The sequence below is a fragment of the Spirosoma gilvum genome (assembly GCF_054776815.1).
Map to the genome: position 1 here is coordinate 57,672 of NZ_BAAHBH010000020.1, position 45,625 is coordinate 103,296.

40 protein-coding genes are annotated in these 45,625 nt (G+C 49.5%); 17 read left to right on the top strand and 23 right to left on the bottom strand.

Annotated features, from left to right (window positions below; all coding sequences use genetic code 11):
* The first annotated feature begins 163 nt into the window (after positions 1-163).
* The gene (locus tag ACYVFD_RS33715; protein ID WP_461094978.1) at positions 164-622 is read left to right on the top strand and encodes a response regulator; all 459 of its coding nucleotides are present in this window, start codon (positions 164-166) and stop codon (positions 620-622) included.
* On the opposite strand, the gene ACYVFD_RS33720 is transcribed toward ACYVFD_RS33715, so the two are convergent.
* The 6 genes from ACYVFD_RS33720 to ACYVFD_RS33745 all read right to left on the bottom strand — a co-directional run bounded on the left by ACYVFD_RS33720 (position 609) and on the right by ACYVFD_RS33745 (position 7,764).
* A complete protein-coding gene (locus ACYVFD_RS33720; RefSeq protein ID WP_461094980.1) occupies positions 609-1,625 on the bottom strand; it encodes a glycosyltransferase family 9 protein in 1,017 nt (338 codons plus the stop codon). The genes ACYVFD_RS33715 and ACYVFD_RS33720 overlap by 14 nt on opposite strands.
* A gap of 89 nt (positions 1,626-1,714) precedes the next feature.
* On the bottom strand, positions 1,715-2,692 hold the full coding sequence (locus ACYVFD_RS33725; RefSeq protein ID WP_461094982.1) for a glycosyltransferase family 2 protein: 978 nt from the start codon (positions 2,690-2,692) through the stop codon (positions 1,715-1,717).
* A gap of 161 nt (positions 2,693-2,853) precedes the next feature.
* Entirely contained in the window at positions 2,854-4,692 is a 1,839-nt protein-coding gene (locus ACYVFD_RS33730) for a carbamoyltransferase family protein (protein WP_461094984.1), read from the bottom strand.
* Positions 4,693-4,728: 36 nt separating this feature from the next.
* Positions 4,729-5,847, bottom strand: a complete 1,119-nt coding sequence (gene waaF / locus ACYVFD_RS33735) for a lipopolysaccharide heptosyltransferase II (protein WP_461094986.1) — start codon at positions 5,845-5,847, stop codon at positions 4,729-4,731.
* The gene (locus ACYVFD_RS33740) at positions 5,844-6,458 is read right to left on the bottom strand and encodes a D-glycero-alpha-D-manno-heptose-1,7-bisphosphate 7-phosphatase (RefSeq protein WP_461094987.1); all 615 of its coding nucleotides are present in this window, start codon (positions 6,456-6,458) and stop codon (positions 5,844-5,846) included. Before ACYVFD_RS33740 ends, waaF begins: the two co-directional genes overlap by 4 nt.
* Complete coding sequence (locus tag ACYVFD_RS33745) at positions 6,451-7,764, bottom strand: glycosyltransferase (RefSeq protein ID WP_461094989.1); 1,314 nt, start codon at positions 7,762-7,764, stop codon at positions 6,451-6,453. The genes ACYVFD_RS33740 and ACYVFD_RS33745 overlap by 8 nt, the downstream gene beginning before the upstream one ends.
* A 205-nt stretch (positions 7,765-7,969) precedes the next feature.
* Here ACYVFD_RS33745 and ACYVFD_RS33750 point away from each other — a divergent pair, with 205 nt between their 5' ends.
* The 4 genes from ACYVFD_RS33750 (at position 7,970) to ACYVFD_RS33765 (ending at position 11,354) form a co-directional block, all read left to right on the top strand.
* Entirely contained in the window at positions 7,970-8,944 is a 975-nt protein-coding gene (locus ACYVFD_RS33750; protein ID WP_461094991.1) for a glycosyltransferase family 4 protein, read from the top strand.
* Between the two features lie 166 nt (positions 8,945-9,110).
* On the top strand, positions 9,111-10,628 hold the full coding sequence (locus ACYVFD_RS33755; protein WP_461094992.1) for an amidase: 1,518 nt from the start codon (positions 9,111-9,113) through the stop codon (positions 10,626-10,628).
* 65 nt (positions 10,629-10,693) lie between these two features.
* Positions 10,694-10,867 (top strand): hypothetical protein, encoded by a 174-nt coding sequence (locus ACYVFD_RS33760; RefSeq protein WP_461094993.1) that lies wholly within the window; start codon positions 10,694-10,696, stop codon positions 10,865-10,867.
* The gene (locus ACYVFD_RS33765; protein ID WP_461094994.1) at positions 10,848-11,354 is read left to right on the top strand and encodes a DUF6169 family protein; all 507 of its coding nucleotides are present in this window, start codon (positions 10,848-10,850) and stop codon (positions 11,352-11,354) included. Before ACYVFD_RS33760 ends, ACYVFD_RS33765 begins: the two co-directional genes overlap by 20 nt.
* 144 nt (positions 11,355-11,498) lie before the next feature.
* Here the strand turns inward: ACYVFD_RS33765 and ACYVFD_RS33770 are convergent, their stop codons facing one another.
* The 3 genes from ACYVFD_RS33770 to ACYVFD_RS33780 form a co-directional block, all read right to left on the bottom strand.
* Complete coding sequence (locus tag ACYVFD_RS33770) at positions 11,499-12,362, bottom strand: hypothetical protein (protein ID WP_461094995.1); 864 nt, start codon at positions 12,360-12,362, stop codon at positions 11,499-11,501.
* Positions 12,363-12,525: 163 nt separating this feature from the next.
* Positions 12,526-13,767 carry an MFS transporter gene (locus ACYVFD_RS33775; protein WP_461094997.1) on the bottom strand — a complete coding sequence of 414 codons (1,242 nt, stop codon included), beginning with the start codon at positions 13,765-13,767 and terminating at the stop codon, positions 12,526-12,528.
* A gap of 127 nt (positions 13,768-13,894) precedes the next feature.
* Positions 13,895-16,654 (bottom strand): outer membrane beta-barrel protein, encoded by a 2,760-nt coding sequence (locus ACYVFD_RS33780; protein ID WP_461094999.1) that lies wholly within the window; start codon positions 16,652-16,654, stop codon positions 13,895-13,897.
* Positions 16,655-16,683: 29 nt separating this feature from the next.
* Here ACYVFD_RS33780 and ACYVFD_RS33785 point away from each other — a divergent pair, with 29 nt between their 5' ends.
* Positions 16,684-16,839 (top strand): hypothetical protein, encoded by a 156-nt coding sequence (locus ACYVFD_RS33785; protein ID WP_461095000.1) that lies wholly within the window; start codon positions 16,684-16,686, stop codon positions 16,837-16,839.
* Here ACYVFD_RS33785 and ACYVFD_RS33790 read toward each other — a convergent pair.
* Positions 16,836-17,633, bottom strand: a complete 798-nt coding sequence (locus ACYVFD_RS33790) for a hypothetical protein (RefSeq protein ID WP_461095002.1) — start codon at positions 17,631-17,633, stop codon at positions 16,836-16,838. The two genes, ACYVFD_RS33785 and ACYVFD_RS33790, sit on opposite strands and share 4 nt — an antisense overlap.
* A 118-nt stretch (positions 17,634-17,751) precedes the next feature.
* Between ACYVFD_RS33790 and ACYVFD_RS33795 the strand changes: the two genes are divergently transcribed.
* Positions 17,752-19,236, top strand: coding sequence for a sensor histidine kinase (locus tag ACYVFD_RS33795; protein WP_461095004.1), 1,485 nt, complete (start codon positions 17,752-17,754; stop codon positions 19,234-19,236).
* Between the two features lie 13 nt (positions 19,237-19,249).
* On the top strand, positions 19,250-19,933 hold the full coding sequence (locus tag ACYVFD_RS33800) for a response regulator transcription factor (protein ID WP_461095005.1): 684 nt from the start codon (positions 19,250-19,252) through the stop codon (positions 19,931-19,933).
* A 58-nt stretch (positions 19,934-19,991) separates the two neighbouring features.
* On the opposite strand, the gene ACYVFD_RS33805 is transcribed toward ACYVFD_RS33800, so the two are convergent.
* The 8 genes from ACYVFD_RS33805 to ACYVFD_RS33840 all read right to left on the bottom strand — a co-directional run bounded on the left by ACYVFD_RS33805 (position 19,992) and on the right by ACYVFD_RS33840 (position 27,246).
* The gene (locus ACYVFD_RS33805; RefSeq protein ID WP_461095007.1) at positions 19,992-20,927 is read right to left on the bottom strand and encodes an NAD-dependent epimerase/dehydratase family protein; all 936 of its coding nucleotides are present in this window, start codon (positions 20,925-20,927) and stop codon (positions 19,992-19,994) included.
* A gap of 21 nt (positions 20,928-20,948) precedes the next feature.
* Positions 20,949-21,410: a hypothetical protein gene (locus tag ACYVFD_RS33810; RefSeq protein ID WP_461095009.1), complete on the bottom strand. Its 462-nt coding sequence runs from the start codon at positions 21,408-21,410 to the stop codon at positions 20,949-20,951.
* Positions 21,411-21,773: 363 nt separating this feature from the next.
* Positions 21,774-22,337, bottom strand: coding sequence for a Crp/Fnr family transcriptional regulator (locus ACYVFD_RS33815; RefSeq protein ID WP_461095011.1), 564 nt, complete (start codon positions 22,335-22,337; stop codon positions 21,774-21,776).
* A 234-nt stretch (positions 22,338-22,571) separates the two neighbouring features.
* Positions 22,572-24,269, bottom strand: a complete 1,698-nt coding sequence (locus ACYVFD_RS33820; RefSeq protein WP_461095012.1) for a sodium:solute symporter family transporter — start codon at positions 24,267-24,269, stop codon at positions 22,572-22,574.
* A 195-nt stretch (positions 24,270-24,464) separates the two neighbouring features.
* A complete protein-coding gene (locus ACYVFD_RS33825; RefSeq protein WP_461095013.1) occupies positions 24,465-25,430 on the bottom strand; it encodes a YihY/virulence factor BrkB family protein in 966 nt (321 codons plus the stop codon).
* 180 nt (positions 25,431-25,610) lie between these two features.
* Positions 25,611-26,111: a hypothetical protein gene (locus tag ACYVFD_RS33830; protein ID WP_461095015.1), complete on the bottom strand. Its 501-nt coding sequence runs from the start codon at positions 26,109-26,111 to the stop codon at positions 25,611-25,613.
* Entirely contained in the window at positions 26,108-26,638 is a 531-nt protein-coding gene (locus ACYVFD_RS33835) for a hypothetical protein (protein ID WP_461095016.1), read from the bottom strand. Before ACYVFD_RS33835 ends, ACYVFD_RS33830 begins: the two co-directional genes overlap by 4 nt.
* 56 nt (positions 26,639-26,694) lie before the next feature.
* A complete protein-coding gene (locus ACYVFD_RS33840; RefSeq protein WP_461095017.1) occupies positions 26,695-27,246 on the bottom strand; it encodes a DUF4468 domain-containing protein in 552 nt (183 codons plus the stop codon).
* Between the two features lie 404 nt (positions 27,247-27,650).
* On the opposite strand from ACYVFD_RS33840, the gene ACYVFD_RS33845 reads away from it, so the two are divergent.
* From ACYVFD_RS33845 to ACYVFD_RS33870, 6 genes are all read left to right on the top strand, one after another.
* Positions 27,651-28,304 carry a hypothetical protein gene (locus ACYVFD_RS33845; RefSeq protein ID WP_461095018.1) on the top strand — a complete coding sequence of 218 codons (654 nt, stop codon included), beginning with the start codon at positions 27,651-27,653 and terminating at the stop codon, positions 28,302-28,304.
* A gap of 138 nt (positions 28,305-28,442) precedes the next feature.
* Positions 28,443-29,351: an alpha/beta hydrolase gene (locus ACYVFD_RS33850; RefSeq protein WP_461095019.1), complete on the top strand. Its 909-nt coding sequence runs from the start codon at positions 28,443-28,445 to the stop codon at positions 29,349-29,351.
* A gap of 10 nt (positions 29,352-29,361) precedes the next feature.
* Positions 29,362-29,790: a hypothetical protein gene (locus tag ACYVFD_RS33855; protein ID WP_461095020.1), complete on the top strand. Its 429-nt coding sequence runs from the start codon at positions 29,362-29,364 to the stop codon at positions 29,788-29,790.
* Positions 29,791-29,908: 118 nt separating this feature from the next.
* Entirely contained in the window at positions 29,909-30,496 is a 588-nt protein-coding gene (locus ACYVFD_RS33860) for a Crp/Fnr family transcriptional regulator (protein ID WP_461095022.1), read from the top strand.
* Positions 30,497-30,605: 109 nt separating this feature from the next.
* Positions 30,606-31,706 (top strand): glycoside hydrolase family 130 protein, encoded by a 1,101-nt coding sequence (locus ACYVFD_RS33865; protein ID WP_461095023.1) that lies wholly within the window; start codon positions 30,606-30,608, stop codon positions 31,704-31,706.
* Between the two features lie 242 nt (positions 31,707-31,948).
* Entirely contained in the window at positions 31,949-32,935 is a 987-nt protein-coding gene (locus ACYVFD_RS33870; protein WP_461095025.1) for a c-type cytochrome, read from the top strand.
* A gap of 295 nt (positions 32,936-33,230) precedes the next feature.
* Here ACYVFD_RS33870 and treY read toward each other — a convergent pair whose 3' ends face one another.
* The 3 genes from treY to ACYVFD_RS33885 are packed head-to-tail and all read right to left on the bottom strand — an operon-like array spanning position 33,231 to position 39,640.
* A complete protein-coding gene (gene treY / locus ACYVFD_RS33875; RefSeq protein ID WP_461095026.1) occupies positions 33,231-35,984 on the bottom strand; it encodes a malto-oligosyltrehalose synthase in 2,754 nt (917 codons plus the stop codon).
* The gene (gene treZ, locus ACYVFD_RS33880) at positions 35,926-37,851 is read right to left on the bottom strand and encodes a malto-oligosyltrehalose trehalohydrolase (RefSeq protein WP_461095028.1); all 1,926 of its coding nucleotides are present in this window, start codon (positions 37,849-37,851) and stop codon (positions 35,926-35,928) included. Before treZ (ACYVFD_RS33880) ends, treY begins: the two co-directional genes overlap by 59 nt.
* Positions 37,852-37,906: 55 nt before the next feature.
* Complete coding sequence (locus tag ACYVFD_RS33885; RefSeq protein WP_461095029.1) at positions 37,907-39,640, bottom strand: alpha-amylase family protein; 1,734 nt, start codon at positions 39,638-39,640, stop codon at positions 37,907-37,909.
* 199 nt (positions 39,641-39,839) lie between these two features.
* On the opposite strand from ACYVFD_RS33885, the gene ACYVFD_RS33890 reads away from it, so the two are divergent.
* Positions 39,840-40,529, top strand: coding sequence for a DUF421 domain-containing protein (locus ACYVFD_RS33890; protein ID WP_461095031.1), 690 nt, complete (start codon positions 39,840-39,842; stop codon positions 40,527-40,529).
* 7 nt (positions 40,530-40,536) lie between these two features.
* Complete coding sequence (locus ACYVFD_RS33895) at positions 40,537-41,226, top strand: DUF421 domain-containing protein (RefSeq protein WP_461095033.1); 690 nt, start codon at positions 40,537-40,539, stop codon at positions 41,224-41,226.
* 2 nt (positions 41,227-41,228) lie between these two features.
* On the opposite strand, the gene treZ (ACYVFD_RS33900) is transcribed toward ACYVFD_RS33895, so the two are convergent.
* A complete protein-coding gene (gene treZ, locus ACYVFD_RS33900; protein ID WP_461095034.1) occupies positions 41,229-43,088 on the bottom strand; it encodes a malto-oligosyltrehalose trehalohydrolase in 1,860 nt (619 codons plus the stop codon).
* Between the two features lie 9 nt (positions 43,089-43,097).
* Complete coding sequence (locus ACYVFD_RS33905; protein ID WP_461095036.1) at positions 43,098-44,711, bottom strand: alpha-amylase family glycosyl hydrolase; 1,614 nt, start codon at positions 44,709-44,711, stop codon at positions 43,098-43,100.
* 289 nt (positions 44,712-45,000) lie between these two features.
* Between ACYVFD_RS33905 and ACYVFD_RS33910 the strand changes: the two genes are divergently transcribed.
* On the top strand, positions 45,001-45,291 hold the full coding sequence (locus ACYVFD_RS33910; protein WP_461095037.1) for a hypothetical protein: 291 nt from the start codon (positions 45,001-45,003) through the stop codon (positions 45,289-45,291).
* The last annotated feature ends 334 nt before the right edge of the window (positions 45,292-45,625 follow it).

A 45,625-nucleotide genomic window follows, 5' to 3' on the forward strand; every position in this document is an offset into this window, starting at 1 on the left:
CCTCACTATTTATTGACGAAGTCCAGAACATGGGGTTGACCTTATAATAAATCTCTATCAACGCGCCAATTGCCAATGATCTTTGTCTATTAAGACTATTTAATTGGTAGATTTTGTTTAACTTTACAGAAGAGCTTTATACAACGTTAATCGAGAAAAACACATGCGGGATAACTTCAAACGAGCCAAAGTGCTGGTGATCGACGACAGTGCTGATCATTGGATGTTGATCAAAAAGGCCATGCAACAGTGCCTGTCAGAGGTGACTCTCGTCCATGTGAGCGATGAGCAACAGACCCTTGATCTGCTTCAGGAATGGAGTACCCAGGAATGGGAGCTTCCTCAGCTTATTCTACAGGATTTATATATCCCAACGCGGGAAGCTGGATGGCAACTGCTGGCGCAGATAAAAGCCATGGGGCCGACCGTGAATCGGATTCCGCTGGTTATGTTCAGTTCGTCAGATAACCAAGATGACATTGAATATGCGTATCAGGCAGGAGTTTCTTCCTATCTGATCAAACCCGTCGAGTATTCAGATTGGGTCGCTTACTTCACTGAATTGCGGGCGTACTGGTGGGAAACCGTTACATTGCCTCCTGTACAGTTTACGATCTATTAAGTAAATCCATCGCTTCCTCTATCGCCTGCTTATAGCCATCCGGGTTGTTTTCATGCACGACACGGTGACGGTCGCGGTTTAAGGGTCCCCATTCGGCGGGGTCGGCTGAGGTGAAAATGATAACGCTGGGCGTACCGCAGGCCACGGCCAGATGAGCCACACCCGTATCGTTACTGATGAGTAAGGCCGTCTTAGTTAGCAAAGCCCCCAACTGACCAAGCGACGTTTGTCCGGCTACGGACACCGATGGAAACGACATGGCCTCCTGAACCGCAGCAACAATTGGAATTTCGGAATGGGTGCCTGTAAACACCACTGCATAACCCTGTTCGGCCAGCCGGTCGGCGACGCGGGCAAACTGGTTCTCGGGCCAGCGCCGACCCGAAATTCCTCCGGCATGAATACACACAAAACGATCCGGGTCAACACCTAGCTGAGTAAGTACCTCCTGCATTTTCTGATAATCACTTTCGGTTGGTGTAAATTCCAGATCAGGCCCCTGTGCGTCGATTCCCAAAAAAGTCATCAGGTCGATGTGCCGAAGCACCTCATGAGCAGGCGATACATACGGCTGAAGCAATCCCGTTTGCCCGGCCCATCGTTCAGAAGGAACATCGGGCAGATAATAGCCAGCTACCAATTTTGCGCCAAACAAAGCCAGCATCGCATTGACGAGCGTTCCATTGCCCTGTACCTGCAACACCACATCCCATTGCCGATCCTGCATCCGGTGTAGGAATTCGACAGTGCGGCCGGGATCTACAGTCTGTTCGGGGAGGCCCGGCCAGCCCGGAAATGGAATAAATTCGTTGAAAATAGCTGGGTATGCCCGTACAAACTCGTCGGCCCAGGGCAGGCTGATCAACGCCAGGTGTGCGTCGGGGAAGGCACGTCGTAAGGCCCGGAAGGCTGGTATAGCACAAAGCAGATCACCCAGTTTGATGGCTCGGAATACGGCAATCGTTTTGGGCGTATAACCCAGCGTTTGTGTCAGCTTGTCCATGTAGAAAGAGCGAAAGAATGAAAGAGCGAAAGAGCGTTTCTCCGGCAGGTATCACTCTTTCACTCTTTCGCTCTTTCGCTGATATTGAATTACCAATACCACGTTTTATAGGTGAATGCACCATGCAAGCGCCAGTATACCGATAGAAATGGCGTGGCTAAGCTTGTCAGTGTGGCATGTTTCAGCGTTTGCCAGTTTGTAGAACGTGAAGGCAGGCGTTCCTGAATAAGCCAGAAGGTCAGGGCCGCCCAGAAGCCTGTTCCTACGATAGCCAGATTCGTATGTCCGGTTCCCAGGGCCAGCAGCCCAGCCAATAACCCAAATACAGAGCCATAATACCGCAGTACAATATCCCGATACGTTGGAATCCGTTGCCGGAATAAGTCGGGATGGCGTTTATAGAGTAGGGCGTCGTAGCGATTTTTGCGTTCGTCGCGTAGGCTGGCATACCAGGGGGCTGGCCGAAGTGGGTGAATAATCAGCGCTTCGGGAGATGTACTGATGGGGATACCCGCTTCCAGAAATTTAAACTGTAAATCACTGTCTTCCCGCCAGGCACTATCAAACTGCTCATCGAATCCACCAACCTGATCCAGCGCTGACCGTCGGCAAAACAGATTAGCCGTAACAAATTCGGCGGTTTCGAGCAAAGCGGCTGTACGGTCGTAATGCGTTGGCTGATCGGGCATTGGCATACGAACGCGTCCGGTTACGACCTGGGCTCCCCGTACCAGAGGAAGCAACCCCGCCAGCAGCCAGGTCGACTTCGGCAAACAGTCGTCATCGGTAAAGGCAATAAAGGGGCTGTTGGTCGTTTGCCATCCCCGATTTCGGGCTGCGGCTGGTCCTCGCCGTTCGGGCTGTTCGAGGTAGCGAACAGGAATGTCTGTTTGCTGGCTTACATGAGCGATGAAATCCGCCACGGCCGTATCCGGTCCATCACTAACAACGGTGATGTCGAACGTGGCCCAGGCGGGGAGTTCCTGTTTCAGAAGAGCATTCAGACAATTTTGCAGAAATGTCAGACGCTGGTAGGTGGGAATGACAACAGTGATTAAGGGTTTCATGGGTCTAAGAGGTTTATAGGATCGTTGGATATAAGCAGTTACGTCAGATAAGTTAAACCAGTCCGACGTTCTGGTGCAAGTGGGTATAGAAGAAACGTATAACATCCGATGTAAAGTCTCTGTTTCTATCGTGCCCTCGAAGTTTATTTATAGTATGGCCCTCATACCCGATTAATGCCCGGCCCCAACGATTCCTCTGACATCATGGCTGGAAAGGATTCTGCCGATTGATTGGTGTTTTTCTCAAGAAAAAAGGAGCCGATGACCAGCGCATCCAGTGGGGATGTCCAGAAAGATTCAACGGCATCGCGAGGGGTACAAACAACAGGCTCTCCACGGGTATTGAATGAGGTATTGATCAGCACAGGAACGCCGGTTTGCTCGGCAAACGCACGGATCAACCGATAATAAGGGCCGTTTTGGGTTTCGTTGACGGTCTGAATACGGGCGGTGCCATCCGTGTGCGTTACGGCCGGAATGGTATCGACCATGTCGGGTCGTACGTCGTTGACAAACAGCATGAACGGTGACTGCCGGGCGTTTAGAAAATAGGTGTCGGCGGCTTCTTCCAGCACAACGGGAGCCACAGGTCTAAACTCTTCCCGGTCTTTCAGATCGTTGAGTCGAGCCTGCATCTCAGCCGGAAACGGAGCGGCAATGATTGAACGCGCCCCTAAGGCTCTGGGACCAAACTCCATACCCTGCTGAAACCAGCCAATCACATTACCAGCTGCCAGATAAGCCGCTACTTCATTGGCTGGATCGGTAAGTCGGCGATACGGCAGTTTCGACCAGCGCAGGAAGGCTTCAATCTCATCATCGGTAAACTGGGGTCCCAGGTACGCATGATTCATCTGATAACGACGTTCGTTCTGGACGAGAGGAGAATCAGAATGTATGGCCCGCTGTTCAACATCCACCCACATGGCCGCGCCTAAAGCCGTTCCGGCATCACCGGCGGCTGGCTGCACCCAAATGTTCTGGAAAGGTCCCTGATCGCGCAGACGGGCATTCATGACGCAGTTGAGGGCCACACCACCGGCCAGACAGAGGGAGTCAGTTTGGGTTTGCTGTTGCAGCCATCGGCAAAGGGTCAGGACGGTTTCTTCCAGCACTAATTGTACGGAATGTGCCAGGTCGAAATGAAACTGGTTAATTGGCCCTCCTTTCTGACGAGCCGGACCAAAGGTCTCTTCCAGATTAAGCGGAGCGATGGTGTAATTGCCACGGGCACCTATCTGAATTAATTTCCGGAAATAAGCGGCATAAACGGGTCGGCCATACGACGCCAGTGCCATGACTTTGTATTCGTCGGACGAATGGAGAAAGCCCAGATACGTGGTCAGTTGTTCGTACAGAAAGCCCAATGAATGCGGTATGTGTACTTCGCCCAGCTCGACCAGATGATTGTCTTCGCCCAGCCAGTAGCTGGTAGTGGCCAGTTCACCTCGACCGTCGAGCACCATGACCGCTGCCCGGCGGTACGGACTGGGTAGAAAGGCACTGGCCGCATGAGCTATGTGGTGATTCACAAAATGCCATTGGTAAGGTCCTTGGGCACTGGCTCCCGTAAATCGACTAGCCAAATGCAAGGGTACACCATCGACCAGATGGCCGGGTGCATTCAGAATGCTGGACAGAAACAGGCCATCGTAGGGATTCTGCCAGCCATTTCGTTCCGTAATATCCTGACTGGGTTTGCCATCCTGATTGGGCTGAAAAGGAATCTCCGTTGTCGGATTCGCCTGGGCCGTGCCCAGAATCAGGCTGGGGTCAAAAGAATAGGCAATATGGTCGACGTCGGTTAGTTGAATACCAGCCGTTTTCAAACAAAAATCAATGGCATTGTAGGGGAGTTCATAAGTCGAAAAGGGAATGGGGCGTTTGCCGTGTTTGACGTGGGTGAAACGTTCTTCTTCGGCGGCTGCCAGTACGATACCATCTTTTACCAGAGTAGCAGCTGGATCGTGAAAAGCGGCATTGATTCCTAACGTGTACATATTTTGAAGGAGTTGATTCGTAATGTATTTTCGATACTATTCAGGTTGGGCAGAAGAGTGGCTCGACAGTTCGTTTGCATTAACCGATTCGTCGAGTAAGCTAAGCACTGCCTGTACAATAGCATCAGGGGAGGCATCAGACGGAAACCCATCGGGAAATTGCTGAAGCAGGACATTCCGCGACCGAATGGCTGCCGGTACGTCGAAGTAGAGCACTCGATTAGGTACTCGCCAGGGGGTATGCTGCGGATTGGTTTTGGCGTACAGCACCACGACGGGGGTACCGACAGCAGCCGCGATATGAACAGGCCCTGTGTTGTTCGCAACAAGTATGGGCGCGTCGGCGATCAGGGCAATCAACTGTCCCAAGTTCAGTTGCCCCGCCAGATTGATGGCCTGTCCACCAAGTTCCTGCTGGATAACGTCGATCAGTGGTTGTTCCGACGGGCTGCCTGTCAGGACGGCCTGATAGCCAGCCGTTCGGACCAGCCGTTTAGCGGCTTTGGCAAATTCGTCGGCAGGATACCGTCGCCGGGCTTCGCTGACACCCGGATGCAGCACAAACCAGGGACGAGAGAAGTCCAACCCACGGGATGCCAGATACTTGCGGATATACACCTGATCGACCAGCGGCACATCCAGCGATAACTGATGCTGATTCGTTTGACAACCAACCGCCTGAACCAGTGCTAACTGGCGTTCTACCTCATGCCGATTGGCTACCAGCACTTCAGTATCGGGAAGCCAGTCGGTAATCAGTTGGTATGGATTTTCACGGCAATAGCCCAGTACCCGCGGAATACCCGCCATATAACACAGCAGAGCCGCCGGTAACGGATTCTGACTTTGAACCGTAAACAGAATGGCAGCATCGAACCCCGACTTTTCCAACTGACTGACCATCGATAAGCAGGAATCCCGTTGTTCGGAAGTACCGCTAACCCAGGGAACATCGAACGGGATAATCTGATCGATTTCCGGGATAAAATCGCCGATAGCTGCCCCAACGGACGAGGTGAGTAGCGTCAAATGGCAGTTTGGCCAGGTTGTTTTCAGGGCTCTAATGGCTGGCGTTGTCATCAATACATCGCCCATGTTGTCGAGCCTGACACAGAGAATGCGTAGCCCATCTGTCCAGAAATCAGTGTCGTTCATACGATTGTGTTTATCCGGTTCTCCGCTGGCTGATTGGAAGGTCGAAACGGGCTGGTCGACTGGTTTAGGATATAGTTGACGGCTTGCTGAATCGTGCTGGCCTGTGTTGTTGGCTGTCGATGCAGATTATGCACCCATTCGGTCTCATTTCCCCGGTCGATGAGTATTGTCTGACAACCAGCCCGATTGCCCGCTTCTACATCATTCAGGATATCGCCCACCATCCACGACGACCGTAAGTCGATCCGATGTTCACGTGCCGCCTGTAACAGCAGTCCAGGTTGAGGTTTACGACAATCGCAGGCTTGCGTATAGCGTTTTACCGAACCTGTTGGGTGATGCGGACAGTAATAGTAGCCATCAGGCACAGCGCCAAAGGGTTTTAATAAGGTGCTGAGCCGTTGCCAGACAGCCGACAGGGCCTCTTCCGAAAACTTGCCCTGAGCGACGCCAGCCTGATTGGAAATGACGATTAGCAGGAATCCAGCTTTCCGTAATTGGGCCAGACTTGTACCTGCATCCGGATAAAGCGTAATAGCGGCTGGATCGACATTATAGGGAATATCAGGAATGAGGGTGCCATCCTTGTCCCAGAAAACAGCTTTATTCATACGAACTGCCTGATCGGGCCAATGTGGGAAACTGATTGTACGAAGAACCTAGCCAGATACCCGTACGAATGCATCCACTGGCGACCAGGTCGTACAGGTCGGCCGTTTGCCGGGCTACCTGCGCCCAGGTGTACCCTGTTCGCACATGCCGAATGGCTGCCTGGCTGTATTGATCGCGAAGTGATTTGTAGGTTAGCAGTATAGCTAGTTTGGCGGCCAGGGCCTGTGGGTCTTTGGGCGGAACCAGGAACCCAGTCTTATTGGCTACCACCGTGTGTTTAATACCCCCTACCGACGATCCTACCACGGGTGTTCCACAGGCCATTGCCTCTAAAGGTGTTATCCCAAAAGGTTCATACCAGGGTGTTGTGACAAACGCGTCGGCGGCACTATAATAGTAGCGGAGTTCGTCGCGATTACGACTTCCGGTAAAGGTGACATGCTGATCGACACCCAACGACGTTGCCAGTTGACGAAGCCGCCCAATTTCGGGCGTACGAACGGGATCGGCACAACGCGTTTCGCCACCGACAATCAATAATTGTGCATCAATGGTATGTTTCTGATGGAGGAGTGCCAGCGCCTGAATTACGGTATCGATACCTTTTCGGGGTACCATACGCCCAAGTTGTAACAGAGTAGGTTTGGCTGGGTTCAGATCCAGTTTCTGACGGGCAACCAATGGATCAATTGGATAAAAATCGCCCGGATTATAGCCATTGGGGATAATGGTTGTACGAGCCGGTTCAGCTCCGTACAGGGTAATCAGATCCGTGCTGTCTTGTGGGCAGAGGGCAATGACACTATCGGCTTCCTTCACGATCTGTTTCTCGATCGGAATCCGTTCTTCCGGGAACCCATCTCCGGCTCCCTGATAAAGTCGGCGAACCAATCCTAGGGCATGAAACGTAATAACAAAGGGCAGGCGAAGTTGCTGCTTTAGTTTGCAGGCTACCAACCCAGACATGAAAAAGTGTGCATGAACGATGCGATACGTGTAGGCTTGCTGCTGAATGAAGCGAATCATGTTGGTAGCAAACTCATCCATAAACGGTAGAAGAACCTCCTTCTGCAAATAGTGTCGGGGACCGGCAACTATGTGGATAACCCGAATTTGTGGGTGCCACTGAACGCATTCTGGCTCATCTGCCGATGTGCAGCGGGTGAAAATATCCACCGAATACCCCAGTCGCGCCAGTCCACAAGCCAACTCAGCGACGGCGATGTTCTGACCACCCGCATCGACTCCACCAATGGTTGCCAGAGGGGATGCATGCTCGGAGATGAGTGCTAGCCGTTTGTTCATACGATGCCATGCGTAGGAGGAAATATTTCCTACAATCGAAAAAAGAACTGGTCCTTAGAAATGAAGGTTACCCGAAGCTTACATGAATGAGCGTTTATGTTCAATTAGTGAGGCTATGGGCCTTTGCCGGACTACTGCCTCATTCCGGCTAAACAGTGCGTGAAAATGGGGGTTCGGTTTACCGTAAACCATAAAAACGACCAGTATGCAACGACTGAATATTCTGATCTGGCACATCCATGGTGCCTATTTAACCGCACTTGTACAGGCCGAACACAATTGGTATTTACCCACTAAAGCCGATTTGTCTGAAGGGTACATCGGCCGGGGAAAAGACTCAACCATGCCCGACTATGTGCAGGAAATACCAGCGGAGGAGGTGCGTACGCTCGATCTGGATTTGATCATCTGCCAGACACCACAGAATTACCAAAAGGATCGGTTCGAGATTCTGTCGACCGAGCAGCAACGCCTGCCAACCATTTATATTGAGCACAACTCGCCCGAACCTCACCCTACCGACTCACGACACCCTACTGCCGACGACCCGAATGGTATACTGGTTCATGTGACGCATTATAACCGATTGATGTGGGACAATGGGGCAACACCAACGCGGGTCATCGAACATAGCGTGGCCATTGACCCAACCCTTCGCTACAAAGGTCATCGGCACGAAGGGATCGTAGTGGTCAATGAAATCCAGCGCCGGGGACGAATGGCCGGATTCGATTTGTTCGAACAACTACGCCAACAGGTTCCCATTACGGTAGCGGGCATGAAATCGGCCGAGATTGGCGGTATTGGTGAAATTCACTATCGATACCTGCACGAACGCGTAGCTGACTATCGATTTTTGTTCAGCCCGATGCGCTACAGTAGTCTGCCGCTGGCCGTGATCGAAGCCATGACCATCGGCATGCCCATTGTCGCATTAGCCACTACCGAACTGCCGACGGTCATCCAAAACGGCGTTCACGGCTTTGTTTCGGCTAATCCCGATGAATTGATCAGACAGATGCAGTTTTTGCTGGACAATCCAGACGAAGCCCGGCGTATGGGCGACAACGCCCGCCAATTAGCCCTTAGTCGATTTGGCCTGCACCGGTTTGTGCAGGACTGGAACAACACGTTCCAGACAGCCATTTCTAAGTCCCGGGTGGACTTATTTGTGGAATAAGCCGGTGTACGCCCTCTTATAAATCGGGAGAGGGCGGGGTTAAATTCTGGTCGTTTCCCTGTGAGTTAGGGGAGTGGTAGGTAGAATTCAGCGGGATAATGTATTTTCGTTATAGCAGTAAAGACTTTAGTCTGCATACGTCTCCATTTCCCTACGCCTTTTCATCATGCAAACATCATCCCAATCCCAAGCCCTACCGTTCGACGAGTACGTGACACACGATGCCACAGCCTTAGCCGAGCTTGTCCGAACGGGCGAAGTAACGCCTGCCGAATTGCTGGAAACGGCCATTGCCCGCGCTGAAGCTGTTAATCCCCAACTGAATGCAATTGTTACCCCCTTATACGATAAAGGTCGGGCCATGGCTAAGGAGTTGCCGGAGAATGGGACCTTTCGGGGAGTACCCTTTTTGTTGAAAGATCTGGAACTGGAATGGGCCGGAACACCCATGAAATCGGGTTGTCGAGGCTATCAGAATTACGTATCTACTAGTGATAGTGAGGTTATTAAGCGGTTGAAAGCAGCCGGGTTAGTTTTCTTTGGCAAAACTAATACGCCCGAATTCGGTCTGACGCCCTATACTGAATCGAAACTGTATGGGCCCGCCCGAAATCCCTGGAAACTGACGCATTCACCCGGTGGGTCGAGTGGCGGATCGGCGGTGGCTGTAGCGGCTGGTATTGTTCCGGCAGCAACGGCGTCTGATGGGGGCGGTTCCATTCGGATTCCGGCTTCGTGCTGTGGATTGTTTGGACTCAAACCGTCGAAAGGCCGGGTAACGCTTGGCCCACGTTATGGCGAATTATGGAACGGAGCCGTAACCGGGCTTGCCGTCACCCGGAGTGTACGCGATAGCGCGGCTTTGCTTGATGCCATTGCCGGGCCAATGCCGGGTGACCCCTACTTTCTGCCTGCCCCCGAGCGACCGTTTCGGGAGGAAGTAGGCCGGGAACCAGGTAAACTGCGAATCGCTTTCTCCACGCAGGCACTGATGCCCGGTCAGGCGGTTGATCCAGAATGCATTCAGGCCGTTCAGAATACGGCTAAATTGCTGGAGAAGCTTGGGCACACGGTAGAAGAAATTCCCCTGCCCTACGAGAAAAGCATTGTGACTGAAGCGTTCTTCGTGAATGTGCTGAGCGAAACAGCCGCTACCCTTCGCGAATTGGGCGAGTACCTGGGCCGTCCGGCTCGTCGGGATGATGTCGAGCTAAATACCTGGGCGCAGGCCCGCCTGGCCGAAGGATTCTCAGCGGCCGATGCCGCTTACCAGAAACGACGCTGGAATACCCTTAACCGCAGCATGGGAAGACTCCACGAAACCTACGACCTGTTTCTGACGCCGACCTTGCCCCGCCAGCCGATTGCCATCGGAACCTTTCAGAACAAAGCCTCAGAAGAGCGACTCCTCAAACTGGTTGACTCACTCGGCGGCTTAAAATACCTGAAAGGCAGCAAAACGGTCGACGATCTGGCCGAGCGCTCCCTGGGCTATATTTCCTTCACTGTCATCACCAACATGACTGGTCAGCCATCCATGTCGGTACCCCTACACTGGTCGGCCGACGGTTTGCCGATTGGCGTCATGTTTGCCGCCAAACTCGGCGACGAAGCCACCTTATTCCGACTAGCCAGCCAACTAGAACAGGAACGCCCCTGGTTTATGAAACGCCCGAGTTTGTAAAGGCTTTAGACTGAGGAACCTTTCTATAAAAAGGTTTATTATTGTGGTGTAAACTACTTTAGGCAATGGCTCGCATTCAGACGGAGAAACCTGCTAACAAAACACTGGAATTGATGCGCCGATTAGCTGCCGATAAACGGGAAACGCAGCGGCAATTGCGTGAAGCATTTGCTAGAGATGCTGAGCTACAGCGTATCGTCAATGAATTAGATAGTCAGTATGCTAAGCGGAACGCCTGATCCTTACTCGTTTACAGGTACCGGCAGTGCTGTCAATATCTATACGTTTAGAACTGAATCGGGTGCTATTTATGCCGTTCGGTTTAAACCAACTCCTTATTTATTCGAGAATGCTCCGATTATTGCTGAGCAGGTTTATGAATTAGTTATTGAACAAGTTCGTTTGCCCATTGGCCGTACAGGGGTAGATAGGGCAATTGCCGTTACCATAGCTGAGATCTGTAGAGATTTTTTCAAAAATCAGGAACGGATTCTGCTCTACATTTGCGAAACATCCGACTTTAAGCAGTTGGCTAGGGTGCGAAAATTTGACGGCTGGTTTAGGCAATTTAACGACCATCGTTACTTAAAATTAGACACGCAGTTTCCTGACTCAAATGGCATTACTTATTTCGTCTCATTAATTTTCCGATGGGAACACCCGCACTTGCATACAATAATCGATGCTTTTGAAGGACTATCCGAGCAATACAATGCAGGCAAATGAGTTATAAGCTGTTTGTAACTTACTGGCCGAAGTCACCTTATTCCGACTAGCCAGCCAACTAGAACAGGAACGCCCCTGGTTTATGAAACGACCGAGCTTGTAAGAGATCGCTCGTCTGCGATCTCTTACAAGATTTATGATTTTTTACTGGCAAGCGTACGTATAGTCTGTTGTGCTAACCAATGCCGTTATGGTAGATGCTGGATTTATTCCTCCCACTCCACTTTTGTAGGTTGTTACTTCCAACTTACGTTTTACCTTTCCCTGATTGTCGTAGGTATAGCTATACGTTGATGTAAAGTTTGTATAAAGATTGATATCAAATTGATGATAATCCTGCGACGATTTAATCAGCAGATTGCGGCTTGGACGGCCTTCAAACAGCTTTTTGGGAGGTATATTGTCTTTAGAAAGATCGTAGGTATATACGGTAGTTAGTATAAAATTTGGATTTGTGATTTCCTTTTTGATCACATTCCCATTGTCAATGGTATACATAGTTTTTTGGATGCCCGTAGGGTTGAGCAGTTCTGTAGTTTCGATAAGGTAACCATTGGCATCGTATTTATACGTTGTATTGGCGTTGATAATCGAACCAATTAGATTTTGGTTATTTAAAGAATAACTGGTCTCTTTGGTAAGGATACCGCCCGTAAATTCTGATTGCTTAATCGTAGACGAATTATACTCGTAGCTGACAGCACTATTAGAACTACTATATAGTATGTTTTCCTGAATTAAAAGTTTCTGAGAATTATAGGTGTAATTATGCGTTTCAGTAGGAGCTAGGATGAACGTTTTTGTACCGGCTGGTAGCCCATAAGTAGGCCCATCAATTGTAAGTGTTTCACTATTTGGTGGTGCTGTGGTACCTGTATAATCTCTCTTAATGACTTCCTGTACGATCGGGCACGATGGAACCAGGTCTGGTAAACGATGGTCTGTACAGGAAAGAGCTATTGAGGTAATTGTTAAACAAGTAACTAATGAGTGGAGAGAGAGCTTCATACGTAAATGGATAAAGATGTGAATTTGATATTTGGACCGTTAATTATGTCATTACAAATGTATACTATAAATCTCTAATGATATAAAAGAAATAGCGTAAAACGTTACATGGTATTTTAGGAGCACCCGGCGTTTTAAAGGAATGAACTTTTCAGGTTTGTTACTATTCGCTATAATCCAACTCCTTTCCATAGGTCTCTTCCATGGTGAAGAGCGACCAGAAGCCTAGCACAAAACAGACCAGCGCGACGATAGCGGCTGATTCGATAACACCCAGCGACGGTTTCATGGCCTGATACGCCGGAATGCTCATTAGGGTAGTGGCCCGGACGTTGTTGGCAACCGACGTGGTGGCTGTAGCGCGAAGATTCGTTCCGAAACTCTCGGCCGTAATGGTCAGAAACATAGCGATGTAGCCGATGCTGAAACCCATCAGTAGATAGCTGTTGTAAAACAGGCTGGTTGAGCGAATTCCGCCGAACAAATAAATACCCACCAGGATCAGTGCCAGGCTCATCATCAGGCCGATGGCACTCCGGCGAGCCTGTAACCACTGACTCAGGATACCGCTGAAAAAATCACCAGCCACCGTGCCCACATACATGAGCATCAGACAGCGGCCCGGCTGGATGGCTTCGGTAATGCCTATTGCCTTGCCAAACTCATTACCAAAGGTGGCCAGAATGCCAATCACAAAATAGGTCGGAACGGCAATGCCCATACAACGCAAATAGCGGAGTGTTGAGGGTTTGCTTCGGAACAAAGCCCAGAAATTCCCCCGCGAAACCCCTTCCTGCTGCGTCCGTTTAAACATACCCGACTCAAGCACGCTCACGCGCATAAGCAGTAATCCCAGGCCCAGTCCACCACCAACAAAATAAGTCGTGCGCCAGTCAAAGAGCGAAACCGTAAAATACGCTACTACGGCACCCAACAATCCTATACTGGCGACCAGCGACGAACCGTATCCGCGCAGATGCGGTGGCAGAATCTCGCTGACGAGTGTAATACCAGCCCCTAACTCACCAGCCAGACCCAACCCGGCGATAAAGCGAAGGATGGCATAGAGTTGCGGGTCGTGGACAAAACCACAGGCAATGTTGGCCAGCGAATAGGTGATGATACTGCCAAACAGAACCGACAACCGACCTCGCTTATCGCCCAGAATACCCCACAAAATGCCCCCCACCAACAATCCGGCCTGCTGATAATTCAGGATTTTACCGCCAATCAAGGAGATGTCGGCTTCCGACAGGCCAATATCTTTCAGGCTGGGAACCCGTACAATGTTGAATAGTAGCAAATCATAAACATCGACAAAGTAACCGAGGGCAGCTACAATAACGGGCAGGGTAAAAAGCGGGCGTAGTGATTTCGACAACGGTACGGTAGTGGTAGGCGACATAAGAGGCAGGGAATAACAACGCCGAAGGTACGGCAAAAAATAGAACGCAGATGGTCATGATAGTTATGATTCGCACAGATTTTTATCCGTGTAAATCATAATCATCATAACCATCTGCGTTCTATTTTTAAATCCCGAATTTCCGTAGGTTATAGACGAAGCTCACCAGCAAATACCGACGGAGTATCCGGCTCTGTACGTCCTCGATATATGTATCCGAGGTGTTGCGGGTCAGGCTTCGGTTTTGATTCAGCAAATCGAACACCTGTAGTCGTAATTCGCCGGTATTGCCTTTGAAAAATTGCCGGGCCAGAGCGGCATTCCACAACGCAAATTGCTGGTTATAGCCTACTGCCCGCCCGGTAGTGGCCGTGTACGTCAGATCGCTGGTGAGGACAAGCCGGAATGGTAGTTTCCAGTATAAATCAGCCGTAGCGTACTGCGACCAGAAGGTCGTATTTTGTTTGGGAAGCAACGAATACGAAGCCGATTGGTAGGTGATATTGCCACTGACGCCATATTCCAGATTACTGCTGAAATTGGATTGCAAGCGTACACCCTGGCCTAAACTGCTGGTTCTGGACTCGTTCGACTGGTCGTTGATGAAACTAATGCCACGGCTAAAACTCGCATTGGTCGTCAGGGTAATGCCGATTTTCGACGGTTGCAGCGTCTGGCCCAGTGAGAGCATGCCATTCGCCGACCAATATCCTCCGGCGTTAATGGGTTGTGTGGTCTGTACACCCGCATTGCTGATGGTAGTAGCCGTGGCAATTCGGTTGTTGCTTTGATTCAGGCTACCAAACACAAACAAACTCTTATTCCCTTGCCCACTGGAGCCGTTGTAGGTCAACGTGACGTTGTTGTAAAACTCCGGGGCCAGGGCCGCGTTTCCGGTTCGTATGTTCAGCGGATTCGTGTTGTCAATGACGGGCTGTAACTGCGTGATCGACGGCGCATTCAGGCGGGTCCGGTACTGTATTCGCAGGTTTCGGTTTCCGGAAAAGGTATAGCTAAACAGCGCATTCGGCAGCAGATTCATATAAGGCCGACGCTGGCTGGTATCGACCGAACGGTTATCGGTTTGTAGGGAGGATTGTTGCACCTCCAACCCCAACGAGTAGGTATAACGCAATCGACGCGTCTGTAATGTAGCGCCTGCCCGATGGGTAGCAAAGGCACTGCTAAACTGATTGGAAAGCAGCGAATTCGTGCGCTCATACAAACCCGTCGATTCGTTTAGGTCGGCCACTCGTCGGTCGGCGCGGTTACTGCTGAGCGAATAGGCATACTTAAATTCCAGTTTTTGCGTGAGTGATAAAGGCTCAGTGTACGACAGGGTCAGTGTGTTTTGCAGGCCATAACTCGTCTGACGATTCTGCTGATTTAACCGATTGATGACCGGATTCGTACCCGTTGAATCGTAAAATGTGTTGGTCGATTGATTGAGTGCCTGCGTATCCCCATCGCCCAGCGTTGTGTTAAGATTGAGCGACAACGTACGACCTTCCCGGCGGAATTTTCGCATGAGCAACAGGTTGTTATACAGGTTCGTGCTGTTGCCGGTCGAACCATAACTCGTTTCACCTTTATTCACCAGTTTAGGAGTGAAACCGAGCAATCCGGGTAAGGTCGATTGACTGGAGGTTTGGCTGGTATAATCGCTGGTTTGCCAGGGCAGGCTACTCGTCAGTCGGAGGCTGGTCAGGGAATCGAGTTGCCAGTCCAGCCGGGCGTTAAAACGGTGCGTTAATTGCCGATTCTGCGAATAGTTGCTTTGGTCGGTGATGAGTGAATTCTCAGGCAAAACGCTCGTTCGGCGGCTTTGCTGGTCGGTTGTAGTGATAGCCTGATTCAGAAAATAGCTGGTGGCTATTTCGGCGCGTTGTCCCCATTTGTCGCGATAGTTGAGCCCACCAGCCCGTATTTCAACCACGTTTGTTGGTGTTTGTGGGCCACCCGAAGGGCTTCCTCCTGGGCCACCGACAAAAACAGGGCCTGATGCTGATGGATCGGCCAGGGTAAAGTTCTGTTGGTTGAGGTTGTTCGCCTGCCCAATCAGTGAGATTTGTCGGCCATTATTAAAGCGGTTCAGGTTCAAACGAGCCTGATACCGATTGTCCTGTCCGTCGCGAGCGGTACCCAGACCGAGTGAATTTTGCCCAAAATAGCCTTTTCGTTTATCCCGCTTCAGAGTCAGGTTGATGGTGCGTTCACGGTTGCCATCATCGACACCTGAAAATTGCGACTGATCGGATGATTGATCGTATAACTGGACTTTATCGACAATATCAGCGGGTAAGTTTCGGGTTGCCATTTTCGGGTCATTACCAAAAAACGGTTTTCCATCGACCAGTACCCGACTGACGGTCTGACCCTGAGCTTTAATGGTACCGTCGCGGCTAACTTCCATACCGGGCAGTTTGCGAAGTAGTTCTTCCACCTGCGCATTCGGTTGGGTTTTAAACGATCCGGCATTAAACTCCAATGTATCGCCCTTCACCGCAACGGGGGCACTTTCCTGCCGTACGACCACTTCCTGAAGCTGGTTGCTTTGTTCGACCATCCGCAACAGTCCCAGATTCAGAACGGGTTTCTCGGGGGATAGAGTAACCGTCTGAGACAGATTTCGATAGCCCAGAAAGGTGATTAAAATTCGGTAAGGCCCTTTAGCTATGTTTCGTAGCTGAAACATACCATCGCCATCCGTAATGGTAGCCGTTATATAACTCGAATCGCGGGCCGTCAGCAGCGAGACAGACGCTTGCCGAAGTGGTTTGCCACTTGCCGAATCGAGGACCATCCCCCGAATTTCGGACTTGGTGCCTGTTTGAGCCAGCAGATTGGTTGAAAGGGTGATGAAGAGGAAGAGAAGAATATATTTCATGAGGTAGCATAGGGGTAGGGGCATAGGGCGTGGAGCAGGGAGCATGGGGCATGGAGCAGGGATGGCAGGGGGTAGGGAGTGGGGCAGGGATTGCGAAGAGTGTTAATCGGGCTTTACAATCCCCGCTCCTTGCTACCCCTGCTCCCTGCTACCCCTGCTCCATGCTCCCTGCTCCACGCTCTTAATTCCGCTCGTTCAATTGTAATTGTTGTTGGAAATCGGCAATGGCTTTCTGGCGAAGGTCGGTCAATTGTTCGGGGGTAACGGTCTGAGCGTTGGTCGTTGGGGTAACGGCTGCGGCATCGAGCGCAGACGTATCAACTTTGGTGGCTTTGAACTGTTCTTTGCTGCCTTCAATGAGTAAAACCACGCCACTGTCGGGTGTCAGTTCGTGAATGGGCGAGTAGGTGAACGGAAGCTCGTTGGTGATCCAGACGGTGTACGTTTCTTTCTTGTACGGAATTGTTACTTTCCGACAGGTATAGCCCGCTATTTTTTTAGTCTGGTCGGTGAGCTGCCAGCCGCTGACGCGCTGAATGGGGGCTTCGGCCTGGTAGGATTTCGCATCGGCGTCTTTGCCGACAGACAGTAGGGTAACCTTTTTCATGCCGCTTAAATCCACAAACACCTGTTCGGTAAACGGGCGGGGGATATTTCGGGTTTGTGGTGGACCGCCACCGTCACGCACTCGAATAACGGCATTTTGCTCATCGCGGACTTCTTTGGCGTAATGACTGGCAATCTGGGTTTTGAGGCCAAACATGCGCGTATCAGGAATATCGGTCGGGAAGTTAGGGTCACCTGGTTTTACCTGTTCGCCGTTGATAACGATCCGCATTTGGGAAGGATCGACCTTCCGCACACCTTCATACGAAATTTGACCGGCCCACGATGTGCCTGAGGGACTCTGTGCACGGAGTACACCAGTTACAAACAAGACTACCAATAGGCTACAGAAGAATTTGATGGGGGTTTTCATAAAGAATTGATTGATTTGATGGGTCAAAGGTCAGGCGGAGTTTTGTAACGTACTGCTATATAGTGTTAAGTAGTGTTAACAGATATGCAAAGACGATTCAGACGGTGTAGATTTGACTATGAACCGGCGCATTCGTTCGATTTTCTGGCTGATGACATGCTGTATCATCGGCATTAATGCCTTTCAGGGGTATTGGCTCTGGACTACGTATCAGCTTAACCGTCAGCAGTTTAGCCGGACGGTGCAGGAGGCCCTGTTTCAGGTGCTCGAACGCCAGCATGTAGCTCAGGCGAATCGGCTATTTGGCGCAAAGGCGTTGGATGACACTAAAAAAGGCTCCCGAATTGTTATTCGCCGGTATAATTCGTCCAGCGACATGGTCCTGGGAGCCGAACAAACACAAGTATATATCAACTCCCGTTCTGACAGCTTTCCCAAAGAAATGCGAGGCAAAGGGTCGCCCCCAAAAGTGGTCACCTATAATGTGAATGTACAGACGGCGGATAAACCGACAGCGGTATCAGCCGATACGCTCGCCCGTCGAATTTCCAGTCTGGTTTTACTGGATTGGACAAAAGGGGGTAAGGTGAATTTGCCTAAGCTGGAAATGGCGTACCGGACTGAATTGCAGCAACGGGGAATTACATCCGCGTTTCGACTCGATACACTGACCATTCGCCCTCGTACCGGCGAAGACGACATCATTTTTTTTCAGCAAAACGATCATAGCGACTCCAGTGGGGCCATGCGAACGTTGCCGGTACCCATCAATCCGACAAAACATCTGTTTGCACAAGCTTCGTTTTCGTCGCCAACTTTCTATTTGCTTCGTCGAATGAGTTGGCTGCTGGGTGGTTCGGCGGTGTTACTGATTCTGACCACCGGCAGTTTTCTGTTTATGCTGAGTACCATTCTGCGGCAAAAGAAATTGGCAGAAGTGAAAAATGACTTCATCAACAACATGACCCATGAACTGAAAACGCCCATTGCCACCGTGACAGCCGCCGTAGAAGCCATGCAGCATTTTGGGGCGTTGGCCGATGCTCAAAAAACAGAGAGATACCTCGCCATTTCGCAGACAAACCTACAGCGGTTGTCGGATCTGGTCGAAAAAGTACTCAATCTGGCCGTTGAAGAAAAACGGGAACTGGCCCTGCAGCCCGAAGCCCTGAACCTGCACGAACTCGTGGCTGAGCTTATCACCAGTCACCAATTGAAAGCGACCAAGCCAGTCAGCTTTCAGGTTGATATTCCTGCCCGTGTTGCGGTGACTGTAGACCGCATTCATTTTGGTAATGCCCTCAATAACCTGATCGACAATGCCGTCAAGTACTCCCGCGAGCGAGTAAACATTCGGTTAGCCTATCATCAGCACGAAGAGGGATGGCAACTGGCAGTAACGGACGATGGTATCGGAATCGCCAAAACCTATCAATCGGCCATTTTTGATCGGTTCTTCCGGGTGCCTACCGGCGACCTGCACCCGGTTAAAGGGTTCGGCCTGGGTCTGGCCTATGTTCGGCAGGTGGTAGAACGCCATGGCGGACGCATCCAGGTGCAGAGCGAGCCGGGGAAAGGGAGTGAATTTTTGATTGTCATCTGAAATAAACTAAAGAATGCCAACTGTTTTGCTGATCGAAGACGAGCCCGCATTGGGGATGATTGTCAAGGACAGCCTTGAGGTTCGTGGGTTTACGGTTCTTTATGCCGCCGATGGAGTCGAAGGACTGACGTTGTTTCGGCAAGAGCAGCCCGATATTATTGTCGCCGATGTGATGATGCCGAACCTGGATGGTTTCTCACTGACGCAACAGATTCGCCAGACTGACCCGGACATACCGATTATGTTTCTGACAGCTCGTTCACAAACGGCCGATGTAGTACGCGGCTTTGAACTGGGTGGTAACGATTACCTCAAAAAGCCATTTAGTTTAGACGAATTGATCGTTCGGATCAATGCGTTGCTCCGGCGTAACCGTCCTGCAAAACCAGCGGTTTCTGAGCCAGACGGTGTACGAATTGGCCGGTATCAGTTCGATCCGCCTAAACAGAAACTGTCGCTCGATGGGCACGACGTACTCCTCTCGCATCGGGAGGCTGAACTGCTTCGGCATTTGTATGCACAGCGAAATCAGGTGCTGGAACGAACGGCTGTATTGCTCGAACTCTGGGGAGACGACAGTTTTTTCAACGGTCGCAGTCTGGATGTATTTATCACGCGGCTTCGGCGCTACCTCCGCGACGATCCCCAAGTGCAGATCGTCAATGTTAGAGGAATAGGCTATAAATTGATTGTGTAATGATAACGCCGGTAGAACCCCGAATTAGTTGGCTAGCAATCACGGATTTACATCCGTGTTACAATGTTGTTTTATACCAGTCTACGGTTTCTTTTACAATGGTTGCCGGACTTGTGGCATGATTACCAAATCGGGCGGTGTATTTATTATGGTTGACCAGGTAAGGATACTCAAATTGATAGGCGAGTTCATAAAATTCCTTTACCAATGAATCGAATAAACCAGCGATCCAGACAATGATTTTGGGTAATACCATAACCTTCGATTTTCGCTTCGATTCGGCTTCAAATAAGGTTACCCATTCCATCAAATTTATAGCGGGTGCGTTCGGTACATGCCAAATCTGTTTGTAGGTATCGGTTGCTTCACCTACATTAATCATCGCTTTGGCAAAATCAGTAATGTAGGTGAATGTATGCGGCAAGCCAGCTTTACCAAAAAGGAGTATCGTTTTTTGCTGGTATAGTTTATTCAGAAAGTCTTCTCCAAAAACACCCTTATAAATCCTCGGTCCAATAAAATCGGCGGCTTTAACAAACGCAACCTGATTATTAAAATCATCTCCGGATTTCAGCAGTGTATTGATGACTGAAGCTCTGATCTTCCCTTTTTTCGTTCGGGCTTTATGGGACATTTCTTCATGCATGGGTTCTCCTGCTACATTACCATACGAATAAAGATTATCGGCAAAAACCAGTTTAGCCTGACTGTTCTGTAACGCATGAGCCAAAGCGGAAGCGACTGCCGGATAAAACTCTTCCCACTGCTGATAGGGTACATCCGTACAACTAAATAATATCTCAGACTTTTGAGCGATGGCTTTCATGTCATGGCTATTCGTTACATCAGCCGCTATAGTCTGGACATTGTCAGGAAGTGCCCTATCTAGTTTTCCTTTGCGGTTTACCAGGAGTATTTTTTCGGTTGGATTTTTCTGGAGTAAAGTGTCTAGAATAGCAATGCCTAATTGACCCGTGCCTAGTATCGTTTTCATCGGTTTGTGCTTTGAAACGGATTATCTGATGACAAACGAATAGCTGATTCCAGGTGTGGGATTGATTTTTACATCATGGTCTTTGGCCAGTAGAGCAATCCCGCCAATACGTAGGTTTAACCCTTTCCAGACCATCCAGCGAAAGCCTGCTTCTAGCCCCATAGCATTTTGCTCGTTATAATCAAGATTGGTACCGCGCAGATACGAAACGCCTGCATAAAAGGAAGAAGGATTTTCTTTTTTGCCAACGGGCAGGAACCAGGTCGTTAAGCCTATTTTCATAAATTTTGTCGTGATACCGGGTTCTAAAGCTGTAATGTAATAGCCTGCATGTATCGACACTTGCTGGTGGCGATATTCCAGCCCGATGGAAGGATTGCGAAAGGCGTTAAGGCTAATTTCATTTTTAGGAAATCGACTTTGCGAAAAAACGGTAGTTGATGCAACAACTAATAAGGCGACGATTGACAAGTTGATTTTCATGAGCTTATTCAGTTTTGATTGATTGACGATGCAAAGGTCAGTCGCTTAAAAATGAGGCTACTAGACAAATGTCCAAAAAGAAGAAGCGGTAATTTCCTGATGAAATTACCGCTCGTTAAAGCCAGAAGACGTTGTGTTTATCAGATTGGTTACCAATACAATATGCGATGGTAAGTTCTCAAGTGAAACTAGTTTAGAGTATGTTGCAAGGACGTTTCTGTCATCCCGAGGAACGAGGGATCTTCGGTGAATGGCATAAAAGCTAATCTCCGAAGATCCCTCGTTCCTCGGGATGACAGAAAATAACCTAATGTAATTTCACGAGCTTACTTAGCAAAAACTCAGATGACACGGAAAGCACAGTTACCGAATGGTGCTGCGGATGCGGCTGAGATGCCGAGGAGTTACACCCAGAATAGACGCCAGATACTGCAAAGGGATTTGCTGCAAAAGAAAGGGTTCTTCCCGGAGCATTTTTTCGTACCGTTGTTCGGCGGTCAATACGATCAGGTCAATTCGACTAGCGTCGATACCACAGATGGTGCTTTCCAGCAGGCCGATATAAAAATCCTTGAACTGTGGTATTTCGCTGATGAGCGCCTGTAGGTTGGGCTTGCTGATCAGACTGATGCTGCCATCGGTTAAGGCTCTGATATTTTCGAGCGCCGGTGTTTCGCTGACAAAGCTTAGAACGGAAGCAAGAAACGTATTTTCAATGGATATGTAGGTTGTTTTCTCCTCGCCGTCTTTAAGCACATAGTACTGGAACATACCACTTTCGACAAAGCCGATGTGGCGACTTGTCTTGCCGAATTGAACAACATAATCGTTCTTTTTAAATGATCGGCACTGAAAAGCCGCCAGAATTTTCTCCAGATCGCTACCCGCAAACCCTATGCTGTCGAAATATCTTTTCAGTTTATCCATGAGGGGTTATTTGCGAGAGTTTGCTTGTGGCCTGGTTAGTAATTAGGTAGTGTGTAAAGATAAAAGAATGCTTAAGGGGTTGATTACTAGTTACTCATATTTTATGGTTCTTATGATGCCAGTAGCCTGCTTTGCTGTTTTTTGTCGGCTGATAGGAATAGTGAAGCTTATAAAAAAGCAACAGGCGCCATCCAGCCTGTACTGGAATGGCGCCTGTTGCTTTTTTAGGACTATCTACCAGAACCGAACGTACAGCACCGTCAGAATCAGCATGATCACGGTAATCATGGCGGTGATGGAAGGTGCCAGACGGAACATACTGGTATCGATCTTGAACGCTTTCGGATTGACCGCCGGACCCGCCAGACTAATCAGCACCATGGCCAGGATGGTGAAGAAAAACGCCCAGCCCATAGCCACCAGGAACGGAATTTCATACACACCCTCCGCGTTTTTGAAGGCGGTATACAGAATCGTTTCATGGCCGAACCACTCAGGAGCGAAGTTATTGAACAACGTGGTCAGGCCAAAGCCGAGCAGGATACCCGCAACTGCAGCCGCACCCGTGGTACGCTTCCAGAAGAAGCCCAGTAGGAACACCGCGAAAATACCGGGGCTCAGGTAACCCGTATATTTCTGAATGAACGTGAACCCACCTTCGCGACCGATCCCCAGCGCATCTTTCCAGGTCAGCGCAATTGACAGCAGCATAGCGATCAAAATGGTAACCCGTCCGGCCCAGACCAATTGCTTTTCGCTGGCGTCTTTCTTGATATACTTGTGATAAATGTCGAGTGTGAAGATCGTCGAAATCGAGTTGGCTTTACCCGCCAGCGACGCAACGATAGCCGCAGTTAGAGCTGCCATCGACAGCCCTTTCAAGCCATTCGGCAGGAACGACAGAATAGCTGAGTAGGCGTTGTCGGCGAGGAGTTTGCCACCGGGAGCCATTTCATTCTGGAGACCACCGTTTTTATATAGCACATATGCCGCAATACCAGGCAGCATCACGATCAGTGGCATAAACAGCTTGATCATAGCGGCAAACAGAATACCGGTACGGGCTGTTTTCAGGTCAGCACCAAGGGCACGCTGGGTGATGTACTGGTTACAGCCCCAGTAGTTCAGGTTTACGATCCACTGACCGGCAAAGTACATCGTGATACCGGGTACGGTCAGGTATTTGTTTACCTCAACCTGTGACGTATTCGGACCCGGCTTTTCAAAAATCAGGTGGAAATGGTCGTCAGCATCTTTCATCATAGCTGAGAAACCTGCCAGCACATCGTCGCCCAGGCCAAACTTCTGGCTCACCAGCGTCAGGGCAATGTAGCTCGTTACCAGACCGCCAATGACCAGTACAACCACCTGAAACACGTCGGTGTAGCCAATCACTTTCATCCCGCCCAGCGTAATAATCAGCGCAAAGATGCTCAGCCCGATCACGATCGGGTGGAACGAAGCTGGACCTACTAAGCTACTAATGGCCAGGGCACCCAGAAACAAAATAGAGGTCAGGTTGACGAACACGTACAGAAACAGCCAGAAGATCGCCATGATCAGACTAACGGTTTCGTTATACCGAGTTTTCAGAAACTGCGGCATGGTGTAGATGTGGTTTTTGAGGTAGATTGGCATAAACCACACCGCCACAATGATCAGCGCGACAGCGGCCAGCCACTCATACGCGGCAACCGCTACCCCAAACGTAAAGCCATTGCCCGACATACCAATAAATTGCTCGGCCGAGATGTTGGAAGCAATGAGCGACGCGCCAATGGCCCACCAGGTCAGCGACCCTTCGGCCAGAAAGAAGTCTTTAGTATCGAGTTTTGTTTTTTGTTTTTGTTTGTAAATCCAGTACCCGTAGCTCGAAACACCGATAAAATACAGGAAGAAAATAATGTAATCTGTCTGGTTAAGCTGATTCATTGTAACAGCGCGATAAGTTGGTTTTGGGAATTAGCGTGTAAAAAAAAGATTATTTCTCTAAATAGGACTACTTTATGTTAAAATCATTTAGAGATTGGCTAATCCAATACCATATTTTAAGTTTTAAGCTTCAGGCTTCAGGTTGGCCAACGCGAAAGAGAATGTGCATCAGATGGCCTGAAACCCTAACTAAAACTACTGCTTCGCCTGTTCTACTTTCTGCTGTGTAGGAATTGTGGAGACCTCACGCTCCCGTTCGGTTTGTTCGACATACACCGCGTAATCGGCGGGCTCGATACGAATGCCAAAATGGTTGGCGTAGGCTTGTGTAAACTCAGCACCGAAGTAAAGAATAGCCGCTGTGTAATAAATCCAGGTCAGAATAACGATCAGCGAACCGGCGGCTCCATAGGTCGAACTGGTACTGGTCGTTTCGATATACAGACCGATCAGATAACGGCCCAGCATGAAGAGTAGCGCCGTGAAAACAGCCCCCAGCCGAACATCCTTCCAGGCAATTTTTGCATCGGGTAGTACTTTAAAAATAATACCGAACAAAACCGTGATGATACCTGTGCTGAGTAGAAAATTGAATACCATGACGATATACACGCCAAGGCCCGGCAGAAAGCGGGTGAGCTGATCACTTAAGGCCAGCACCAGCCCATTGATGACCAGCGAGACCAGCAGCAAAAAGCCCAGACTAACAACCAGCGATGACGACAGCAGTCGGTCTTTAATCAGTTTTAACCAGCCGCGTTTGGGTTTGGCCTTTACCCGCCAGATCAGATTGACCGAATCCTGGATCTCGATAAAGATACTGGTAGCGCCGATGACCAGCGTGATAATTCCAAAAGCCAGCGCCGTGTTGGTTTTGCCCGACAGTCCTACACTTTTGATCATGTCCTGAATCTGCTTGGCGGCTTCATTCCCCACAAGGCCATTTATCTGCGAAAAGATCTGCCCGCGAATAGCTTCTTCGCCCAGGAAAATACTGGTCAGCGACATGATTAGCACCAGAAGCGGTGCCAATGAAAAAACAGTATAGTAAGCCAGTGCTGCACTCAGTTTCAAACACCGGTCGTTCTGAAAACTATTGAACGAATCGCGGAGTACAGTCCAGGCATCCGTAAAGAATCGTTTAACCCGTTTCGTTGCCATACGATTGCGACTTGTTAAATCGGTTTCTGGCCGTTCGTCGACCAGGAGTACCACCGAAATAACCGGAATCGAGCCGCGTTGTTGGTTAATAGACGGGTTTTCTACTGAAAGCGATAGAATGACTGGCTTAACAACATGCTATTACGGTCATGCTTTGCACCGAATTAGGTCACGGTTCGGTTAGGGTTTGCTATCGCCCAGTGAAGCCACCCAGCCAATCAGGCTCCCCAACAGAACCAGTATTCCTATCACAATCAGCAACCATTTGAATACAGCCTGAAAAGGCCATTTGGCAATAAAACAAACGACGGCAATAAAGCCTATGATCATCAGAAGGCTAATGCCAAGGCCAATAAATAGCATATAGGCGCTGCCAATCCCCGAATCCCGGCTATCGTGGTAAACGGCGGCTTCACACAAAAACGTAACAACCAGAAAAATGCCAGCCAGACTGGCCAGCCCAACCCGGAGAAGCCACACCCATTGACCACCGGGAATCCAGAACAACGTGGCAAAAGCAAGTAGAACGCCTACATTGGGTAATAACCAGCCCATGTTCAATAGTTTGTCGTGATCATTTGGAGGAAGTGGATGGCTGAACGAAATAACTAGCCCGGTAATTGCCAGCAAACCAATCCAGACTACTTCGGGACCTAGCAGGTAAGTAAGCATACGATTCATGAGTTGATCAGAGAGAGGGTAAATAAAACAAGACTGGCAATGGACAGAACGCTGGAACATACAGTTCCCAGAATCATCAGAACACCCATTATTCCCGCTTTAGGACTTAGCACCAATTTGTCCTGGTCGATAAATCGGTTTGTATCAGGTGTATGCAGCCGGAAGGAGCCAGGTTGATTGATGGTGAAGTCGGCTATTGGAATAATCCGGTTACCTGATAGATCGGTACGTTTTGAGGTCAGATAACCGTAAATAGCAATAGGTATCGACTGGCCGTTCTGTCGGTCGCTCACCCGAAAGGCAGTGCTGGTGGGAATACGGCCGAAAACCGATGCCCGCTTTACCGAAATCTCATACGAACCAGCCTGCGCAAGGTCAAAATCGAATATTGGCGACTGAGCCATCCATTCAATGCGGGGACCGTCTGTATATACATGAATTAGTTTAGCCACACTTTTTACCAAAAGCGCTAACCCGACAATTGTAAGGATTCCGAACAGATAAGGCGACCAGGCAGCGTGTAGCATCGTAGAAGTGGGGAATAGTGAGATTGCTCGTCCGCGATTCAATCGCGGACGAACCCTTAAAATGCTTTGTAATTCTTTACGTTTTCCTGAAGTGCAGACAGGGTGTTTTTTAGTTGCTTATCAAGTTCTGAGTACATAGCCTGAAGATCTTTATCGCCTTTCTGACAGTACAGTTCGATTGGGGTCGAACGGGAGTTTCCGGCTTCTTCCAGGGTGATCTGTGAGATGGTTGCCCGATATTTGCGATTGGTGCATTCGACAACAAAGCTGTATCGAAAGGAATAAACCCCACCGGCTGAATTTTCAGTACGGGGCAGCATGACGACCTGAGTGAGTCGGCCAACTAAATCGCCAGTTTCTTTGTCGCTGAGCGAAAATACATCGTTGGTCGAATGACTCGACTGCATGAGCCACAACCGGGCCCGACGGAATACATCGGCCTGCGATACACTACCGCAGTCTACCACCTCTGAGTAGGTAACCGTCTGATTCGTAACGGGCAAAATGCCGTGTAATTTTCCGTTGGACAGAACGGGTGGACACTGAGCCTGTACCGATCCGACAATAAAAAATACGGCTGCGATCAAAGTAAGAAAAATAGAGTTCATCGTTGTGTTGTTCGAGATTGTTGAATAACTGTTCAGCAGGGCACCTCTAGCTGTCTGAGTTGTTAAAAAAGAGGAAAGTTGCTTTTTGAAACCGATTCAAAAGTAGGGTGCAAGGCAGGTACCAGGCCAGCTTGAATTGGCAGCAGGTGGTGTTGAGGTAATAAATAGCGCGAAAACAACAGTAGGACGTATGGGCAGGTGTCATGCGCATCGGTCAGAGGATCCCTCTGTTAGGGTAATTATACAGTTCATCCGGCTCATTCGTCAGTTCACCCATCAGATCGTTTCGGGCATTGAGTTGACCTCGTAGTTTTGACGTATTGTAACGCGGTTGGAAACTCGCGATTTTGAACTATAATTCGCGGGTTTCCACCCGCGTTACAACAAGTCTATTGTTCAGAACTATGAAATCGGTTGGTATCCTTCTCTTTATCCTGATAAGCACTGTCTGTATGGGGCAGTATGTTCCATTAGGAGCCATTACCATGTGGACAGATGGTTATGTAGTGACGCTCCAGAATGATACCCTTCGCGGGCAGGTGCGAATCGGCATGCTAGTGAATGATTCTCCCGCCAGTATTGTCATGCGCACCAGCGATACGGAGAAAATCAAATTAAAAGGGGACAACCTGCGGCTGATTGCCCAGCGGATTCCCGATTTTGCCTATTCGACGGGCCATATTCCTCGTGGACGCGAACTGGTTATTTTTGAACGGGTGCCCAATCCGCGTCGAAACGGAAAGCCTATGTTACTGGAACGATTAACTCCTTTCTGGGGGAACATTGCCTTGTATTTTGATGCCGCAGGCTGGAAGAAAACGACCGAATATACGTTCGGCAATTTCACGATCAAGACCGACCATCAGGACTTTAGCTATATCGTGCTGAAAAATGGACAGGAAAGCTGGGTGGCTAAACGGGGAGATATGGAAGCCGTACATGACAAACTCTTTGGCGACTGCCCGGCCTTTATCCGAAACTACCCATCGGCTACCCGGCGAAACTGGCGCGAATTCGGCGAAATGGTTGCGTCCTATAATCAGCTCTGCACTAATTGAGCAACTAGCGTATGTGTGCGGTAAGGAGACGATTCTAAACCAGTTGGATTAAAAAATATTAATCCAGAACGTGGTTTTTGGGGTATATATTGGCATATAATCCATCTAGCTACCGCTATTCGTAGCGACTGATTCCTCATGAAGAGGTTGTCCAATATGTCCTTTTTGCGCTTGCTCTGGCAAATTCCCCTTGTACTGATTGTTCTTGTTTCCGTGCTGATATTGGTGAACGAATACGCCATTGCCCGCTCCAGCCGACGAACTAAAGATATTGCTTACCGCCCCACCAACGCACCTGGTTTTGATGCCGAGCGAAACATACTGGACATCTATACACCTACAGACGACCCATCCAGAGCGAAGCCCGTAGTTGTTTTTATTCATGGTGGTAGCTGGAACAGCGGTAATAAGGATTTGTATTCGTTTATTGGGCGTCGGCTGGCCAAGCAGGGCGTAGTGGCCGTGCTGATAAATTATCGATTGGCGCCCGCTGTTGAGGTGGCCGGTATGGCGGGCGACTGTGCGGAGGCTGTTCGTTGGGTTATGGAACACATTGCCGAATACGGTGGCGATACGGCCCGTGTCTTCCTGATGGGTCATTCGGCAGGTGGCGGCTTAGCGGCTCTGCTGGTTACCGACAGCCAGTTATTGGCCAGAGTAGGGGTAGCGCATGATTCAGTAAAAGGTGTCATTCTCGACGACCCGGCTGGACTGGATATGTTCGATTACCTCAGCCGAATGCAATACCCAAATGACGAACAATACCTGATCCCGTTTGGAAAGAAACCAGCCGGTTGGCGGAGCGTGTCGGCTTTGTATTCCCTGACGGCTCATACACCTCCTATGCTAATCTATGTAGGCGAGCAAACCTACCCGAGCATCATCAAAAGTACTAAACGATTCCTTCAACGGCTTGAAGAGCTGGGGGTTACCCATGAATTTACGATGATGCCTCATAAGAAACACGTCGGAATGGTCACGCAGTTGTTCTGGAAAAACAATATCATCTACCGCGACTTAGCTACCTTTGTCGGAGCAGGGCGTTGAAGAAGATACGATGAAAAAAGCATGTATTTTTCTGGGGTTAGTAGGGTTAAGTTTAAGCTGCGGGGCAGATGAGACGAATCAACGTAAACTGGAAAACAAGTTGCTCAAATTGACCCAGAAAGACCTGGAGGGCAAAACCTTTGAAGGAAAGCTGCAGATAAAATCTCCCGATCATCAAAAAAACAATTCACTTACTAAGGCGTACGAACAGGCTAAGCTGGCTTATCAATTCAACGCAAACAATCAGGTGTTTTACCAGATCAACCTGGGAGGAATGACCAACAAGTCAGCGTTTACATGGCATCTGAAAGGTGATTCGCTTACGTTTGAGCGGATGGAAAACGGGCAGATCAAAACCAAGCGATACTTCATTCAACGGACTAGTACGGGTTTGACGTTGGATAATGATGAATACCGATCCTATTTGACGCTGAAATAAGTAGGCGACAGAACCAGTACGTTTCTGTAATAGACCGATTTAGGGCTGCTGACAAAGTTTTTGTTTGATACGGCTTGTGCATTCTATCTTTACAGGGAAGCATCCTGGAAGATACGCCATGACCGACATCGACTTGCTGAAATACGCCCTACATGAATTTGCAGGTATCGACGAAACGGAGTTTGCCCGTTCACTGCCTTACTGGGAAAAGAAGCATTACCGAAAAGGTGAATTTTATAACGAGTACAAAAACGTGTGCAAACACCTTGGTTTTGTACTCGATGGCTTTTTCCGGGCGTATTGCGTACATGGCGAGACGGGGGAGGAAAAGAACGTTTTCTTCTTTTCGAAACATCAGGTCGTGGTGTCTTACAAGAGCTTTGTCAATCAGACGCCCTGTAATTATTACACCGAGTCGATGCTGGATTCCACCATTTTATACATCCACATCAACCACCTGACGCAACTCTATCAGCAGTCACATCAATGGGAGCGTTTTGGTCGGCTGGTGGCCGAAAAGGCGTTCAATATTGCCATGACCCGCACCGAAGACTTTCTGTTTCAGACTCCCGAACAGCGCTACCTCGATCTTATCACCCAACATCCTGAAATCTACAATACCATTCCGTTGTACCATATTTCATCGTATCTGGGTATTCAGGGGCCATCATTAAGCCGTATTCGCAAACGAATGGCTAGTCGATAACCTAAAATTGTAGCCAATATGTAAGATTTGTGTACCTTCCGTTTTTAGGAAAACCTTTTCTAAACCTTAGTCTAAAGCTCATTAACCTTTACTTAATTTTTTCTCCTTGATGAAGCGTTTTATTCTCCTATGCCTGATCGTACCCAGTGGCCTGCTGGCCCAGTCAAAACCCGAAAAACCCTGGATGCTGGGCCCGTTTCAAAAAGCCAATACAGAAAACCCAATTTTATCGGCAAAGGCTACGACCACCTTCGATTGTCCGGTTCGTAAACAAGCCATCCATTGGGAAGAGAAAGATGTGTATAACCCGACTACGGTTGTGCGAGACAACAAAGTGTTTATGCTGTACCGGGCCGAAGATACCGTTCGGACTGTGGGCGGAACGTCGCGGCTGGGGTTGGCCGTCAGTGCAGATGGGATTCATTTCAAACGGATGCCCAAGCCAGTATTTTACCCCAACAACGACCCCATGAAAGTTTACGAATGGGAGGGAGGCTGCGAAGATCCGCGCGTGGTGGAGAGCCCGAATGGCGTCTATGTCATGACGTATACGGCCTACGACGGCGACAAAGCCCGACTCTGCGTAGCCACATCACGAAACCTGACCGACTGGCAAAAACAGGGACTCGCGTTTGGGGAGTTTGATAACGGAAAGTATAAAAATACCTGGTCGAAATCAGGGGCCATTGTCTGTAAACGAATAGGAGACCGGTTTGTCGCTCAGAAAATAAACGGTAAATACTGGATGTACTGGGGCGATCAGCCTCAGCTTCGGATAGCCTCTTCCGACGACCTTCTGCATTGGACGCCACTCGAAACCGATGGCGGCCAGCCTGTTGTCGTTGCGGAATCGCGGAAGGGTAAACACGACGTTCGTCTGCTTGAGCCGGGGCCGTTTGCTATGTTTACGAAGAAAGGTATTCTGTTGATTTACAATGGGATGAACGATGCTAAAAACGGCGACGTAAACTTACCCGAAGGCGCTTACGCAGGTGGGCAACTGTTGTTCGATGCGGCCAATCCAGCAAAGCTTCTGGATCGCTCGGAAGCTCATTTTATTAAACCTGATCAGCCTTATGAGATGGAAGGGCAGGTAAATCAGGTCGTTTTTCTGGAGGGTATGGTTCCCTTCCATGGCAAATGGTTTCTCTATTACGGTACGGCTGATTCGAAAATTGGTGTAGCTACTGCACCACAATCATTGAGATAGTCAATCAGCATAAGCTTCCCATGGTTGCAGCTCACTACTGCGTTTGCCGGTCAGTCTATCAATGAGTTGTTCGCGGGGTGTATGGCAGAGGTGGTTACTCAGCAGGTAGTCTGATCAAGAAGGGTGCAATAATCGACCGTTCAATAAACGAACGCGATTATTTTGTTTCTGATTTGCTATCTGATGTTGATTGTCAATAATTTAATCCCCTAAAACCTCAAATCTTTTTGACCAGATTGTTTATGAAGAAGGCGTTAAAAGTAATTGGTATTGTACTCGGTGTGGTTGTGCTGGGTGTGGTTGGTGCGATGGCGTATGTGAAAATGGCATTGCCTAACGTGGGCGATGCACCAACTCTTAAAGTGGATGCGACTCCGGCCCGTGTTGCCCGGGGTGAGTACCTGGCCAATCACGTAACCGTTTGTATGGACTGCCACAGTACCCGCGACTACACGCTCTTTTCGGCTCCTTTAGTGCCCGGAACATTGGGGAAAGGTGGGGAAATGTTTAATCAGCAAATGGGCTTTCCAGGTGCGTTTACGTCGAAAAATATAACGCCTTCCGGCATAGGTAACTGGACCGACGGCGAAATTTACCGGGCCATAACGACCGGTGTTAGCCGCGACGGACATGCGTTTTTCCCGGTAATGCCTTATCCGTACTATGGTAAAATGAACGATGATGATGTACAAAGCATCATTGCGTACCTGCGTACGCTGAAGCCCATCGATAGTAAGCCTGCTGAATCGAAAGCCGATTTTCCGTTCAACTTTATTTTGAACACTATACCTCAAAAAGCAGAGCCAATGGCCATGCCAGATACGACGGATGAATTAGCTACGGGTAAGTATTTGGTGATGATCGCAGGCTGTGTCGAGTGCCATACACAGGTCGATCAGGGACGGATTATTCCCGAAAAATCGTTTGCGGGTGGCCGCGAGTTTGCGATGCCCAGCGGAACGCTCTACACGGCTAATATTACGCCAGATAAGGAAACAGGCATTGGTGGATGGACAAAAGAGGCTTTCATCGCACGATTTAAGACATACGGCGCTGACTATAAAGCCCATAAAGTAGGGTCAACTGATTTCCAGACTATTATGCCCTGGACCATGTATGGCGGCATGAAAGAGAAAGACCTGGGCGCTATTTATACATACCTCATGTCTATTAAACCAATTTCCAATAAAGTAGCGGACAAGTTCAAGCCGCGCGTAGCCATGCGTTAATCGCCGTTTTTATTGATTTTTCTTTCTACCGAGACTGTTTGAACTTTTCCTGATTAACTCCAGGACGTGTTTTTTTTGTCATTCCGACCGAAGGGAGGAATCTCAAAGTTCCTCAATAAGTGGGCTTGAGATTCCTCCCTTCGGTCGGAATGACAAAAAAACACTCATTTTTAGCTTAGTTTAAACGGATTTCACCGCTAAGTCGCAAACGGCTTTGTAGGGACAAAAAACCATATAATCCAAACCGCTCGGATATAAGAAACCTTACGGGGCAGGTTTTAGAACCTGCCCTCACTCATTTTCTGACTAATTTAAGTACACCCAGAGGCAAATTCGCAAATACCTCCGCCACCGAAATGCCAGTAGCTACTATCCCGGTTGCCTTCGTTAACCGATGCTCCCAATGGGTTGGCGCTTCATCGGGCAATAGAATTCGGGTGTCGTTCCAGTCGACAGAAATCGGGTTGGTTTGCTGATCGCGACACAGGCGGGCAATGCCCATCGGGACAGCGATCACGTACCAGTTCTGGGTATCGTGCCGGGCAAAAGCCAGTATATGCTCCTGATAGCGCCCTTCTACCTGCAAGGAAATGTATTGAGCATTGACAAAAAGATCTGGCTCCTGCCGACGTTCCTGTAACAGTGTATAGACCAGCCAGAGTTTGATCTGGCCAGTATATCGACTTTGCCATAACTCCGACCAAAGGTTGTCACGGCCGCGAGTTAGTAACTCTTCCAATGCCTGACAGCGTTGGTCGAAATCGACAGGACGGCGGTTGTCCGGGTCAACCATGCTTAGGTCCCAGCCTTCGCAACCCTGATACACATCGGGTAGGCCGGGACACGTACATTTGAGTACTACCTGCGCCAGCGAATTGATTATGCCCAGATCAGCAATATCCTGATAAAAAGCTTCGAAGCGGCTCCAGAAGGGCCGTTGGGTATTCAGCAACTCACGGGCGAACGACTTAGTCGCTTCTTCATACGCTTCGTTGGGGGTGTCGTGGGTCGAATAGCGTTTGGCTTCCCGAAGTGCTTTTTGTAGATATTCGTCCAATCGTTCGGGAAAATCCTCGCCATCCTGCCCCGGCATGGGATAGGCACCTACCAGTGTCTGATAAATAAAGTATTCGTCATTTGGGTCGGGTGCGTCAATGGTGGTCGACTCGCCTGACTCGTCTAGCTGTACCTCTACTTTAGCCGGACCATTTAGTTTCTGCCAGGCTCGTACTTCGTTGATCCACTCATCAGCCAGGTCGGTCAGTACGTTCAGGCGGCTTCGTACATCTTCACCCCGTTTGGTGTCATGCGTTGAGGTAGCGTTTAGGGCCAGGGGCCATTTGGCTTGCCGGTCGATCATCTTCTGGTGGAACTCATCGATGGTCAGACCGAAATAAAGGGGAGAGTCCCCCACTTCGTCATGCCCGATAAAGCGTGTGTAGGTGTACATCAGCGTATCTTCCACGCCTTTGGCCATGAGTGGACCCGTAAACTGCATACAGCGTTGATAAAACCGGAGTGCACGCTCATTGTAAGCCTGGTCACCCATAGTCGGTTTGGTCAGCAACACATCTTCCAGCAGATCTGCAGCCGCCGTCAGTCGGGATTTAACCTGTCGTATACGGTCGAAAATGGCCCGAATTGCGTCAGCTTCTGAGGTGTCGAGTGGCAGTCGGTTTCCATAGTACCGATAAACGGGGCATTGAACCAAGAATTCACCAATGGTTTCTTTCAGGGTGTCGTCGGGCAAGCTAGCCAGTTGGTCTTCGCTGACCAATTGAAGTTCGCTAAACAGGTGGAACAGATTGTCCAGCTCACCGCCCATGTGCTGAAAAAGAATATAAGCCTTTTTGTCGTACAACTCCCGGCGAACCACTTTTCGCTCACCTAATAACTCCTGATAGAACTGGGTGAAACGTTGCTGACTGCTGGTTCGGGTCAGCAGGTTATTGACAATAGAAAGAAAGCCGTAGCCAGTCGCGCCCTGAATGGGCCAGTGGGCCGGTAAGTCTTCATCATCTTTCAGAATTTTTTCAACGATGATATACGCGTCTTCGCCTGCTAGCTGGCGTAACCGTTCCAGGTATTGGCTGGGATCGTAAAGACCGTCGATGTGATCGACACGCAAGCCCTGAAATACGCCCGATTCAAGCAGGTTTTTGGCGTGCTTATGCACATGATCGAATACGGGCTGGTGCTGGATGTTCAGACAGATCAGGCTATTGACCGTAAAAAAGCGTCGGTAGTTGATTCGGGAATCGGTTTCTCCGTAAAAGCACAGTCGATACGTCTGCTCATCAGCTAGTTGCTGTAACCGATCCGGGTTTTTATTTAGGGCTTTCAGGCAGTTTGTCAGAAAGGATTGATTCGCAGACCGACGCAGCCATTCGTCCAGCTTTATCTGCAACGCTGTGCAATGCAGGGCATAGGTAGCTGGATCGGTTAGCCCATCCAGTTCCGTTAACTGTGCCAGAAAGTTCTGAACAAGTTCAGGTGGTTGCCGATCCGAGGCTTGCAGGATTGTTGCGTACGAGCTTAGGTGGATCGGATAAGCCGTATCGAAGTACAGGAATACGAATCGTTGATTCTGATACGCTACCGTGAGTTCACCTTTTTCGAGTACTTCATCCAGCGAATTACCCAGAAATGGGACCATCAGCCGACCGTGATGATGTGGGCTGGTCCAGTCGATGTCGAAGAAGGTACTGTAGAGTGATAAAGGCCCTTTTTCCAGCACGTCCATCAGCCAACGATTGGCCGGATGAAACGCCATATGATTCGGGACAATATCCTGTAGCCAGCCGATACCTCGTTGAACTAACTGTTGATGAATGCGTCGCAGGTCATCTTCGGTGCCAATTTCAGGATTAATTCGCTGCGGATTGACGCCATCGTAGCCATGCACACTCCCCGGAACGGCCTCAAAAATGGGCGATGCATACACTGTTTTGACACCTAATTTGTCGAGATAAGGGATAAGTTTTTCAAAATCAGTGAAGGTAAAGTCCTTGTGAAATTGGATTCGGTACGTTGAAATGGGATTTTTCATGACCCAGGGCATAAATAACAATAGATTCAGGTAGTAGCGTAATGGGAGTCATCCCCGACCAGGCGTCAGGGGCTGAGCCCGCGACCGATTGGTGATCGGGTTGCCAGGTATCGTCGGTCGAATCGAGCAGTTTTTGCCAATCGGCGCTGGCCTGTTCAATAGTCGGGGTGATGGTTTGCGGCTGGTCCGAAAAATTCATCAGGCACAGCACATGCTGATCGTCGTGCCAACGATGCAACAGCAATGCCTGCTGATCGTCGTACGAGACGACATCCAGTTGGTGCCGGTTGAGCCTGCGAAGGGCTGGTAGCTGCTGACGCAACGCAATCAGGGTCTGGTAATACCGCAGCATGGTCTGGTGAGGCTCCTGACTAATGGACTGCCATTGTAGTTTGGTCTTCAGATACGTAGCTTCGTCCTGTGGGTCAGGTAGTTCATCGGCGTCGGAGTGGACGTGTGAAAACTCTTCTTTTCGACCCTGCCGTACAGCTTCTACCAGCTCTGGTTCGGAATGATAGGCGAAATAAAAGAAGGGTGCCGTTTCTCCCCATTCTTCGCCCATGAACAGGAGCGGGACATAGGGACTGACCAGCACCGCCCCGGCCAGCAGCTTGGTCATCTCGAAACTGAACAATTGACTGGATCGTTCGCCCAGCATCCGATTGCCTACCTGATCGTGGTTTTGGGAAAAGACAATGAACTGTTGACCCGGATTTGTTTCGGCCTTGCAACCGAATAACTTCTGCCGAACTTCCGAGAACTGACCATCATATACGTAACCTTCCCGGTACGATTTCGCCAGGTGAGGAATACCATCAAAATCGGCATAGTAGCCAGTTTTTTTCTCGCCCGCTGCTACCCGTAACGAATGATGAAACTCGTCTGTCCACTGGGCATCCATGCCATACCCATTTTCCGATAATGGATTGATAAACCGGGGATCGTTGAGATCGCATTCGATGAGCAGATAGTGCCGTCGGCCGGTGGTTGCCATGAGTTGATCTACCTTCTGGCGAAGCTCCTGAAGAATGTGAACCGCGCTGAAATCTTTGATGGCATGTACAGCATCCAGACGAAGGGCATCAATATGAAAATCGCGTAACCACATCAGCGCATTTTCGATGAAGAAATGCCTAACCCCATCGCACCAGGCATCGTCGAAGTTGACCGCATCGCCCCAGGGGGTACAGTATTTGCTGGTCAGATAGGGCCCAAACTGCGGTAGAATATTTCCACCGGGGCCAAAGTGGTTATAAACAACATCCAGTATAACGGCAATACCTTTAAAGTGGCAGGTATTGATCAGGTGCTGAAGACCTGCATAGCCACCGTAGGAGTTCTGAGCAGCAAAGGCATACACACCATCGTAACCCCAGTTGCGATGATCCGAAAACTGAGCAATGGGCATGAGTTCAATAGCCGTCACGCCCAGCGATTTCAGGTAATCCAGTTTGGCTTCCAGACTGGCGAAGGTGCCTCCGGACGTAAAGGTGCCGGTATGAATTTCATAGATCAGGTAATCCTCCAGCGCCGGATTCACCCAGCTTTGATCTTCCCAGAAAAAACGGTTGGTGTCCACTGCCTGCGAAGGGCCATAAAGACCTTGTGGTTGCGACAGAGAAACTGGGTCGGCATATTCATCTTTATCATTCAACAGGACGGTATACAGATCGCCCGGACAAATCTGATCAGTTTTGGTTTTCCAGTAGCCTAAACCAGCCTGAGTCAGTGGAACTGTTCCTGAACGTTGATGAACGTTGATGGCCACCTGGTTGGCGAGCGGTGCCCAAATAAGCACGTCGGCACAGTCTTTTGTCGGAAAAGTGATTCCAAGTGAACGTTTGTTTACGAATAATGGCGGTAACATGCTGAAAAAGTGTTTTTACACGGAGCGTTTATCAGAAATCCTGGATCATAGACCGCTAGCGCAGCCGATACCAGTGCGATTCATAGCCTGACAACTGGATCGGGACTTTTCCGTCTTTCGATAAGGGCTTCAATGACTGGTCCGTTAAATTGACTAACTGGCCATTGACGCTCTGTTTCATGTTTAACTCGCAGGATTGGGGCTTTGGGCTGAAGTTATGCGCGATAATGAGAGAATGGCCCTGCCAGTTGTACCGAATAGCCAGCACATAATCGGAGTTGGTATCCAGCGTTTCCCATTGGCCCCACCCAATTTCCGGACATTGTTTTCGCAGCCGAACCAGTCGGCCAATTTGATTCAGCAGTGATGAAGAGTCCGCTTGTTGCGTAGCCACATTGACCTGCTGGTATCGGTAAGGTCCCTGGCTAATGATCGGTCGTACGGGGTTGGATGAGGTAGAGAAACCGGCACTGGGACCAGTGGACCATTGCATGGGCGTTCGGATGGATAGGCGCTCTTTCAAACTAAGGTCATCGCCCATACCAATCTCTTCACCGTAGCGAATGACGGGCATGCCCGGCATCGAGAACAGCACGTTGTAGGCCAGATTAATGAGCTTGCGGTCGGTCAGCATAGGAGCCAGTCGCCGACGGATGCCCCGATCGTAAAGCTGCATGGTGGTGTCGGGTCCGAACCGTTCGTACACTTTTTGTCGTTCATCGTCGCTTAAGCGGCCCAGGTCAATTTCGTCGTGATTACGCAGGAAAAAGGCCCATTGTGCCGTTGGCGGAATGTCTCTGGTGGCGTCCAGGGCTTTCCGAAACAGGTTGGTTTCGCCGGTGGCCAATGTGTAAAACAAATGCTGATTGGCGAAAAAATTGAACATCGTCTGCATGTTTTGGCCATCGTTGCCGAAGTATCCCTGCTGTTCTTTAGGATCGACGTTGGCTTCACCCAGCATGATGGCATCTTTTCGGTGCCATTGAATATACTGGTGCATCTGGGTAATGATGTCGAACTGATGCTGGGGTTTGTCGGGATCGAAATCGGCATTGGCAATTTCGATCAGGAACGGAACCGCGTCGACCCGGAACCCGGCGATACCTTTGTCGAGCCAGTGCCTGATAATCTTCCGCATTTCGCGCTGTACCACCGGATTCTGCATGTTCAGGTCGGGCTGAAACTCATAAAAGCGATGGTAGAAATATTCACCGGCCTGTTTGTCGAACGACCAGACATCCTTTTGTATGCCCGGAAATACCATGCCTTTGTCCCATTTTTTGGGTCGTTCCTTGGCCCATACATACCAGGATCGATAGGGCGATGTCGTGCTTTGACGAGCCTGGCGAAACCAGGGGTGTTCGTTGGACGTATGATTGGTAACCAAATCCATCATCACCCGCATGCCCCGTTGGGTAGCTTGCTGCATAAACTGATCGAAATCGTTTTCGGTACCCAGCCGCTTGTCGATCCCATAAAAGTCTGAAATATCGTAGCCGTCATCTTTGTTTGGCGTAGGTTGAAACGGTGCGAGCCAGATGGTTTCGACACCAAGGTTTTTGAGGTAATCCAGTCGTTGCGTTAACCCGTTGAAGTCCCCAACGCCATCCCCATCAGAATCCTGAAACACTTCAACATCGACACTGTACAGCAAGTCATTCTTATACCACAACTCCTGAATAAAATCGGTCGGGATGGGTGCTGGTGGCGTTTTTTCGGATTCGCTTTCGTCTTTTTTCTGACAGGCGACCAGAAGGCCAAAACAGGCAAGGATGAACAGTTTTTTCATGAAGGCACATTGAGAATATCTGTCCTACCAACTGTTTAATGAGCTATAGTGTTGGTCAATGGACCGATTAATTGCCTGATTCTATGTTAGGGTAAGGTTAATTCTATAAGATATATGAATAAACTAACAATGTTCAATTGATTGGCTAATAATCTCTTTGATGTTAAATCAATTCGGGCCTACGAAAAGTTAGGTGGGCATGAAAAAGGAGGACATTCATCTGGGCGATTGGCAGCGGATTTTGATCGGTGATGCCCCTGCCGAGTTTTTATTGGAAGTACTTATACGGACGGCTCTGATCTATGTAGCGTTGCTGATCATCATGCGGTATCTGGGTAAGCGCATGAACGGACAGCTAACCATTCTGGAACTATCGGTTATGCTCACCCTGGGGGCCATTGTATCGGCCGCCATGCAGTTGCCCGATCGGGGATTGTTGCCGGGTGTGCTGGCTTTGCTGTGTTCGCTATTCTTTCTTCGAGCAACAAATTGGGTAGGGTTTAAGCGTAGTAAAGCGGAGAAATTGATTCAGGGAACCGAAACCGTTCTGGTAAAGGATGGTATCATTCAGCTAGACAAGATGGCCGAGAACCGACTGTCGCATCAACAGATCTATACGGCATTACGAACCGGAGACGTGTACAATCTGGGGAAAGTAAAGCGGCTATATATGGAAGCTTACGGCATGTTCAGCATCTATCAGGACGAGAAAGGCAAACCGGGTCTGTCGGTTTTGCCACCCGCCGACCTGGCTATTCAGTCTATTCATCGGCATCCCGATCCGAAGTATCTGGCCTGCTCGAATTGTGGTAATTCGGTGCCTGCTTATACCCAACCCGGTGAATGCCCTAGCTGTCATGCCAACGACTGGGTAGAGGCTGTTCTCTAACATACTTATGAAAAAGGAAGATATTTTTCTGTACGATTGGCAGCGGATTCTATTTGGGGAAGTACCTGCCAGCTTTTACCTCGAAATCCTGTTTCGAGCGGCTGTAGTTTATCTGATTCTGGTTGTATCGATGCGGCTTATGGGCCGACGGATGTCAGCCAAATTAAGCCGAAATGAAATGGCTGCCATGGTGTCGCTGGCGGCTGCTATTGGCGTACCCATTCTGGACCCAAGCCGAGGACTCCTGCTAGCGGTGATTATTGCTACTGTCGTCGTGTTTATCCAGCGGATTGTGTCGTATTGGGCGGCTAAAGATCAGCGATTTGAAGCCTCATCGCAAGGTGATAATCGGGTGCTGGTGCAGAATGCGGTGATGCAACTGGATAATATGGAAGAGTCGCGCGTGTCGCGTGAGCTACTGTTTGCGCAGCTCCGTTCGAGTGGGTTAGTGCATCTGGGGCACGTCAAACGGCTTTATATGGAAGCGAATGGAGCGTTTACGCTCATTTCGGAAACGGACCCTAAACCGGGCTTGTCGGTGCTGCCGGAATGGGATACCGATTTTATAAACGAACAAAAAAAGGTTGCCACTCAACAGGTATGCAACCATTGTGGCAACCAACAGCCAGACTCCGCAGACAAAGCCCAACCCTGTAGCAATTGCGGCCATCAGGAATGGGTAACCGCCCTGGAATGAATTTATCGCCAGTCGTTGGATAAATGGCCTGAATAGAGGGTTACACTCCAGGGCGCCAGGTTAACCGTTTGGCCGGGAGTTAACTGGTTGGGCAACAGGGCTACATCAGTCTGGTTGGTCTCCTGCCATTGGGTTTCTTTCGAGTCCAGTTGCTTCTCCCACTGGTTGACCCAGTCTGGCATGGTGTACGAAACGTTGTTGTCTGAAAGATTACACAGGATCGTACCATGCTGCTGTCCATCAACAGTTTGGCGGTGTAACACAAGACCCGATTGCCCCAGTACAGTAACCCGGATGTCGTTCTTGCTAACATTACGCAGTGCCGGTATTGATTGTCGTAATTCGATCAACCGTTTATGCCACGCCAGCATAGTAGCATGTCGGCCTTCGGTTCGGGTATGCCACTGTACTTTCGACTGCGTAAATGTGGTTTCATCGGCTGGGTCGGGTAGTTCGGCATCACCAATGAATTTGCTGAAATCTTTCTTACGGCCCTCCCGTACCGCTTTGAGCAGTTCGGGATCAGTATGGCTCACGAAGTAATAGAAAGGAGACTCATCGGCGTATTCTTCACCCATGAACAACATCGGAACATAGGGCGACAGGAGCATGGCAGCCGCAGCCACTTTCTGACGCTCGAAATCAACCAGCAGCGATAACCGTTCCGTGCCAAGCAGATTGCCGACCTGATCGTGATTGAGGTTGAATACAACGAACCGGTCGCCGGGAATGCCTGCTGATGAACGGCCGAATTTACGCTTGCGAAAGGATGCGTAATCGCCACTCGCCACGAAACCATCGGTATAAGCTTTGGCCAGTTGTTCCATTCGCCCGAAATCGTGATAGCGTTCGCGGCCGGGTTTGTGAATCAACACGTGTAGCGCATGGTGGAAATCGTCGAGCCATTGCGCGTCGAAGCCATACCCACCTAAGTCGGGCGATTGAATCACACGCGGACTGTTCAAATCCGTTTCAGCCACCAGATAGAGCGCCCGGCCCAGTCGTTCTTCCAGATAGGCTACCTTGTTATGTACCAACTCCCAGATGTGGACAGCGCCCATGTCGAACACCTCATGAATGGCATCGAAGCGCAGACCGTCGACGTGATACTGTTCAAACCAGAAGAGCGGGTTGTTTGAAATATAGTCCCGTATTCCATCCGACCATTCCCGGTCGAAATTGATGGCATTGCCCCAGGGAGTATGGTATTTGTCGGTAAAGTACGGACCGAATTGCGTGAGATAATTACCTTCGGGGCCCAGGTGATTGTAAACAACATCCAGAAAAATAGCGAGCCCACGTGCATGACAGGCATCAACCAGTTTTTTTAGCCCGGTTGGTCCACCATACGAGTGCTGAACTGAATACGGATATACGCCATCGTAACCCCAGTTGCGACCTCCCGGAAACTGGCTAATTGGCAACAATTGCAGAGCATTTACGCCCAATTTTGACAGTTCATCGAGCCGGCCGATGATGGCTTCAAAGGTACCTTCGGGCGTAAACGTACCGACATGTATCTGGTAAAAAATCAGGTCGTGAAATGGTAACCCACGCCAGTCTGCATCCTGCCAGCGATAAGCCGCGTGATCAACCACTTCGGATGGACCGTGCACATCCTCGGGCTGGAAATGAGATGCTGGGTCCGCAAAACCGTCCTGGCCGTCGAGTCGATAAAAATACCGGGTACCGGGTTCAACCCCGTCGACTTCCAGCCGGAAATAACCCCATTGATCGCAGTGCATGGGTAACTCCCGTTGAGTAGGGTGGACAATATGCAGGGTTACTGATTTACGTTTGGGTGCCCATACCGTAAATACACAGCGTCCCTCACCGGTATACGTTGCTCCAATTGACTTCATGTGTTCTATTTACTCGTCGATTAATCGTACCAACAGACCCTCATCGCCACTAAGGCTAATGCTATCGCCCACCTCAACCTCTTCCCATTCGGGAGCCGTTGCGATCTCTACGATGCCTTTGAGCGCACTGTCTTTAGCCTTAAAATGGGCAGGCTGGTGACTTAGGTTTAGCAGGATAAGGAAACGGGGATGGCCTTCCAACTGACGGATATAGGCGATCAACTGCGAGGTGGCATAAACGGGCACGTAATCACCTACCATCAACGATGGTTCCTGTTGCCGTAAACTGATTAGCCGTTTGTAAAATGAGAGGATTGAAAACGGATCTTCATCCTGTCGCCAAACATTTTCACGGGCGAAATTGCGGGCTACTCGCAGCCACGGTTTGCCTTCTGTAAAGCCCGCATTGGGAGTTTTATTCCACTGCATAGGCGTTCGACCGGGATCGCGGCTTAGGTTCTTATCAGGCATGTTCAGCCCCTGCGGGTCCTGCACTTCATCGAAGGGAATTGGTACGTCGCGCATCCCGATTTCTTCGCCATAATAAATGGTTGGTGTGCCTCGTAGCGTCAGGAGCAGCAGGGCCGCATTACGAGCCTGTTCGGCACCGACCCGGCTCGTAATGCGGGGCTGATCGTGGTTGCCCAGTACCCAGTTGGGCCAGCCGCCTTCGGGCAAAATACCTTCGTACTGGTCGATGGTGGCCGCAATCTTCTGAGCATCCCAGGGGAGTAACAACAGTTGGAAGTTGAAGGGTAAGTGTGCCCCCTTGCCATCGATACCGTAATAGGTAACAAGTTGATGGATAGGGAGGTAGATTTCACCAATAAGCAACCGTTCGGGATATGAGTCGATAACCTGCCGCATTTTCACCACAATGTCATGCACCTCCGGCTGGTCGGTGGAGTAGACCGGCAACAGTTGCTCATAGGTCGCCATATACGGCTGATAATCTGGATTGATGGGGTTGTCGCGGAAGTTTTTGTCCTTAACCATGTGCCACATCACATCCACCCGGAATCCATCGACACCTTTGTCCAGCCAGAACCGCATGACGTTCAACATAGCTTCCTGCACTACCGGATTGCGCCAGTTGAGATCAGGCTGCTCCTTCAGAAAGGCATGGTAATAATACTGACCACTAGTTTCGTCCCATTCCCAGGCACTACCGCCAAATACGCTGAGCCAGTTGTTCGGTGCCGACCCATCGGGGTTGCTGTCGTGCCAGATAAACCAGTCGCGTTTGGGATTGTCGCGCGAGGAGCGGGATTCGAGAAACCACGGATGTTGATTCGAGGTATGATTCGGTACAAGGTCCAGAATCAGTTTCATTCCCCGGCTGTGAACACCAGCCAGCAATTCATCGAAATCGCTTAGCGAACCAAATATGGAATCCACATTCTGATAGTCGGCAATGTCGTAGCCGAAATCGGCCATCGGAGAAGGGTAGATGGGCGAAAGCCAGACGGCTGTAATGCCCAATTGGTTCAGATAATCCAGCCGTTTCAGAATGCCCTGAAGGTCGCCAATTCCATCGCCATTACTGTCCTGAAAGGATCGCGGATAAATTTGATAGATAATACCTTCCTGCCACCATAAGTAGCCTGGGTTGTTTTCATTCATGGCATTGAGTCGTTACTAATGGGTATCGTAGACCGTCTAACACATCGTCTTATGAAACCGCTACTTATATGCCTTAATAAATGCCGAACGACCACTTTTGTTTGCCAGATAGGCTCAAAAGCTTATTACGTGCTGAAACTGAGGAAGTGGCAGTCGTAACGATGGACAGAAAATGGCATGTTGTAGATAGGCAGCCCTGGTCAGGACCTTTTCGTTTTGCTAATTCAAACGGACTAGATACGTCTGGGGTCTTAAGTCAATAAAACAGTATAACCACATTCACCTCCCTATGATAATCGATCAACAGAATGCAGCGGTCAATCAGCACACCTTAGCGGATATTCACTTTACCGGCGTTTTTATTGGGGTACTCAAGCAGCCCAGCCGACGTATTAATTTGTTTTACTGGAACCGATTTCTGATAGAAATCCACTGCGAATTTGAGCACCAGCAATGGACACCCAGTAAGATCAATCATGTCCTGAGAACAGATGCGTATATGGATTCATTAAAATTCAATCTGACACAGGCACAGTTTTGCAAACTTCAGGATACCATTCGTAGTCTGGAAGTTAATTGAATCAGGTTCTCATATTTTCCTGATAGGCTAATCACAATTTAGCCAATATGATGATCAGCTTCAAATACAAATCACGAACCTATGTCTACCGGTCAAACTGTTTATCTTGCAGCCCTACTACTTTCCGTGCCCTTTCTAGTTTTAGGGCAAAAAGTAGCTAACTCAGAGTTAACAACCAAAGTAATCAACCTCTCCAATAGGACATTTAGTACACTGTAAACTAAGTTTTCTTGTATTTTAGGTTTTCAGGATTGACCTTCACATACTGGCTGTTCATGGTATCTCTGGCTTTGTCCACCGTGAACTGCCAGTGAATCTTGACCTGCTTCTGATT

Coding starts and splice junctions, on each gene's coding strand:
- ACYVFD_RS33820 (WP_461095012.1), bottom strand. CDS start 24,269: ATGAATCAGCTTAACCAGACAGATTACATTATTTTCTTCCTGTATTTT.
- ACYVFD_RS33765 (WP_461094994.1), top strand. CDS start 10,848: ATGCTAAGCGGAACGCCTGATCCTTACTCGTTTACAGGTACCGGCAGT.
- ACYVFD_RS33885 (WP_461095029.1), bottom strand. CDS start 39,640: ATGAAAAAACTGTTCATCCTTGCCTGTTTTGGCCTTCTGGTCGCCTGT.
- ACYVFD_RS33840 (WP_461095017.1), bottom strand. CDS start 27,246: ATGAACTCTATTTTTCTTACTTTGATCGCAGCCGTATTTTTTATTGTC.
- ACYVFD_RS33720 (WP_461094980.1), bottom strand. CDS start 1,625: ATGGACAAGCTGACACAAACGCTGGGTTATACGCCCAAAACGATTGCC.
- ACYVFD_RS33810 (WP_461095009.1), bottom strand. CDS start 21,410: ATGAAAATCAACTTGTCAATCGTCGCCTTATTAGTTGTTGCATCAACT.
- ACYVFD_RS33895 (WP_461095033.1), top strand. CDS start 40,537: ATGAAAAAGGAAGATATTTTTCTGTACGATTGGCAGCGGATTCTATTT.
- ACYVFD_RS33845 (WP_461095018.1), top strand. CDS start 27,651: ATGAAATCGGTTGGTATCCTTCTCTTTATCCTGATAAGCACTGTCTGT.
- ACYVFD_RS33890 (WP_461095031.1), top strand. CDS start 39,840: ATGAAAAAGGAGGACATTCATCTGGGCGATTGGCAGCGGATTTTGATC.
- waaF (WP_461094986.1), bottom strand. CDS start 5,847: ATGAACGACACTGATTTCTGGACAGATGGGCTACGCATTCTCTGTGTC.
- ACYVFD_RS33770 (WP_461094995.1), bottom strand. CDS start 12,362: ATGAAGCTCTCTCTCCACTCATTAGTTACTTGTTTAACAATTACCTCA.
- ACYVFD_RS33855 (WP_461095020.1), top strand. CDS start 29,362: ATGAAAAAAGCATGTATTTTTCTGGGGTTAGTAGGGTTAAGTTTAAGC.
- ACYVFD_RS33865 (WP_461095023.1), top strand. CDS start 30,606: ATGAAGCGTTTTATTCTCCTATGCCTGATCGTACCCAGTGGCCTGCTG.
- ACYVFD_RS33755 (WP_461094992.1), top strand. CDS start 9,111: ATGCAAACATCATCCCAATCCCAAGCCCTACCGTTCGACGAGTACGTG.
- ACYVFD_RS33775 (WP_461094997.1), bottom strand. CDS start 13,767: ATGTCGCCTACCACTACCGTACCGTTGTCGAAATCACTACGCCCGCTT.
- ACYVFD_RS33795 (WP_461095004.1), top strand. CDS start 17,752: ATGAACCGGCGCATTCGTTCGATTTTCTGGCTGATGACATGCTGTATC.
- ACYVFD_RS33750 (WP_461094991.1), top strand. CDS start 7,970: ATGCAACGACTGAATATTCTGATCTGGCACATCCATGGTGCCTATTTA.
- ACYVFD_RS33870 (WP_461095025.1), top strand. CDS start 31,949: ATGAAGAAGGCGTTAAAAGTAATTGGTATTGTACTCGGTGTGGTTGTG.
- ACYVFD_RS33745 (WP_461094989.1), bottom strand. CDS start 7,764: ATGAACAAACGGCTAGCACTCATCTCCGAGCATGCATCCCCTCTGGCA.
- ACYVFD_RS33800 (WP_461095005.1), top strand. CDS start 19,250: ATGCCAACTGTTTTGCTGATCGAAGACGAGCCCGCATTGGGGATGATT.
- treZ (WP_461095028.1), bottom strand. CDS start 37,851: ATGTTACCGCCATTATTCGTAAACAAACGTTCACTTGGAATCACTTTT.
- ACYVFD_RS33725 (WP_461094982.1), bottom strand. CDS start 2,692: ATGAAACCCTTAATCACTGTTGTCATTCCCACCTACCAGCGTCTGACA.
- ACYVFD_RS33780 (WP_461094999.1), bottom strand. CDS start 16,654: ATGAAATATATTCTTCTCTTCCTCTTCATCACCCTTTCAACCAATCTG.
- ACYVFD_RS33815 (WP_461095011.1), bottom strand. CDS start 22,337: ATGGATAAACTGAAAAGATATTTCGACAGCATAGGGTTTGCGGGTAGC.
- ACYVFD_RS33905 (WP_461095036.1), bottom strand. CDS start 44,711: ATGAATGAAAACAACCCAGGCTACTTATGGTGGCAGGAAGGTATTATC.
- ACYVFD_RS33910 (WP_461095037.1), top strand. CDS start 45,001: ATGATAATCGATCAACAGAATGCAGCGGTCAATCAGCACACCTTAGCG.
- ACYVFD_RS33740 (WP_461094987.1), bottom strand. CDS start 6,458: ATGAATAAAGCTGTTTTCTGGGACAAGGATGGCACCCTCATTCCTGAT.
- ACYVFD_RS33850 (WP_461095019.1), top strand. CDS start 28,443: ATGAAGAGGTTGTCCAATATGTCCTTTTTGCGCTTGCTCTGGCAAATT.
- ACYVFD_RS33730 (WP_461094984.1), bottom strand. CDS start 4,692: ATGTACACGTTAGGAATCAATGCCGCTTTTCACGATCCAGCTGCTACT.
- ACYVFD_RS33825 (WP_461095013.1), bottom strand. CDS start 25,430: ATGGCAACGAAACGGGTTAAACGATTCTTTACGGATGCCTGGACTGTA.
- ACYVFD_RS33760 (WP_461094993.1), top strand. CDS start 10,694: ATGGCTCGCATTCAGACGGAGAAACCTGCTAACAAAACACTGGAATTG.
- ACYVFD_RS33715 (WP_461094978.1), top strand. CDS start 164: ATGCGGGATAACTTCAAACGAGCCAAAGTGCTGGTGATCGACGACAGT.
- ACYVFD_RS33860 (WP_461095022.1), top strand. CDS start 29,909: ATGACCGACATCGACTTGCTGAAATACGCCCTACATGAATTTGCAGGT.
- ACYVFD_RS33835 (WP_461095016.1), bottom strand. CDS start 26,638: ATGCTACACGCTGCCTGGTCGCCTTATCTGTTCGGAATCCTTACAATT.
- ACYVFD_RS33805 (WP_461095007.1), bottom strand. CDS start 20,927: ATGAAAACGATACTAGGCACGGGTCAATTAGGCATTGCTATTCTAGAC.
- ACYVFD_RS33830 (WP_461095015.1), bottom strand. CDS start 26,111: ATGAATCGTATGCTTACTTACCTGCTAGGTCCCGAAGTAGTCTGGATT.
- ACYVFD_RS33790 (WP_461095002.1), bottom strand. CDS start 17,633: ATGAAAACCCCCATCAAATTCTTCTGTAGCCTATTGGTAGTCTTGTTT.
- treY (WP_461095026.1), bottom strand. CDS start 35,984: ATGAAAAATCCCATTTCAACGTACCGAATCCAATTTCACAAGGACTTT.
- treZ (WP_461095034.1), bottom strand. CDS start 43,088: ATGAAGTCAATTGGAGCAACGTATACCGGTGAGGGACGCTGTGTATTT.